The 57,146-nt window shown below is 72.0% G+C and carries 49 protein-coding genes, 1 tRNA gene and 1 pseudogene (1 of these 51 running past the window's edge); 15 read left to right on the forward strand and 36 right to left on the reverse strand.

Annotated elements, in window-relative coordinates; all coding sequences use genetic code 11:
- The 3 genes from ACWCSV_RS16625 to ACWCSV_RS16635 form a co-directional block, all read right to left on the reverse strand.
- Positions 1-2,128: the 5' portion of an ATP-binding protein gene (locus ACWCSV_RS16625; protein ID WP_451142761.1), read on the reverse strand. The gene continues 482 nt to the left of window position 1, outside the view; only the first 2,128 of its 2,610 coding nucleotides appear in the window; its start codon is at positions 2,126-2,128; the stop codon falls past the left edge of the window.
- 299 nt (positions 2,129-2,427) lie between these two features.
- Positions 2,428-2,751 (reverse strand): STAS domain-containing protein, encoded by a 324-nt coding sequence (locus ACWCSV_RS16630; RefSeq protein ID WP_390965451.1) that lies wholly within the window; start codon positions 2,749-2,751, stop codon positions 2,428-2,430.
- Positions 2,752-3,025: 274 nt separating this feature from the next.
- Positions 3,026-3,874 (reverse strand): 3-hydroxyacyl-CoA dehydrogenase family protein, encoded by an 849-nt coding sequence (locus tag ACWCSV_RS16635; protein WP_451142764.1) that lies wholly within the window; start codon positions 3,872-3,874, stop codon positions 3,026-3,028.
- 254 nt (positions 3,875-4,128) lie between these two features.
- On the opposite strand from ACWCSV_RS16635, the gene ACWCSV_RS16640 reads away from it, so the two are divergent.
- Together ACWCSV_RS16640 and ACWCSV_RS16645 are read left to right on the forward strand one after the other, a co-directional pair.
- A complete protein-coding gene (locus ACWCSV_RS16640) occupies positions 4,129-4,701 on the forward strand; it encodes a cob(I)yrinic acid a,c-diamide adenosyltransferase (RefSeq protein ID WP_451142766.1) in 573 nt (190 codons plus the stop codon).
- Between the two features lie 407 nt (positions 4,702-5,108).
- Complete coding sequence (locus ACWCSV_RS16645) at positions 5,109-6,995, forward strand: glycosyl hydrolase family 18 protein (protein WP_451142768.1); 1,887 nt, start codon at positions 5,109-5,111, stop codon at positions 6,993-6,995.
- A gap of 411 nt (positions 6,996-7,406) precedes the next feature.
- Here the strand turns inward: ACWCSV_RS16645 and ACWCSV_RS16650 are convergent, their stop codons facing one another.
- From ACWCSV_RS16650 to ACWCSV_RS16770, 25 genes are all read right to left on the reverse strand, one after another.
- Positions 7,407-7,853 (reverse strand): DUF2550 domain-containing protein, encoded by a 447-nt coding sequence (locus tag ACWCSV_RS16650; protein WP_386891234.1) that lies wholly within the window; start codon positions 7,851-7,853, stop codon positions 7,407-7,409.
- Positions 7,854-8,018: 165 nt separating this feature from the next.
- The gene (locus tag ACWCSV_RS16655; RefSeq protein WP_327178001.1) at positions 8,019-8,393 is read right to left on the reverse strand and encodes a F0F1 ATP synthase subunit epsilon; all 375 of its coding nucleotides are present in this window, start codon (positions 8,391-8,393) and stop codon (positions 8,019-8,021) included.
- 110 nt (positions 8,394-8,503) lie between these two features.
- Positions 8,504-9,946: a F0F1 ATP synthase subunit beta gene (atpD, locus tag ACWCSV_RS16660; RefSeq protein ID WP_451142770.1), complete on the reverse strand. Its 1,443-nt coding sequence runs from the start codon at positions 9,944-9,946 to the stop codon at positions 8,504-8,506.
- Positions 9,946-10,863 (reverse strand): F0F1 ATP synthase subunit gamma, encoded by a 918-nt coding sequence (locus ACWCSV_RS16665; RefSeq protein ID WP_451142772.1) that lies wholly within the window; start codon positions 10,861-10,863, stop codon positions 9,946-9,948. The genes atpD and ACWCSV_RS16665 overlap by 1 nt, the downstream gene beginning before the upstream one ends.
- Positions 10,864-10,866: 3 nt before the next feature.
- Positions 10,867-12,438 carry a F0F1 ATP synthase subunit alpha gene (atpA, locus tag ACWCSV_RS16670; protein ID WP_327177998.1) on the reverse strand — a complete coding sequence of 524 codons (1,572 nt, stop codon included), beginning with the start codon at positions 12,436-12,438 and terminating at the stop codon, positions 10,867-10,869.
- 141 nt (positions 12,439-12,579) lie between these two features.
- Complete coding sequence (locus tag ACWCSV_RS16675) at positions 12,580-13,395, reverse strand: F0F1 ATP synthase subunit delta (protein ID WP_451142775.1); 816 nt, start codon at positions 13,393-13,395, stop codon at positions 12,580-12,582.
- Positions 13,392-13,937 (reverse strand): F0F1 ATP synthase subunit B, encoded by a 546-nt coding sequence (locus ACWCSV_RS16680; protein WP_327177996.1) that lies wholly within the window; start codon positions 13,935-13,937, stop codon positions 13,392-13,394. Before ACWCSV_RS16680 ends, ACWCSV_RS16675 begins: the two co-directional genes overlap by 4 nt.
- A 44-nt stretch (positions 13,938-13,981) precedes the next feature.
- Complete coding sequence (locus tag ACWCSV_RS16685) at positions 13,982-14,221, reverse strand: ATP synthase subunit c family protein (protein ID WP_005311859.1); 240 nt, start codon at positions 14,219-14,221, stop codon at positions 13,982-13,984.
- A gap of 72 nt (positions 14,222-14,293) precedes the next feature.
- Positions 14,294-15,115 (reverse strand): F0F1 ATP synthase subunit A, encoded by an 822-nt coding sequence (atpB, locus tag ACWCSV_RS16690; protein ID WP_387365940.1) that lies wholly within the window; start codon positions 15,113-15,115, stop codon positions 14,294-14,296.
- Between the two features lie 226 nt (positions 15,116-15,341).
- Positions 15,342-15,779: a hypothetical protein gene (locus tag ACWCSV_RS16695; RefSeq protein WP_451142777.1), complete on the reverse strand. Its 438-nt coding sequence runs from the start codon at positions 15,777-15,779 to the stop codon at positions 15,342-15,344.
- Between the two features lie 263 nt (positions 15,780-16,042).
- Positions 16,043-17,425, reverse strand: a complete 1,383-nt coding sequence (locus ACWCSV_RS16700) for an MraY family glycosyltransferase (RefSeq protein WP_451142779.1) — start codon at positions 17,423-17,425, stop codon at positions 16,043-16,045.
- Positions 17,426-17,588: 163 nt separating this feature from the next.
- A complete protein-coding gene (locus ACWCSV_RS16705) occupies positions 17,589-18,881 on the reverse strand; it encodes a serine hydroxymethyltransferase (protein WP_451142781.1) in 1,293 nt (430 codons plus the stop codon).
- 150 nt (positions 18,882-19,031) lie between these two features.
- Positions 19,032-19,673 (reverse strand): arsenate reductase/protein-tyrosine-phosphatase family protein, encoded by a 642-nt coding sequence (locus tag ACWCSV_RS16710; protein ID WP_451142783.1) that lies wholly within the window; start codon positions 19,671-19,673, stop codon positions 19,032-19,034.
- Positions 19,670-20,317 carry an L-threonylcarbamoyladenylate synthase gene (locus tag ACWCSV_RS16715; protein ID WP_327177990.1) on the reverse strand — a complete coding sequence of 216 codons (648 nt, stop codon included), beginning with the start codon at positions 20,315-20,317 and terminating at the stop codon, positions 19,670-19,672. The genes ACWCSV_RS16710 and ACWCSV_RS16715 overlap by 4 nt, the downstream gene beginning before the upstream one ends.
- 70 nt (positions 20,318-20,387) lie before the next feature.
- Positions 20,388-21,233 (reverse strand): peptide chain release factor N(5)-glutamine methyltransferase, encoded by an 846-nt coding sequence (prmC, locus tag ACWCSV_RS16720; RefSeq protein WP_266709130.1) that lies wholly within the window; start codon positions 21,231-21,233, stop codon positions 20,388-20,390.
- Positions 21,234-21,273: 40 nt separating this feature from the next.
- Positions 21,274-22,350 carry a peptide chain release factor 1 gene (gene prfA / locus ACWCSV_RS16725; protein WP_390965436.1) on the reverse strand — a complete coding sequence of 359 codons (1,077 nt, stop codon included), beginning with the start codon at positions 22,348-22,350 and terminating at the stop codon, positions 21,274-21,276.
- Between the two features lie 148 nt (positions 22,351-22,498).
- Positions 22,499-22,723, reverse strand: coding sequence for a 50S ribosomal protein L31 (rpmE, locus tag ACWCSV_RS16730; RefSeq protein WP_327177988.1), 225 nt, complete (start codon positions 22,721-22,723; stop codon positions 22,499-22,501).
- A 174-nt stretch (positions 22,724-22,897) separates the two neighbouring features.
- A complete protein-coding gene (locus ACWCSV_RS16735; RefSeq protein ID WP_451142785.1) occupies positions 22,898-24,001 on the reverse strand; it encodes an LCP family protein in 1,104 nt (367 codons plus the stop codon).
- Between the two features lie 336 nt (positions 24,002-24,337).
- A complete protein-coding gene (gene rho / locus ACWCSV_RS16740; protein WP_451142787.1) occupies positions 24,338-26,371 on the reverse strand; it encodes a transcription termination factor Rho in 2,034 nt (677 codons plus the stop codon).
- A 387-nt stretch (positions 26,372-26,758) separates the two neighbouring features.
- Positions 26,759-27,676 carry a homoserine kinase gene (gene thrB, locus ACWCSV_RS16745; RefSeq protein WP_451142789.1) on the reverse strand — a complete coding sequence of 306 codons (918 nt, stop codon included), beginning with the start codon at positions 27,674-27,676 and terminating at the stop codon, positions 26,759-26,761.
- 381 nt (positions 27,677-28,057) lie between these two features.
- A complete protein-coding gene (thrC, locus tag ACWCSV_RS16750) occupies positions 28,058-29,128 on the reverse strand; it encodes a threonine synthase (protein ID WP_451142791.1) in 1,071 nt (356 codons plus the stop codon).
- 6 nt (positions 29,129-29,134) lie between these two features.
- Entirely contained in the window at positions 29,135-30,436 is a 1,302-nt protein-coding gene (locus ACWCSV_RS16755) for a homoserine dehydrogenase (protein ID WP_451142793.1), read from the reverse strand.
- A 95-nt stretch (positions 30,437-30,531) separates the two neighbouring features.
- Complete coding sequence (gene lysA, locus ACWCSV_RS16760; protein ID WP_451142795.1) at positions 30,532-31,923, reverse strand: diaminopimelate decarboxylase; 1,392 nt, start codon at positions 31,921-31,923, stop codon at positions 30,532-30,534.
- Between the two features lie 21 nt (positions 31,924-31,944).
- Positions 31,945-33,141, reverse strand: coding sequence for an ArgS-related anticodon-binding protein NrtL (gene nrtL, locus ACWCSV_RS16765; RefSeq protein ID WP_451142797.1), 1,197 nt, complete (start codon positions 33,139-33,141; stop codon positions 31,945-31,947).
- A 95-nt stretch (positions 33,142-33,236) separates the two neighbouring features.
- Positions 33,237-33,719 carry a response regulator gene (locus ACWCSV_RS16770; protein WP_451142799.1) on the reverse strand — a complete coding sequence of 161 codons (483 nt, stop codon included), beginning with the start codon at positions 33,717-33,719 and terminating at the stop codon, positions 33,237-33,239.
- A gap of 133 nt (positions 33,720-33,852) precedes the next feature.
- Here ACWCSV_RS16770 and ACWCSV_RS16775 point away from each other — a divergent pair.
- A tRNA-Arg gene (locus tag ACWCSV_RS16775) sits at positions 33,853-33,924 on the forward strand.
- A gap of 161 nt (positions 33,925-34,085) precedes the next feature.
- On the opposite strand, the pseudogene ACWCSV_RS16780 reads toward ACWCSV_RS16775, so the two are convergent.
- The 3 genes and pseudogenes from ACWCSV_RS16780 to ACWCSV_RS16790 form a co-directional block, all read right to left on the reverse strand.
- Positions 34,086-34,519: pseudogene (locus ACWCSV_RS16780) on the reverse strand (VOC family protein).
- 174 nt (positions 34,520-34,693) lie between these two features.
- Positions 34,694-34,948 (reverse strand): hypothetical protein, encoded by a 255-nt coding sequence (locus ACWCSV_RS16785; RefSeq protein WP_451142801.1) that lies wholly within the window; start codon positions 34,946-34,948, stop codon positions 34,694-34,696.
- 125 nt (positions 34,949-35,073) lie between these two features.
- On the reverse strand, positions 35,074-35,781 hold the full coding sequence (locus ACWCSV_RS16790; RefSeq protein WP_451142803.1) for a ScbR family autoregulator-binding transcription factor: 708 nt from the start codon (positions 35,779-35,781) through the stop codon (positions 35,074-35,076).
- A gap of 255 nt (positions 35,782-36,036) precedes the next feature.
- On the opposite strand from ACWCSV_RS16790, the gene ACWCSV_RS16795 reads away from it, so the two are divergent.
- On the forward strand, positions 36,037-37,053 hold the full coding sequence (locus tag ACWCSV_RS16795) for a ScbA/BarX family gamma-butyrolactone biosynthesis protein (RefSeq protein ID WP_451142805.1): 1,017 nt from the start codon (positions 36,037-36,039) through the stop codon (positions 37,051-37,053).
- An 82-nt stretch (positions 37,054-37,135) separates the two neighbouring features.
- Here the strand turns inward: ACWCSV_RS16795 and ACWCSV_RS16800 are convergent, their stop codons facing one another.
- Positions 37,136-38,434: a cytochrome P450 family protein gene (locus ACWCSV_RS16800; protein WP_451142807.1), complete on the reverse strand. Its 1,299-nt coding sequence runs from the start codon at positions 38,432-38,434 to the stop codon at positions 37,136-37,138.
- Between the two features lie 178 nt (positions 38,435-38,612).
- Positions 38,613-39,962, reverse strand: coding sequence for a serine hydroxymethyltransferase (locus ACWCSV_RS16805; RefSeq protein ID WP_451142809.1), 1,350 nt, complete (start codon positions 39,960-39,962; stop codon positions 38,613-38,615).
- 406 nt (positions 39,963-40,368) lie between these two features.
- Here ACWCSV_RS16805 and ACWCSV_RS16810 point away from each other — a divergent pair, with 406 nt between their 5' ends.
- Positions 40,369-41,115 (forward strand): SAM-dependent methyltransferase, encoded by a 747-nt coding sequence (locus ACWCSV_RS16810; protein WP_451142811.1) that lies wholly within the window; start codon positions 40,369-40,371, stop codon positions 41,113-41,115.
- 493 nt (positions 41,116-41,608) lie between these two features.
- The gene (locus tag ACWCSV_RS16815) at positions 41,609-43,177 is read left to right on the forward strand and encodes a hypothetical protein (RefSeq protein WP_451142813.1); all 1,569 of its coding nucleotides are present in this window, start codon (positions 41,609-41,611) and stop codon (positions 43,175-43,177) included.
- Positions 43,178-43,216: 39 nt separating this feature from the next.
- Here the strand turns inward: ACWCSV_RS16815 and ku are convergent, their stop codons facing one another.
- Positions 43,217-44,521, reverse strand: a complete 1,305-nt coding sequence (gene ku, locus ACWCSV_RS16820; protein WP_451142815.1) for a non-homologous end joining protein Ku — start codon at positions 44,519-44,521, stop codon at positions 43,217-43,219.
- A gap of 121 nt (positions 44,522-44,642) precedes the next feature.
- Here ku and ligD point away from each other — a divergent pair, with 121 nt between their 5' ends.
- From ligD to ACWCSV_RS16860, 8 genes are all read left to right on the forward strand, one after another.
- A complete protein-coding gene (ligD, locus tag ACWCSV_RS16825; RefSeq protein WP_451142817.1) occupies positions 44,643-45,560 on the forward strand; it encodes a non-homologous end-joining DNA ligase in 918 nt (305 codons plus the stop codon).
- 242 nt (positions 45,561-45,802) lie between these two features.
- Positions 45,803-47,908, forward strand: a complete 2,106-nt coding sequence (locus tag ACWCSV_RS16830; RefSeq protein WP_451142938.1) for a HEAT repeat domain-containing protein — start codon at positions 45,803-45,805, stop codon at positions 47,906-47,908.
- Positions 47,909-48,035: 127 nt separating this feature from the next.
- The gene (locus tag ACWCSV_RS16835; protein ID WP_327177971.1) at positions 48,036-48,386 is read left to right on the forward strand and encodes a zinc ribbon domain-containing protein; all 351 of its coding nucleotides are present in this window, start codon (positions 48,036-48,038) and stop codon (positions 48,384-48,386) included.
- Between the two features lie 276 nt (positions 48,387-48,662).
- Positions 48,663-49,166: an SH3 domain-containing protein gene (locus ACWCSV_RS16840; protein ID WP_451142820.1), complete on the forward strand. Its 504-nt coding sequence runs from the start codon at positions 48,663-48,665 to the stop codon at positions 49,164-49,166.
- A gap of 199 nt (positions 49,167-49,365) precedes the next feature.
- Positions 49,366-50,745: an FtsW/RodA/SpoVE family cell cycle protein gene (locus tag ACWCSV_RS16845; protein WP_451142822.1), complete on the forward strand. Its 1,380-nt coding sequence runs from the start codon at positions 49,366-49,368 to the stop codon at positions 50,743-50,745.
- A complete protein-coding gene (locus ACWCSV_RS16850) occupies positions 50,742-52,220 on the forward strand; it encodes a penicillin-binding transpeptidase domain-containing protein (RefSeq protein ID WP_451142824.1) in 1,479 nt (492 codons plus the stop codon). Before ACWCSV_RS16845 ends, ACWCSV_RS16850 begins: the two co-directional genes overlap by 4 nt.
- Positions 52,221-52,275: 55 nt before the next feature.
- Positions 52,276-53,430 (forward strand): amidase family protein, encoded by a 1,155-nt coding sequence (locus ACWCSV_RS16855; protein ID WP_451142826.1) that lies wholly within the window; start codon positions 52,276-52,278, stop codon positions 53,428-53,430.
- Positions 53,427-53,789, forward strand: coding sequence for a hypothetical protein (locus ACWCSV_RS16860; protein WP_451142828.1), 363 nt, complete (start codon positions 53,427-53,429; stop codon positions 53,787-53,789). Before ACWCSV_RS16855 ends, ACWCSV_RS16860 begins: the two co-directional genes overlap by 4 nt.
- A 143-nt stretch (positions 53,790-53,932) precedes the next feature.
- Here the strand turns inward: ACWCSV_RS16860 and ACWCSV_RS16865 are convergent, their stop codons facing one another.
- Positions 53,933-54,865 carry a hypothetical protein gene (locus tag ACWCSV_RS16865; RefSeq protein WP_451142830.1) on the reverse strand — a complete coding sequence of 311 codons (933 nt, stop codon included), beginning with the start codon at positions 54,863-54,865 and terminating at the stop codon, positions 53,933-53,935.
- A gap of 137 nt (positions 54,866-55,002) precedes the next feature.
- Entirely contained in the window at positions 55,003-55,932 is a 930-nt protein-coding gene (locus tag ACWCSV_RS16870; protein ID WP_451142832.1) for an ADP-ribosylglycohydrolase family protein, read from the reverse strand.
- A gap of 210 nt (positions 55,933-56,142) precedes the next feature.
- On the opposite strand from ACWCSV_RS16870, the gene ACWCSV_RS16875 reads away from it, so the two are divergent.
- On the forward strand, positions 56,143-57,078 hold the full coding sequence (locus ACWCSV_RS16875) for an AurF N-oxygenase family protein (RefSeq protein WP_451142834.1): 936 nt from the start codon (positions 56,143-56,145) through the stop codon (positions 57,076-57,078).
- Positions 57,079-57,146: the final 68 nt, after the last annotated feature.

Consider the following 57,146-nt stretch of genomic DNA (forward strand, 5'->3'; position numbering starts at 1 on the left):
CCGTGCTCTCCTGGTCGCCGTCCTCGGCGGAGTGCCCCGGGGTGACGCTCCGGTTGCCCGTGTCCTCGCTGCCCGCGGTGGCGCCGAGCGTCACGACGGTACCGAGCACCGCGACCAGCAGCGCGCCCGCGCCCACGGCCACCAGGTTGCGCCGGGCCCCGGCGACGACGGTCCGGCCCACGGCCTTCACGCCATTCGGGCGTCCGCCCTTGCCCGGGGCCGTCGCCGCGTGCGTCACCACCGTCTGCGGCTCCTCCACCACCAGCGTCTGCCGCGGCAGGGAGGGCAGCGGGGGCAGGGCGGGCAGGATCTCCGTCACGGCGTGGTCGTCCCGGGAGCCCGCGGCGGTGTCCCCGCCCGTCCCGGGGAGGAGCGCGGCCGGTACGGGCCCGGACGGCAGGGCGCCGAACGGCAGGGCGCCGGACAGGTCCGTGACGAGGGCGAGCGCGCGGCGGCCGGCGACGGCGCCGGACCGGTCGGCGAGCGCGCCCCGCAGCCCGATCGACGCCTCCAGCTCGGCCCGCGCCCGGTCCAGGTGCCCGGCGCAGAGCGCGAGGACGCCCAACTCGTGGTGGAAGTACGCCTCTTCCGCGACCTCGCCGGCCAGCCGGGACGCCTCCTGGCCGACCCGCAGGGCCTTCTCCCAGGCGCCCCACTGGAGGGCGGCGGCGAAGGCGGGCCCGGCGCTCCGGGCGAGCCGGACGACGGTCGGGGCCGCCTCCGGGCCGCCGCCGGGGAGCAGGGCGGCCATCGCCGCGAGGACGGCGTCGGCCTCGGCGACCGCGCGGGCCGGGGTGACCGAGGGGTGCTTGGCCCACCAGGCGTAGTGGTCGGCGGCGGTACGGGCGCGGCCCTCGGCGTCCTCGGCGTAGCCGCCGAGCTCCAGCTGGGTCTGCACTCCGGCGGCCAGCCGGTAGCGGGAGCCTGCCGGGGAGAGGAGCCCGCATCCGTCGAGCTCGCCGAGCGCGGCGTCGGCGTGGGTGTGCCCGATCAGCGCCGGGAGGTGCGCCTGGTGAGGCACTTCGCCGCCGAGCGCCACGGCGAACCGCAGGGCTTCGCGGGCGGCCTCGCTGAGGCGGGAGGCGAGCAGCAGGGCGGGAGCGGCGGCCTCACCGATGCTGGGCAGCGGCACGTCGTCGCGGACCGGGACGAGAGGCACGGGCAGGGCCCCGGCGGGGCGTTCCTCGAAGGCGCCGTACTCGTCGAAGTCCTCCGGGATCTCCCGGAGCTGGTCGCGCTGGCGCAGCAGGGCGCCCGCCTGGACGAACCGGAGCGGCAGCCCCTCGGACTCGAACCAGAGGTCGCCCGCCCAGTTCGCCTCCTCGTCGGTGAGCGGCCGTCCGGCGACCCTGCCGAGCAGGTCGGTCGCGGCGGCGCGGCTCAGTCCGGCGAGGGAGACGTCGTCGAGTTCGGCGTCGGCGGCCACGTCGGGGGTCGTACCGAAGAGGAAGGCGCACTCGGGGGTGGCGTCGAGGAGTTCGCCCAGGGCGGCGCCGTCGATCTCCAGGTCGTCCACGACGACGACCGCGCCGATCCCGGAGAGGGCGGTCAGCAGTTCATCGTGTCCCGGCCGGTACAGCGGGGCGTCGTACACGGTCTCGTAGAGGGCCTGGAGCAGGTCGGGGGCGGTGCGCCGGTGGCCGGAGAGCCGGACGACGCCGTCGGGCGCGAGCTCCGCGCAGTCGGCGGCGACGGCGTCCAGCAGGGCCGTGCGGCCGGAGCCGGGCGGGCCGCCGAGGCGGACCGAGCGGCCCCGGGTGAGGAGCCGTACGAGCCGTCCGCGCTCTTCCTGACGCTCCAGCAGCGGCAGCTGCGGGGCGGGCGGGCCCGGCGGTACGGGGGGTTCCGCGGCCCGCTCGCGGGCGGCGCGGTCCTCGGCGGTGCGCTTCAGCGGCGCGGCCGGCCGTACGCCGGGCGGGCAGGGTTCGGCCTCGCTGCCGTCCACGGGGTTGACCGTGATCAGGAGGTCGCCGGATATGAGCCGGACGACGCGGGCCTTGGCCCCGGTCTGCGGCACGAGTTCGGTCGGCAGGACGTCACGGGACGGCCTGCGCCGGGCAGGCGCCTCGCCGTTCCCGTCGGTGTCGCGACCGCCGTACTGCTCCGGGTCCCGTGGTGTCGGATTCATCGTCCAAGTCCCCCAGACGCGTCGCGCTGCTGCCCGTCCGGCGCGCACGTGCCGCTGTTGCTCGTGGTGTCCGCCCGCGGGTTCGGTCGATCGGCGGACGGCCGAACCCTAATCCGTCCTCCGCTCCGTCGCGTCGGCGGGGGTGTACGCAGCCCGGGACGTCACGGTCTCATGTGTATTGCCCGGTTCGGCCGCCGGTCATGCCGGACCGTCGGCGGCTCGGCGGGCCAGGTGGACACGGCCCGGACGGTTCCCGCCCCGGGGCCGGCCGTCGTGCTCCCGGCGGGCTCCCGACCCCCTCAGACCCGGGGCAGCGATTCCGCGACGATCCCGCCCTCGATGGCCAGGATGCGGTGCAGCCGGGTCGCCACCAGCAGGCGCTGCATCTGCGGGGGTACGCCGCGCAGCACCAGGCGTCGTCCGGCACGGCCCGCCCTGCGGTGCACTCCCATGATGACGCCGAGTCCGGTGGCGTCCCAGGAGTCCAGCTCGGTCAGGTCGAGCACCAGGTCGCCGACGCCGTCGTCGACGGCGGCGTGCAGAGCCGTACGGGCGTCCGCCGCGCTTCGGACGTCGAGGCGGCCCCCGACGACCAGCTCGGCGTGGTCGCCCCTGATGTGCATATGCGCTCCCCGGTATCGCTTCGTACAAGAGTCCGTGTGGCCGCCCCCGCTTCTGCCACAACTGACTGCGGCTGGAGCGGGGAGGTTGCCACCTGTAAGCGAACCGATACCGAATTCACCCTGTGGGGTGATGTCGGTCCGCTGGTCCCGCACCGTTTCCGGTGCGGCTTCCCCTGGGCCGGACAGGTCCGGCCCCGCGTGGCCCGGGCGCCCCGGGGCCCGGGCGACGGCGCGGCGCGCGGCGCGAGGACCCCCGGGGGGACCGGGGTGGTGCTCAGTAGGTGTAGAAGCCCTGCCCGCTCTTGCGGCCGATGTCACCCGCGTCGACCATCCGGCGCATCAGCTCCGGGGCGGCGAACTTCTCGTCCTGAGACTCCGTGTAGATGTTGGACGTCGCGTGCAGGAGGATGTCGACGCCGGTCAGGTCGGCGGTCGCGAGGGGGCCCATGGCGTGGCCGAAGCCGAGCTTGCAGGCGGTGTCGATGTCCTCGGCGGTGGCGACGCCCGACTCGTAGAGCTTCGCGGCCTCGACCACGAGCGCGGAGATGAGGCGGGTGGTGACGAACCCCGCCACGTCCCGGTTGACGACGATGCAGGTCTTGCCGACCGACTCGGCGAACTGCCGCGCCGCGGCCAGGGTTTCGTCGCTCGTCTTGTAGCCCCGGACGAGTTCGCAGAGCCGCATCATCGGCACCGGTGAGAAGAAGTGCACCCCGACCACCCGCTCCGGGCGCTCCGTCACGGCCGCGATCTTGGTGATCGGGATGGCGGAGGTGTTGGAGGCCAGGACGGTGTCCTCCCGTACGACCTTGTCGAGGGTGCGGAAGATCTCGTGCTTGACCTCCAGCTTCTCGAACACGGCCTCGACCACGACGTCGACGTCGCTGACGGCGTCCAGGTCGGTGGTCGTGGTGATGCGGGCGAGGGCGGCCTCGGCATCGTCCGCCGTCAGCCTGCCCTTCGCGACGAACTTCTCGTACGACGCCTTCACCGAGTCGAGCCCACGGCTCAGGGCCTGGTCGGTGACGTCTCTCAGCACGACGTCCCAGCCGGCCTGGGCGGAGACCTGCGCGATACCGGACCCCATGAGTCCGGCCCCGATGACGGCGAGCTTCCCGGCCACGTCACACCCCTTTGGTCTTGTCACCCGTGCGGCAGTTTCTGACGCACTCTCTCCGACTGTCCTTCATGTGCTCCTCGGCGGAGATTAGTACCCGTGAGGGGCGGTGTGACCGCTTAGAGATGCGCGTCACGTCTCACATGACGGACATCACACCGGCCGGCGTCAGGCGTCGGCGCTCCGGGGGCAGTTGTGCGTGACCACGGCCACGCGAGGAAGGCGCGGAAGCGCCCCCGTGCTCCGCATAGCCTGGTCGCATGGTCAATCTGACGCGCATCTACACCCGTACCGGCGACACGGGCACGACCGCCCTCGGCGACATGAGCCGTACCGCCAAGACCGATCTGCGGATCTCGGCGTACGCGGACGCCAACGAGGCCAACGCGGCCATCGGGACGGCGGTGGCGCTCGGGCGGCTCTCCGAGGACGTGGTGAAGGTCCTCGTCCGGGTGCAGAACGACCTCTTCGACGTGGGCGCCGACCTGTCGACGCCGGTGGTGGAGAGCCCGAAGTACCCGCCGCTGCGGGTGGAGCAGGCGTACGTCGACAAGCTGGAGGCCGACTGCGACCACTTCCTGGAAGACCTGGAGAAGCTGAGGAGCTTCATCCTTCCGGGTGGTACGCCGGGTGCGGCGCTGCTCCACCAGGCGTGCACGGTGGTCCGGCGCGCGGAGCGCTCGACGTGGGCGGCGCTGGAGGTGCACGGCGAGGTGATGAACCCGCTGACGGCCACGTACCTCAACCGCCTCTCCGACCTGCTGTTCATCCTGGCGAGGACGGCGAACAAGGAGGTCGGGGACGTGCTCTGGGTGCCGGGCGGGGACCGCTGAGGGCTGCCTTCCCCCAAGCCGGCGACCGCCGGCGAACGCCGCGTGAGGTGCGGCACCCGGCCCCGCGGGCCGGGCCTGTGACGAAACGTCGGGCCCGGAGATCGCGGGGCCGCTTCGGGCTGCCCGGACGGTGGCGAACGCGCACGTCAGCACGGTGCCGGCCGCGGCCGAGCCTGCCGAATGGGCCTCAGAAGATGGTGTGCACACGGGAGTTGCCCCGGTGATCAGGTCCTCTACCGCCCAGTACTTCCCCTGGTCCAGACCTCTTGACGATTGGTCCAGACCTTCCTAGTCTCACCGCAACACACTGCGATGAGCGCGCACATGACAAGGCGTACTCAGGGCGGCGCAGGGTCTGCAGTCCACGAACCACCCCCCGTTTGTCGGACCTCACCCGAGGAGCACCGTTGAGCACCGCAACCCCCGAACGCCGGACCAGATTCGGCTGGGCGCTCAGAAGAAGCGCCAGGACCAAGGCGATAGCGGGCCTCTCCGCGCTGTTGCTGCCGATCGCCGCGATGGTCGGCCTCGCCACTCCCGCTTCGGCGGCCACCTCGGCCACCGCCACGTACGTCAAGAAGTCCGACTGGGGCACCGGCTTCGAGGGCCAGTGGACGGTGAAGAACACCGGCACCACCGCGCTCTCCTCGTGGACCATCGAGTGGGACTTCCCGTCCGGTACCTCGGTCACCTCCGCCTGGGACGCGACCGTCACCAGCTCCGGCACCCACTGGACCGCCAAGAACCTCGGCTGGAACGGCTCCCTCGCCGCCGGCGCGAGCATCAGCTTCGGCTTCAACGGTGCGGGCACCGGCTCCCCGGCGGCCTGCAAGCTGAACGGCGCCTCCTGTGACGGCGGCACGACGGTGCCGGGCAACAGCGCCCCGTCCGCCCCCGGCACCCCCACCGCGAGCGCCATCACCAACACCTCGGCGAAGCTGACCTGGACCGCCGCGACCGACGACTCGGGCATCAAGAACTACGACGTGCTGCGCGACGGGGCGAAGGTCGCCACCGTCACCACCACGACGTACACCGACAGCGCCCTGACCGCCGGTACCAGCTACTCGTACACCGTGCAGGCGCGCGACACCTCCGACGTGACGGGCCCGGTCTCCGGCGCGGTGAGCGTCAAGACCACCGGCGGCGGCACGACCGATCCCGGCACCCCCGGCACCGGCAGCAAGGTCAACCTCGGCTACTTCACCGAGTGGGGCGTCTACGGCCGCAACTACCACGTGAAGAACCTGGTCACCTCGGGTTCCGCCGAGCAGATCACGCACATCAACTACGCCTTCGGCAACGTCACCAACGGCCAGTGCGCCATCGGTGACTCCTACGCCGACTACGACAAGGCGTACACCGCGGACCAGGCCGTCGACGGGGTCGCCGACACCTGGGACCAGCCGCTGCGCGGCAACTTCAACCAGCTCCGCAAGCTGAAGGCCAAGTACCCGAACATCAAGATCCTCTGGTCCTTCGGCGGCTGGACCTGGTCCGGCGGCTTCCCCCAGGCCGCGCAGAACCCGGCCGCGTTCGCCCAGTCCTGCTACAACCTGGTCGAGGACCCGCGTTGGGCCGACGTCTTCGACGGCATCGACATCGACTGGGAGTACCCCAACGGCTGCGGTCTGACCTGTGACACCAGCGGCCCGGCGGCCCTGAAGAACCTCACCTCGGCGCTGCGCAGCAAGTTCGGCTCCTCCGCCCTGGTCACCGCCGCCATCACGGCGGACGGCTCCGCCGGCGGCAAGATCGACGCGGCCGACTACGCGGGCGCCTCGGCGAACCTCAACTGGTACAACGTCATGACGTACGACTTCTTCGGCGCCTGGGCGACCACCGGTCCGACGGCCCCGCACTCGCCGCTGACCTCGTACTCCGGCATCCCGCAGGCCGGCTTCACCAGCGCCGACGCCATCGCCAAGCTCAAGGCCCAGGGCGTCCCGGCGGCCAAGCTGCTCCTCGGCATCGGCTTCTACGGACGCGGCTGGACCGGCGTCACCCAGGACGCGCCCGGCGGCACCGCCACCGGCGCGGCGGCCGGCACCTACGAGGCCGGTATCGAGGACTACAAGGTCCTGAAGACCAGTTGCCCGGCCACCGGCACCATCGCCGGTACGGCCTACGCCCACTGCGGCACCAACTGGTGGAGCTACGACACCCCGGCCACCATCGCCTCGAAGATGGCGTGGGCGAAGAACCAGGGCCTGGGCGGCGCGTTCTTCTGGGAGTTCAGCGGCGACACCAGCAACGGTGAGCTCGTGAAGGCGATGGGCACCAACCTCAAGTAGCCCTCCCCCAGGGCCCCGGCCCTGAAGAGCACCACCCCCGAAAGCGCCGGGGAGACAGGTCCGCCCCCTGTCTCCCCGGTCTTTCGTCGTTCCTGGAGGTCTCGCACGGGGCGGTACGCACGGGGCGAGACGCGCGGGCGAGACGCACGGCGGCATGCGGGTCGCTACGCCGGTGTCCTACGGGTCGCCGTGGCCCGTACGCGTACGAGCCGGGCGGACCACCGCACCCGGAACAGCACCCCGCACGGGCACCCGGAAGCGGCAACCGGGACAGCGGCACCGGACAGCACCGGACAAGCGCGCCCGGACAACAGAGAAGGCCGGGGAGCGATCACCCGGCCCTGCCCGGGACACAGCCGGTCCCGGAGCACGTTCACGTTCACCGCGGGACGCGACCCGCGGGCGTACCCACTACGCCACGTTCACCCGCTGGCCGGGCGGTGCCGCCTCCAGCCATGCGAGGAAACCCGTCAGCGCGTCCTCGCTCATCGCCAGCTCCAGGCGGGTCCCCCGCAGGAGACAGCCGAGCACGACGGAGTCGGAGAGGAGCGCCAGCTCCTCCTCGCCCTCGGGGAGCCGGCGGTCGACCACCTCGATGGCACCGCGTTCCAGGGCGCGGCGCGGACGCGGGGAGTAGGAGAACACCCGGAACCAGTCGACCCGGTCACCGCTGTAGCGGGCGACTCCGTAGACCCAGCCCTTGCCGGTGGGGTCCGGTTCCGTGGACACGTCCCAGCGCAGACTGCAGTCGAAGGTCCCGCCCGAGCGCTGGATGAGCCGCCGGCGCAGACCGAAGACGAAGAGTCCCACCAGGATCAGTACGAGGACGACTCCGCCCACCCACAACGCGAGGACCATCTCCACCGACCTCCTCGCATCGTCGAGTAACCAGAAAACGAACCGCACCCGCATCGCCTCAGCCGCGACACGGTCTGGATAATTCCAGCTCGGGCCGCGGCTGAGTAAAAACTTCTCCCCGAAAGGCGCTAACGCCCCTCTCGGGCAACACTGCCGGTCACAGCACTAGTGCGCCGACACCGCACGCAGTCGTACGTCCGCGCGTCGCTCGGCGGCGGCGTCCGTGTCCGACTTCGCCCGCTCCAGCGCGCGCTCGGCACGCTGGACGTCGATCTCGTCGGCAAGCTCGGCGATCTCGGCCAGCAGCGACAGCTTGTCGTCCGCGAACGAGATGAATCCGCCGTGCACGGCGGCGACGACGGTGCCGCCGTCGCTCGTACGGACGGTCACCGGGCCCGATTCCAGCACACCCAGAAGCGGCTGGTGACCGGGCATGACGCCGATGTCGCCGGACGTGGTGCGCGCGACGACCAGGGTGGCCTCGCCGGACCAGACACTGCGGTCCGCGGCGACCAGCTCGACATGCAGCTCAGCAGCCAAGGGTGGCTCCTCGGGTCACCACCCGGCCGTAGTTGCCGGGTGTTGGGTCAATTCTACGGGGCGTGGTGAGGGGGGTGGGACACGCCCACCCCCCTCGGTGAGCCGGAGGCTCAGGAGACGCCGAGCTCCTTGGCGTTGGCCTTGAGGTCCTCAATGCCACCGCACATGAAGAACGCCTGCTCGGGGAAGTGGTCGTACTCCCCGTCACAGATGGAGTTGAACGCCGCGATCGACTCGTCGAGCGGAACGTCCGAACCGTCCAGGCCGGTGAACTGCTTGGCGGCGTGGGTGTTCTGCGACAGGAAGCGCTCGACGCGACGGGCACGGTGGACGACGAGCTTGTCCTCTTCGCCCAGCTCGTCGATACCGAGGATCGCGATGATGTCCTGGAGGTCCTTGTACTTCTGCAGGATCCCCTTGACGCGGCTGGCCGTGTCGTAGTGGTCCTGCGCGATGTAGCGCGGGTCCAGGATGCGGGACGTGGAGTCCAGCGGGTCCACGGCCGGGTAGATGCCCTTCTCGGAGATCGGACGGGAGAGAACCGTCGTCGCGTCGAGGTGGGCGAACGTGGTGGCCGGGGCCGGGTCGGTCAGGTCGTCCGCGGGGACGTAGATCGCCTGCATCGAGGTGATCGAGTGACCACGCGTCGAGGTGATGCGCTCCTGGAGCACACCCATCTCGTCGGCCAGGGTCGGCTGGTAACCCACTGCGGACGGCATGCGGCCGAGCAGCGTGGAGACCTCGGAACCGGCCTGCGTGAAGCGGAAGATGTTGTCGATGAAGAGCAGCACGTCCTGCTTCTGCACATCGCGGAAGTACTCCGCCATGGTCAGGGCGGACAGCGCGACCCGCAGACGGGTGCCCGGCGGCTCGTCCATCTGGCCGAAGACCAGCGCGGTCTTGTCCAGGACGCCCGAGTCGGTCATCTCGTCGATGAGGTCGTTGCCCTCACGGGTGCGCTCGCCGACACCGGCGAACACCGACACACCGTCGTGCAGCTTCGCCACACGCATGATCATTTCCTGGATGAGGACCGTCTTGCCGACGCCCGCACCACCGAACAGACCGATCTTGCCGCCCTTGACGTACGGGGTCAGCAGGTCGACGACCTTCAGGCCGGTCTCGAACATCTCGGTCTTCGACTCGAGCTGGTCGAAGGCCGGGGCCTTGCGGTGGATCGGCCAGCGCTCGGTGATCTGCGCCTCGGCCTCCGGCTCGTTCAGGATCTGACCGAGGGTGTTGAACACCTTGCCCTTGGTGATGTCACCGACGGGAACGGTGATGCCCGCGCCCGTGTCGGTCACCGGGGCCTGGCGGACCAGACCGTCGGTCGGCTGCATCGAGATCGCGCGGACCACGCCGTCGCCCAGGTGCTGGGCGACCTCGAGGGTCAGCGTCTTACGAGCGCCGGCCTCGGCCGGGTCGTCGACCTGGACGTGCAGCGCGTTGTAGATGTCCGGCATCGCGTCGACGGGGAACTCCACGTCGACGACCGGGCCGATCACCCGGGCGACGCGGCCCGTGGCAACGGCCGTCTCAACTGTGGTCGTCATTACTTGTCACTCCCCGCGGTCGCGTCGGCCAGCGCACTGGCTCCACCGACGATCTCGCTGATTTCCTGGGTGATTTCGGCCTGGCGGGCCGCGTTGGCAAGCCGGGAGAGGCTCTTGATGAGATCCCCGGCGTTGTCGGTGGCCGACTTCATCGCGCGGCGGCGGGCAGCGTGCTCGGAAGCAGCGGCCTGCAGCAGCGCGTTGTAGATGCGGCTCTCGACGTAGCGCGGCAGAAGGGCGTCGAGGACGTCCTCAGCCGACGGCTCGAAGTCGAACAGGGGAAGGATCTCCCCCTTCGTACCGTTCTCTTCCACGACCTTGTCGAGGGAGAGCGGCAGCATCCGGTCCTCGATGGCGTTCTGCGTCATCATCGACACGAATTCCGTGAAGACGATGTGCAGTTCGTCGACGCCACCCTCGGCCGGCTCCTTGGAGATGGCCTCGATGAGGGGTGCGGCGACCGCCTTGGCGTCCGCGTACGACGGGTTGTCGGTGAAGCCCGTCCAGGACTCCGCGACCGTCCGCTCACGGAAGCCGTAGTAGGCGACACCCTTGCGGCCGACGATGTAGGTGTCGACCTCCTTGCCCTCCGCGCCAAGACGCTCCCGGAGGCGCTCCGCCGCCTTGATGGCGTTGGAGGAGTAGCCGCCGGCCAGACCGCGGTCGCTCGTGAGGAGCAGGACCGCGGCCCGGGTCGGAGCCTCGGCCTCGGTGGTGAGCGGGTGCTTGGTGGTGGAGCCGGTCGCCACCGCGGTCACCGCGCGGGTGAGCTCGGTGGCGTACGGCAGCGACGCCGCCACCTTGCGCTGCGCCTTGACGATGCGCGAGGCGGCGATCATCTCCATCGCCTTGGTGATCTTCTTGGTCGCGGTGACGGCTTGGATGCGGCGCTTGTAAACGCGAAGCTGAGCGCCCATCGATCAGCCCTCGCCCAGAAGCTTGCCGTCCGAGGTCTCGAACTGCTGCTTGAACGCGGCAATGGCGTCAGCGATCGACTGCAGCGTGTCGTCCGACATCTTGCCGCCCTCGACGATGCTGGTCAGGAGGTCCTTGCGCTCGCGGCGCAGGTAGTCCAGCAGCTCGCTCTCGAAGCGACGGATGTCCTCGACCGGGACGTCGTCCATCTTGCCGGTGGTGCCGGCCCAGACGGAGACGACCTGCTCCTCGACGGGGTACGGGGCGTACTGCGGCTGCTTCAGCAGCTCGACCATGCGCTTACCGCGCTCCAGCGACGCCTTGGAGGCCGCGTCCAGGTCGGAACCGAAGGCGGCGAACGCCTCCAGCTCGCGGTACTGGGCGAGGTCCACGCGCAGTCGGCCGGAGACCTGCTTCATGGCCTTGTGCTGGGCGGAGCCACCGACTCGGGAGACCGAGATACCGACGTTGAGCGCCGGACGCTGACCCGCGTTGAACAGGTCGGACTCCAGGAAGCACTGGCCGTCGGTGATGGAGATGACGTTGGTCGGGATGAACGCCGACACGTCGTTCGCCTTGGTCTCGACGATCGGCAGACCGGTCATCGAACCGGAACCCATCTCGTCGGAGAGCTTGGCGCAGCGCTCCAGCAGACGCGAGTGCAAGTAGAAGACGTCGCCCGGGTAGGCCTCGCGGCCCGGCGGACGGCGCAGCAGAAGCGACACGGCGCGGTAGGCGTCGGCCTGCTTCGAAAGGTCGTCGAAGATGATCAGGACGTGCTTGCCCTGGTACATCCAGTGCTGGCCGATGGCCGAACCGGTGTACGGCGCCAGGTACTTGAAGCCGGCCGGGTCGGACGCCGGGGCGGCGACGATGGTCGTGTACTCCAGCGCGCCGGCCTCTTCGAGGGCACCGCGCACCGAGGCGATGGTGGAGCCCTTCTGACCGATGGCGACGTAGATGCAGCGCACCTGCTTGTTCACGTCGCCCGAGCGCCAGTTGTCGCGCTGGTTGATGATCGTGTCGACGGCCAGAGCGGTCTTACCCGTCTGACGGTCGCCGATGATCAGCTGACGCTGGCCGCGGCCGATCGGCACCATCGCGTCGACGGCCTTGTAGCCGGTCTGCATGGGCTCGTGGACCGACTTGCGGACCATGACGCCCGGGGCCTGCAGCTCGAGGGCGCGTCGGCCGTCGGTCGCGATCTCGCCGAGACCGTCGATCGGGTTGCCGAGCGGGTCGACGACGCGGCCGAGGTAGCCCTCGCCGACGCCGACGGAGAGCACCTCACCGGTGCGCTGCACCGGCTGGCCCTCCTCGATTCCGCTGAACTCGCCGAGGACGATCGCACCGATCTCGCGCTCCTCGAGGTTGAGGGCGAGACCGAGGGTGCCGTCCTCGAACTTCAGCAGCTCGTTCGCCATGGCGGAGGGCAGGCCCTCCACCTTCGCGATGCCGTCGCCGGCAACGCTGACCGTACCGACCTCCTCGCGCGAGGCCGCGTCCGGCTGGTACGACTGGACAAAGTTCTCCAGTGCGTCCCGGATCTCCTCCGGCCGGATCGTGAGCTCCGCCATCTGGGTTCCCTGCTCTCCTTGTTGGGCCCGAAGTTTCTTAAGGGGGTCTGGGGGCCGACCCCCAGGAATCTTCTGCAGTTTCTGCACGGCCCAACCGGGCCGCAGGTGTTGCTCGTTCTGGTTCTGTAGCGAAGGCTGGCGTCAGCCGGCCATGCGACGGGTCGCCTCGTCGAGGCGGTCCGCGATGGTGCCGTTGATGACCTCGTCACCGACGCGCACCGAAACTCCGCCGAGGACCTCGGGGTCCACGTCCAGGTTCAGGTGCATCTGCCGGCCGTAGATCTTCGCCAGCGCCGCGCCGAGGCGCTGCTTCTGCACGTCGGTCAGCGGCACCGCGGAGGTGACCACGGCGACGGTGCGTTCCCGACGGGCCGCGGCGAGCTTGGACAGGGACTCGAGTCCCGCCTCCAGGCTACGTCCACGGGGGTGCGTGACCAGGCGCGTGACGAGACGCTCGGTCGCCGGGCGGCTCTTCCCGCCGAGCAGGCTGCGCAGCAGCGTGCCCTTCGCGGCGGGGGTGGCCGTACGGCTGGTGAGCGCGGAGCGCAGCGCCGTGTCGGAGGAGACGATCCGGCCGAACCGGAACACCTCGTCCTCGACGTCGTCGAGCGCACCCGCACGCTGGGCCGCGGTGAGGTCGGCGGTGGCCGCCAGCTCCTCGATCGCGTCCACCAGGTCGCGCGAGGAGGACCAGCGCGAGCGGACCATGCCCGAGACCAGGTCGACGGCTTCGCCGCTCACCTGACCGCCGAACAGTCGGCCCGCGAGCCCGGCCTTGCCCTCGCCGCTCTGCGCCGGGTCGGTGAGGACCCGACGCAGCGAGACCTCACGGTCGAGCAGCGCGGTGACGGATGCCAGCTCCTCGGCGAGCTTCTCGGCGTCGACCGACGTGTTGTCGGTCAGCGCGTCGAGCCGCTCGCGCGCGGCAGCCAGTGCCTCGCGGCTCGCGTGGTTCATCGGACGGCCTCGGCCTTCGCCTCGAGCTCGTCGAGGAACCGGTCGACGGTGCCGCTCTGCCGGGCGTGGTCCTCCAGGGACTCGCCGACGAGCTTGCCGGCCAGGTCGGTGGCGAGCTTGCCCACGTCCTGACGCAGCGCGGCGGCCGCGGACTTGCGGTCGGCCTCGATCTGGGCGTGACCGGCAGCGATGATCTCCTCACGCTGCCGCTGGCCTTCCGCCTTCATCTCCTGGATGATGACGGCGCCCTGCTCCTGCGCCTCCTGGCGCAGTCGAGCGGCCTCGTGACGCGCCTCGGCGAGCTGAGCCTTGTACTGCTCAAGAACGCTCTGCGCCTCGGTCTGGGCCGCATCGGCCTTTTCGATACCGCCTTCGATGGCCTCGCGGCGCTCGTCCAGAACCTTGTTGATGTTCGGGAGGAGCTTCTTGGCGAGGAGACCGAAGACGATGAGGAAGGCGATGAGGCCGATGACGAGCTCGGGAATCGGCGGGATGAGGGGGTTTTCCGCCTCTTCGGCCGCGAGCTGAACCAGGGGGTTCACATCAGTGCCTTTCGTCTCGGTTGCTGGTCGTCAGGGCCTGAGGATCAGGAGCCGTAGACGAACGGCATGACCAGACCGATGAGGGCGAGCGCCTCACAGAAGGCGAAGCCGAGGATCTGGTTGGCGCGGATCAGGCCGGCAGCCTCGGGCTGACGGGCGAGGGCCTGGGTGCCGTTACCGAAGATGATGCCGACGCCGACGCCGGGGCCGATCGCGGCGAGGCCGTAACCGATGGAGCCGAGAGCCTTCAGGTCGCCAGTGACAGCGGCGAGGGTCTGGGACATGCCAGTCTTCCTTCTCTTTCAAGGACCGATGGGGGTTGGCCATCGGACGAATAAGGGTCGGGTGCGTGAGGCTCAGTGGTGCTTGGCGAGCGCGCCCTGGATGAAGGTGCAAGTCAGGAGTACGAAGACGTACGCCTGCAGCGCCTGGACAAAGAGCTCGAACGCGGTCATCACGATGACCATCACGAACGAGACGCCGGCGTAGGCGATACCGATGCCGTTGAGCAGGTACCAGCTGGCGATCGTGAACAGCAGCAGCAGCGTGTGGCCCGCGAACATGTTCGCGAACAGTCGCACCGCGTGCGTGAACGGGCGGACGAGCAGGTTCGAGAAGAGCTCGATGAACGCGGCCAGCCAGGCGACCGGGCCGAGCGACTTGTCGAAGCCGGTGATGTTCTTCCAGCCGCCGACGAACCCGTGCTTCTTGAACGTCAGGCTCACCCAGAGCACGTAGACGATCAGGGCGAGGACGATCGGGTACGCGATGATCGACGTCACGGGGAACTGCGCGACCGGGATGATCGACCAGAGGTTCATCATCCACACGAAGAAGAACAGCGAGACGACGAGCGGGACGTACTTCTCGCCCTCGCGCTTGCCGATGGTCTCGTGCACGACACCGCGGCGGATGAAGTCGTAACCCATCTCGGCGACGGACTGCAGCTTGCCGGGGACGATCTTGGGCTTGGCGAACGCGGCCCAGAAGAAACCGACGATGATGACCGAGCCCAGCAGGGCCAGCAGCATCGGCTTGTTGAAGTACAGGTTGCTGTCCGCATCGCCCCAGAGGGGTTCGAACAGGAACGAGTGCAGGCCGGGTGCCGGGAAACCACAACCGTCAAAGATGTGGCAATCGGTCTCGAAGGCGAGCACCTGTGTCGGGTCAGCACTCACCGCGGGCTCCTTCAGCGTGGCGCATAGGTACGGCAACCTCGTTGTGTCGGCGCGGCGCGCAGCCGCGGTTCGGCACTGGACTGGTGTTTCGGATGTGAGAGCGGCAGTCAGGCATGTGAGCCTCGCGATCGGGCAGGCGTCAGCTCACATGCCCGCGCCCGCAGTGCCGCAGTTGGAACCGGACGATAGCAGGGTCCGGATCGGGCATTTATTCCGCCCCTACCCTTCACGTCGAGGAGCCGGTCTTTTCGGGCTTTGCGGCCTTGCCGGACTCGGGTTCGACGTAGAGGATCTTGGCCTTCATGTACGCACGGGCCTGGGCACCGATCCATACGAGGGTGAGCGCGACCAGTGAGATCGCGAACGCCTTCGGGTTGAACGCGGTCGTGTTCTTGAACAGGGCGACGAAGATCACCATCAGCAGGAGCTGGGCGGTGTACAGCATCAGCCCCATCATCTGGAACAGATGCGGGAGGGACCGGGCGGTCCGCTGCAGGACGACGAGTCCGAGCCCCATGAAGAAGATTGAGACCACCGCCCCGACGAGCGCGCCGAGCGCCCCCTTGCCGCCGGCCACACCCGCGCTGACGGCCACGGCGATGACGCCGGCGGCAGCGGTGGGCAGGGCGGTGTGGAGGAGGATCCGGGCGTCGTTGGTCGGCATGGCGGCAGCTCCGCTTGCTTGGGGTGGGCAAATGGTGTCGTCATGGACGAGCGTAGGCCCGGTCCGAGTCGATGCCTGAGGCCAATGGACCGACGTACTCGGGTCCTTCGGCTCTGTCACCGGGTCTCGTGAACGGTATCACAAACTATTTGATGAGGTCTTTACCTCAAACGTGTGCCAACTGTCACACGTGAGGACTAGTTGCTTGCGTGGCGCGCGACAACCTGACGACTTGTCTGGTAAGGGCTACGGCGTCCGAAAGGTCAACGCGAGGAATCGGCTTTGCGTCGATCGGAGAACCGCGAACGAGTGCCGATCGCGGTCGCTCCGTTGACGCCGGAGACACCCACCGCGACCCGTGCGCCCTCGGAGCCCTCGTCCGCGAGGTGCGAGCCGTGGACTTCCGGGGCGGCCGCTCCCCCGTCGGGCAGCTCCTCGTGGGGCCCCTCGGGAAGGACGACCCGGCGCCGGCGCCGGTAGCGGGGCGGCACCAGGGAGTTGGCCCAGCGCGGGGCGCGCGGCGTGAAGCGCGGCAGCAGGAGCAGCACCAGCCCGACGGCGCTGAGGAAGACGATCACCAGCACGATCCACATCGACGCCGAGTGCACCGAGTATCCGACGGCGCCGAAGGCGATCAGCGCCGACCAGAAGTACATGATCAGCACGGACCGGCTGTGCGAGTGGCCGATCTCCAGCAGCCGGTGGTGCAGGTGGCCGCGGTCCGCGGCGAACGGCGACTGGCCGTTCCAGGTGCGCCGCACGATCGCGAGCACGAGGTCGGCGGCGGGGATCGCGATGATCGTCAGCGGCAGCAGCAGCGGGATGAAGACCGGCAGCATCGCGTGGGTGGCCTGCCGCTCGCTCCCCTCGAAGAGCTTCATCGCGTCCGGGTCGACCTGCCCGGTCACCGAGATCGCGCCGGCGGCGAGCACCAGGCCGATCAGCATCGAGCCGGAGTCGCCCATGAAGATCCGGGCGGGGTGCATGTTGTGCGGCAGGAAGCCGAGGCACATGCCCATGAGGATCGCGGCGAAGAGCGTGGCCGGGGCGGCGGCCTCGATGCCGTACCCGTACCAGAGGCGGTAGGTGTACAGGAAGAACGCGGCGGCCGCGATGCAGACCATGCCGGCGGCGAGGCCGTCCAGGCCGTCGACGAAGTTCACCGCGTTGATGGTGATGACGACCAGGGCGACCGTGAGCAGGGTGCCCTGCCAGGGGGTGAGCGCCACCGTCCCGACGCCGGGGATGGGCAGCCAGAGGATCGTCAGGCCCTGGATGACCATGACGGCCGCGGCGATCATCTGGCCGCCGAGCTTGATCAGGGCGTCGATCTCGAACTTGTCGTCCAGGACGCCGATCAGCCAGATCAGCGCGGCCCCCGAGAGCAACGCCCTCGGTTCGTTGGAGAGTTCGAAGACCCCGCCGAGGTTGAACAGGTGCGAGGCGACGATCAGCCCCGCGCACAGTCCGCCGAACATGGCGATGCCACCGAGCCGCGGTGTCGGTTCCCGGTGCACGTCGCGCGCGCGGATCGCGGGCATGGCCCCGATCGCGATGGCGAACTTCCGCACCGGTCCGGTCAGCAGATAGGTCACTGCGGCCGCGACACACAGCGTCAGCAGGTAATCACGCACGGGCTGCCCCACAGATTTCGCCGGCCATCTCAGCCCCACACCCTAGCCCCACGAGCAAGGACATCAGGGAACGGGTGACGGTTCCACAGGTTTCGCCCGGGGCTTCCGGCGGATCGTGCCGGACTCGCGCGCCCCGGCACCGCTCCCCGGTCCAGCCCGGTCCGGACGGAAGCCCCTACCCCTGAGGGAGCGGGTACCGCTCGGTGAATCCTCGCACGTCGGCCCGGATACGATCATGGTCGGCCCCGTCCCGGACCGCGTCGGCGAGCAGGACGGCGATCCGGGCCATGTCCGCCTCGTCCATGCCCTGGGTGGTGACCGCCGCCGTGCCCAGCCGGATGCCCCGGCCGTGGCCGTCCGTGAGGGCGGCGGCTCCCTTGTGCGGCAGCGCGCACGCGTCCAGGACCACGCCGGCGGCGGCGAGGCGGTCGCGGGCGGTGCGCCCGTCGACGCCGAGCGGCGCCGGGTCGGCCAGGACCAGGTGGGTGTCGGTGCCGCCGGTCGCGACCTCGAACCCCTCCGCCTCCAGCGCGGCGGCGAGCACCCGGGCGTTGGCGACGACCCGGTGCGCGTACATCGCGTACGCGGGTGTCGCCGCCTCCCCGAACGCGACGGCCTTCGCGGCGATGGTGTGCATCTGCGCCCCGCCCTGGGTGAACGGGAAGACCGCGCGGTCGATCCGCCCGGCCAGCTCCGCCCGGCAGAGCAGCATCCCGCCGCGCGGCCCGCGCAGCACCTTGTGCGTGGTGGCGCAGACCACGTCGGCGTACGGCACCGGGTTGGGCGCCGCTCCCCCGGCGATCAGCCCCATCGGGTGTGCGGCGTCGACGATCAGGCGGGCGCCGGCCTCGTCGGCGATCTCGCGGAAGAGCGCGTAGTCGGGGTGGCGGGGGTAGGAGATCGAGCCGCAGACGATCGCCTTGGGCCGGCGGGCGCGGGCCAGGGCGCGTACCCGGTCGTAGTCGATCAGTCCGGTGTCCGGGTCGACTCCGTAGCCGGTGAAGTCGAACCAGCGTCCGGAGAAGTTGCCCGGCGACCCGTGCGTGAGGTGGCCGCCGGAGGTCAGGCCCATGGCCAGTACGGCGTCGCCGGGGCGCAGCAGGGCCGCGTAGGCGGCGAGCACGGCGGAGGAGCCGGAGTGCGGCTGGACGTTGGCGTGCTCGGCGCCGAAGAGGGCGGTGGCGCGGGAGACCGCGATGCGCTCGGCGGCGTCCACGTGGTCGCAGCCGCCGTGGTGGCGGGCGCCGGGGTAGCCCTCGGCGTACTTGTTGGCGAGCGGCGAGGCGAGCGCGGCCAGGACGGCGGGCGAGCTGAAATTCTCGGCGGCGATCAGCTGGAGCGAGCCGGCCTGCCGGAACGCCTCGTCCCGGAGCACCTCGGCGATCTCCGGATCGGTGCGCGGCAGCGGGCCGGGGTCCCACTGCGGGGCGGCGGGCGGCAGTGGTGCGGTGGGGGTGCTGACCGGCATCTGACGGCTCCGGGCCTGAAGGAGTGCGGTGGGGGGCTTCGCATCCAATGTAGGCCGGTGGGCGCCCGTACGCCCGCCGCGAAAGGGCCGGTGGGGCCGGTCGGCGCAAGGGTGGGTGCCCCCGGCCGGAGTACGTCTCGGGGGCGCGTCTCAGTGGTGCGCGGGCACGCCGGTGAGCGCGGTGACGACCGGGTCGAGCGCCTGGTTGATCTCGTCCCCGATCGAGCGGAAGAAGGTGATCGGGGCGCCGTACGGGTCGTACACCTCGTCGGCGTCGACGGTCGGGGCGAGCAGCCAGCCGCGCAGCGCTGCGGCGGCGCGGACCAGTGCGCGGGCGCGCTCGACCACGCCCTCGTCGTCGGCGTCCGGCAGGGTCGCGGGGTCTATGGCCCGCACGAGCCGGGTGAACTCCTTCAGGGTGAAGGTGCGCAGACCCGCGGAGTGGCCCATCGAGATGACCTGCGCGCGGTGGTCGCGGGTCGCGGTGAGCACCAGGTCGGCGCGGATCACGTGCTCGTCGAGGAGCTCGCGGCCGACGAAGCCGGTGGCGTCCGCGCCGAAGTCGGCGAGGACGATCTCGGCGTTCGCCTCCATGGGGGCGCCTTCGTGTCCCCAGGTGCCGGCGCTCTCCACGATGAGGCCGCCCTGGAGCGGATCGCCGAGGCGGTCCACCAGGGCATGGCGGGTCAGCCGCTCGGTGATGGGCGAGCGGCAGACGTTGCCGGTGCTGACGTGGAGAATGCGGAAGTGGTCGGTCTGCCCCGCTATGCCACGCCCCTCAGGGGCGGTCAATTGGCCACCTCGAGGTCGGGTACCACCTTGCGCAGTTCCTCGACGGACAGGGCGCCGGCGCGCAGCAGGACCGGGACCTTGCCGGTGACGTCGACGATGGAGGACGGGACGTTGCCCGGGGTGGGGCCGCCGTCGAGGTAGACGGAGACGGAGTCCCCGAGCATCTCCTGGGCGGCGTCGCAGGTCTCCGGGGACGGGTGGCCGGTGAGGTTGGCGCTGGAGACGCCCATCGGGCCGACCTCGGTGAGGAGTTCGATGGCGACCGGGTGCAGCGGCATCCGGACGGCGACGGTGCCGCGGGTGTCGCCGAGGTCCCACTGGAGCGACGGCTGGTGCTTGGCGACGAGGGTGAGGGCGCCGGGCCAGAAGGCGTCGACGAGCTCCCACGCCTGCTCGGAGAAGTCGGTGACCAGGCCGTGCAGCGTGTTCGGGGAGCCGATGAGGACCGGGGTGGGCATGTTGCGCCCGCGGCCCTTGGCGTCCAGCAGGTCCGCGACGGCCTCCGAGGAGAAGGCGTCCGCACCGATGCCGTACACGGTGTCGGTGGGCAGCACGACCAGTTCGCCGCGACGGACCGCCGAGGCGGCTTCACGCAGCCCGGTCGTACGGTCGGTCGCGTCGTTGCAGTCGTATCGCCGTGCCATCAGCCGGCCTCCTCAAGCGGGTACGGGTAAAGGTGGGACAGGCAGTGCGGGCACGGGGCCGCCGCGCCGGTCACGGCATGGCCTTGCGGGCCGTGGCGAACCGCGGGCGGTTGTTGAGGTCCGGGTGGTCGGCCGCGTCGGCCCAGCCGCGTTCCTCGGTGAAGATCCAGGGGACCTGGCCGCCCTGGGTGTCGGCGTGCTCGATGACGACGAGGCCGCCGGGGCGGAGCAGGCGGTGCGCGGTGCGCTCGATGCCGCGGATGGTGTCGAGGCCGTCCTCGCCGGAGAACAGCGCCATCTGCGGGTCGTGGTCGCGGGCCTCGGGCGCGACGTACTCCCACTCGGTGAGCGGGATGTACGGCGGGTTGGAGATCACCAGGTCGACCTGGCCGTCGAGCTCGGGAAGGGCGCTCAGGGCGTCTCCGCGGTGCACGGTGACCCTGGACCCCTCGGCGTTCTTCCTGGTCCACGTCAGGGCGTCCTCGGAAAGCTCCACGGCGTGCACGCGCGAGCGCGGCACCTCCTGGGCCATGGCGAGGGCGATGGCCCCGGAGCCGGTGCAGAGGTCGACGATGAGCGGCTCGACGACGTCCATCGCGCGGACCGCGTCTATGGCCCAGCCGACGACCGACTCGGTCTCCGGGCGCGGCACGAACACCCCGGGGCCGACCTGGAGCTCCAGGTAGCGGAAGAAGGCGCGGCCGGTGATGTGCTGGAGGGGTTCGCGGTTCTCGCGGCGCGCGATGGTCTCCCAGTAGCGCGCGTCGAAGTCCGCGTCCGGCACCCGGTGCAGCTCGCCCCGCTTGACTCCGTGGACGAAGGCCGCGAGCTCCTCGGCATCGAATCGCGGTGAGGGGACACCGGCGTCGGCCAGCCGCTGGGTGGCCTGGGCCACCTCGGCGAGCAGCAGGTTCATCGCGGATCTCCGTACGGGTTCACGGGCGGGGCGGGCGGGATCAGGCGTTGGCGAGCTTGGCGGCGGAGTCGGCGTCGACGCACGCCTGGATCACCGCGTCGAGGTCCCCGTCGAGGACCTGGTCCAAGTTGTACGCCTTGAAGCCGACGCGGTGGTCCGAGATGCGGTTTTCCGGGAAGTTGTACGTACGGATCTTCTCGGAGCGGTCGACGGTGCGCACCTGGCTGCGGCGGACGTCGGAGGCTTCCTGCTCGGCGGCCTCCTGGGCGGCGGCGAGCAGCCGGGACCGCAGGATGCGCATGGCCTGCTCCTTGTTCTGGAGCTGGCTCTTCTCGTTCTGGCAGGAGGCGACGACACCGGTCGGCAGGTGCGTGATGCGGACGGCGGAGTCGGTCGTGTTGACGGACTGGCCGCCGGGGCCGGAGGACCGGTACACGTCGATGCGGAGGTCGTTGGCGTGGATCTCGACCTCGACCTCCTCGGCCTCGGGGGTCACGAGGACGCCGGCGGCGGAGGTGTGGATGCGGCCCTGGGACTCGGTGGAGGGCACGCGCTGCACGCGGTGCACGCCGCCCTCGTACTTCATCCGGGCCCAGACGCCCTGGCCGGGCTCGGTGGCCCCGTTGCCGCCCTTGGTCTTCACGGCGACCTGGACGTCCTTGTAGCCGCCGAGCTCGGACTCGGTGGAGTCGATGATCTCGGTCTTCCACCCGATGCGCTCGGCGTAGCGGAGGTACATGCGGAGCAGGTCACCGGCGAACAGGGCCGACTCGTCGCCGCCCGCACCCGCCTTGATCTCCAGGAGCACGTCCTTGTCGTCGCTCGGGTCGCGCGGAACGAGAAGGAGGCGCAGGTGCTCGGTGAGCTCCTCGCGCTGCTTCTCCAGCTCCTTGACCTCGGCGGCGAAGTCGGGGTCGTCGGCGGCGAACTCGCGTGCGGTCACGATGTCGTCGCCGGTCCGCTTCCAGGACCGGTACGTGGAGACGATCGGGGTCAGCTCCGCGTAGCGCTTGTTGAGCTTGCGCGCGTTGGCCTGATCCGCGTGGACCGACGGGTCGGCGAGCTTCTTCTCGAGATCGGCGTGTTCACCGATCAGTTCCTCGACCGCCTCGAACATCTTCGGGCTCCTGGGTGGGGGTGACTTCTACGGGCCTGCTGGAGGAAGGTGCCGGTCGGGTCCCCGGGTCGCCCCCAGGACCCGACCGGAAAAAACGCCGGTTCCCGCCGCCCCCGAAAGGGCGCCCGAGAACCGGCGCTGTGGCTCGCTACTTGGCGGCGGAGCCTGCACCCTTGCCGAAGCGGGCCTCGAAGCGGGCCACACGGCCGCCGGTGTCGAGGATCTTCTGCTTGCCCGTGTAGAACGGGTGGCACTCGGAGCAGACGTCGGCACGGATGGTGCCGTTGTCGATGGTGCTCCGGGTGGTGAACGACGCGCCACAGGTGCAGCTGACCTGCGTCTCGACGTACGTGGGGTGAATGTCGCGCTTCAAGGTGTCTCCTAGTTTCGGGAGGGCTCCGGGTCGTCCGCGCGGATTGCGCGTCCGTGAACCGGGGCCGACGTACCAGTCTGCCAGGACCGGCCGTATCTCCCAAAACGGGGGTACGGGCCGGTCTATTCCCCGCCGGACCGGCCGGGGTGCGGCGGCGGTGTCCCGGGGGGACCGTCAGCGCACGACGACGCCGGCGGAGCCCTTGTCGCCGGCCGAGTCCGCGGTGGCGGAGGCGGGGATCGCGGTGTCCGCGCGCAGGGCCTTCCAGACCTCCTGCGCGTCCTTCTCCAGCGGGAGGACCCGGTTGGGGTCCGCCGGGTCGTACTGGACGGGCAGGGTGACCATGTCGACGTCGTTGGCGCCGAGGCCCTTGAGCCCGTTCGCGAATCCGGTGAGCTTGGTGACCGAGGCGAGGTCGGAGTCGGTGGTGATGGCCTTGGTGGCGGTGTTCGCCAGTCCGAACAGCTTGGCGGGGTTGGTGAACACTCCCACCGACTTGACCTGCTTCATCAGCGCCTTCACGAACGCCTGCTGGAGCTGGATGCGGCCGAGGTCGCTGCCGTCGCCGACGCTCTTGCGGGTACGGACGAGGCCGAGGGCCTGTTCGCCGTCGAGAGTGTGCGTGCCGGGGGCGAGGTCGAGATGGCTGCCGGGGTCGTCGATCGCCTCGCTGGTGGTGATCTCGACACCGCCCAGCTGGTCGACGAGCTTCTTGAAGCCGGTGAAGTCGACCTCGACGTAGTGGTCCATGCGGATGCCGGACATCGCCTCGACGGTCTTCACCGTGCAGGCCGGACCGCCCACCTGGTAGGCCGAGTTGAACATCTGGTCGGTGGCCGCGGGGGCCTGCTGCCCGGTGTCGGGGTCGGTGCAGGCGGGCCGGTCGACGAGGGTGTCGCGCGGGATCGAGACGATACTGGCCGACTTGTGGCCCTTGTTGACGTGCACGACCATCGCGGTGTCCGAACGGGCACCGCCCTGGTCCTTGCCGTACTCGGCGTTGGCGCCGGAGCGGGAGTCCGAGCCGAGCACCAGGATGTCCTCGGAGCCGTTGTCGACGTTGTCGGGGCGGTCCGTGCCGAGGGCCGCGTTGATGTCGACGCCCTTGAGGTTCCCGTCGAGTGCGAAGTACGCGTAGGCGAGGCCCGATCCGCCGAGGACCACGACCCCCGCCGCCGTCCAGGCCACCACCGTCTTCACCCGGCGCCGGCGCGAAGGCTTTCTCCGCCGGCTGCCGGTGCCGCGTATGCGGCCCGTACCTCTGCTCTGCTCGCTCATGGTGTTCCCTCGTTCCAGGTTCCCCGCTGCTCCCTGCTCCCCCCTGCCGGTGTGGTCCCGGCACGGTCGGGTCGTCTCTCGGATGGACGCCGAAGCACCAAGAAGGGTGTCACAACGCCCTGTGACCACCGTACGGCCGAACGAGTGGGAGGCGGACCTGGAGAACTGCCCGTGACACCGCGCTCACCTGCGGTTTCCTTCCCCATGCACGCTTCGGGGCGCCCCCGGGACGATCACTCTGGGTGTGGTGAAGGTCTCGGACGGGCCACGCGCACGACGAAACCGCCCCCGTCGCGGGTGCGACGGGGGCGGTTCGGTTCAACTGCGGTGCGGACGTCAGTCGTTGCCGTTGCCCGGCGACGGCGTCGTCTTCTGGATCTGGAGCAGGAACTCCGCGTTGGACTGGGTCTTCTTCATCCGGTCCAGCAGGAGCTCGATCGCCTGCTGCTGGTCGAGCGCGTGGAGCACGCGACGCAGCTTCCAGGTGATGGCCAGCTCGTCGCTGCCCAGCAGGATCTCTTCCTTACGGGTACTGGACGCGTCGACGTCCACCGCCGGGAAGATGCGCTTGTCCGAGAGCTTCCGGTCGAGCTTGAGCTCCATGTTGCCGGTGCCCTTGAACTCCTCGAAGATCACCTCGTCCATGCGCGAGCCGGTCTCGACGAGCGCGGTGGCCAGGATGGTCAGCGAGCCGCCGTCCTCGATGTTGCGCGCCGCACCGAAGAAGCGCTTCGGCGGGTACAGCGCGGTCGAGTCGACACCACCGGACAGGATGCGGCCGGAGGCCGGCGCCGCGAGGTTGTACGCGCGGCCCAGGCGGGTGATCGAGTCGAGCAGGACGACCACGTCGTGACCCAGCTCGACCAGGCGCTTGGCCCGCTCGATGGCGAGCTCGGCGACGGTGGTGTGGTCCTCGGCGGGACGGTCGAAGGTCGAGGAGATGACCTCGCCCTTCACCGACCGCTGCATGTCGGTGACCTCTTCCGGACGCTCGTCCACGAGGACGACCATCAGGTGGCACTCGGGGCTGTTGACCGTGATCGCGTTGGCGATGGCCTGGAGGATCATGGTCTTACCGGTCTTCGGCGGGGCCACGATCAGTCCGCGCTGGCCCTTGCCGATCGGGGCGACCAGGTCGATGATCCGCGTCGTCAGGACGTTGGAGTCGGTCTCCAGGCGGAGCCGGTCCTGCGGGTACAGCGGCGTGAGCTTCTGGAACTCCGGGCGTCCGCGGCCGGATTCGGGTGCCATGCCGTTGACGGTGTCGAGGCGCACGAGGGCGTTGAACTTCTCGCGGCGCTCGCCGTCCTTGGGCTGGCGCACGGCGCCGGTGACGTGGTCACCCTTGCGCAGGCCGTTCTTGCGGACCTGGGCGAGCGAGACGTACACGTCGTTCGGGCCCGGCAGGTAGCCGGAGGTCCGGATGAACGCGTAGTTGTCGAGGATGTCCAGGATGCCCGCGACGGGGATCAGGACGTCGTCGTCGGCCACCTGCACGTCGCTCTGGAAGTCCTCGCGGCCACGACGGCCCCGGCGGTCGCGGTAGCGGCCGCGACGGCCGCGACGGCCGCCCTCGTCGTCGAAGTCGTCCTGCGGACCGTTGTCACGGTGCTGCTGGCCCTGGCCGCCGCCCTGACCCTGGCTCTGGGTCTGGCCCTGGCCCTGGCGCTGCGACTGGCCCTGGCCCTGGCGCTGCTGGCCCTGGTCGTCGCCCTTGCCCCGGCGGTCGCGCTGGCGGTCACGGCGGTCGCCGCGGTCTCCGCGCTGACGGTCCTGGCGGTCGCCGCGACGGCCCTCGGCCGTGTCGGCTGCCGACTCGGCGCGGGCGTCGCCCTTCGCCTCGGCGCGGTCGTCCTGCTTGGCCTCGGCGGCGCGGTCGTCCTGCTTCGGCTCGGCCTTGACCTCGGGGGCACCGGCCTGCGCGGTGGCGCGGCGCCGGCGGCGCTCGCCCGCGGGCTGGTCGTCGCTGGCGGGCTGGCCGGGGATGTCGATCTGCTGCTGGGCGGCCGGCTTCTCGGCCGGGGCGGCGGCCTCGTCGCCCGTGCGCGCCTTGGAGGTGGCGCGGCGCTTGGGCTTGCTCTCCGCGTCCGTCCCGGCGGCGGGCGCCTTGGCGGCGGCCTTGGCGGCGGGGGCCTTGCCGGCCTGCGCCTCCTTGATGACCTCGATCAGCTGGCTCTTGCGCATGCGCGCGGTGCCCCTGATGCCGAGGCCGGACGCGACCTGCTGCAGCTCGGCCAGGACCATGCCGTCAAGGCCGGTGCCGGAGCGGCGGCGCCGTGCGGTGGTGCCAGTGGCAGCACCTTCGGCGGGCGCGGCGCTGTCGACGCTCTTGTCGGCAGTCACGCCCATCAGATCGGTGGTGTCGCTCACGAAGGGTCCTTCCCTGGAGCGGACGTCGGCCTTCTGGCTCGGCGACCGGTTGTGCTGTCCGGCATTCGGTTTGTGATCTTTTCGATCGCGGACCGGGCCGGGGCGGTGGTCCGCCGGGTGCGGCGGAGAGATGAACGTGCGGGGTCCGACGCGAGCTCCCCCTGCTCGGCCCACTCATGGACGAACGTGGGGTGTCGTGCCGGTTCCGGAGCGTGCTCGAAACTGCTCAGACAGGCTGATCAGGCAGTTGGGGAGGCTCCCGGAAGAAAGGTGGTCCCTGAAGGGGACACGAAGCAACGCGTCGCTGGGACGTCGATTGCCGACTTGAGATTAACACTACCGGCTCCAACAAATATTCCCCCTCTCTGTCACCGGCAATCCCTCTGCTCACGGCGCGAGCGGCAGCACGCACGCACCGGGACCGTCGAGCGCGAGCCGGTTCGCGGCCCATCCCTCACCCGCGAGCCGGGCCACCTTTTCGGCGGCGCCTTCCTCCGTAAGAGCGAGAACCGTGGGCCCGGCACCGGAGATGACGGCGGGGACGCCGTCGGCGCGCAGCCGGTGCACCAGTTCGAGGCTCTCCGGCATCGCCGGGCCCCGGTATTCCTGGTGGAGCCGGTCCTCGGTGGCGGCCAGCAGCAGCTCGGGGCGCCTGGTCAGCGCCTCGACGAGCAGCGCGGCGCGGCCGGCGTTGGCGGCGGCGTCGACGTGCGGGACCTGGCGGGGCAGCAGTCCGCGGGCGGTCTCGGTGAGCACCGGCTTGCCCGGTACGAAGACCACCGGCACGACCGAGTCGGCCGGGTCCATCCGGATCGCGCGGGCCGCTCCGCCGTCCATCCAGGCGAGGGTGAATCCGCCGAGGAGGCAGGCCGCGACGTTGTCGGGGTGGCCTTCGATCTCGGTGGCCAGCTCCAGCAGCGCGGCGTCGTCGAGGCGGGCCTCGCCGCCGGTGGTCACGGCGCGGGCGGCGACGATGCCGGCGCAGATGGCGGCGGAGGAGGAGCCGAGACCGCGGCCGTGCGGGATGCGGTTGGCGCAGACGATCTCCAGCCCGCGCGGCTGTCCGCCGAGCAGGTCGAAGGCGGTGCGCATGGCGCGTACGAGCAGGTGCGACTCGTCGCGGGGCAGGGTGTCGGCGCCCTCACCGGCGATGTCGATGTGCAGGCCGGAGTCGGCGACCCGGACGACCACGTCGTCGTAGAGGCCCAGCGACAGGCCGAGGGCGTCGAAACCCGGGCCCAGGTTGGCGCTGGTGGCGGGGACGCGCACCCTGACGGCGGCGGCTCGGAACGCGGGACCGGCCATCGGCTGGTGGACTCCTTGGGGCGGGGATGCGGTGCGTGCGGGTGACTCTGCGGCGGCGGGATGGTGACACGGGAGTCCGGTCGGCCGGAACGCGACGTCCGGGCGGCGGTGCTCCGGTGGTGGACCCCACGGCCACCGCACGGCGACCGGGACAGGGCCGCGTGACGACGCTGCCGATCACGTACAGCTTATCGAAGGAAGGTTCTGTGGCGACATAGGGCGCAGGGGAGGCGCACGATGCGTGTCGCACGCATCCCCTGCGCTCTCCGCCCTGGAAAAGGGGGTTGGGGCCGATCTGCCCGGTCTGCACCGCACCGCCCGGAGGCGTTTCGCCTGCCGGGCGGTGCGGTGGTCGTGCGGGCGGGACTTCAGCGACACGCTTCAGACGAGGCCGAGCTTCTCCGCCGCGGTGGCGGCGTCGACCGGGACGGTGACGGGCTGCGGTGCGCCCGCGACGGCCCAGTCGGGGTCCTTGAGGCCGTTGCCGGTGACGGTGCAGACGATCCGCTGGCCGGGGTCGACCTTGCCCTCTTCGGCGGCCTTGAGCAGGCCGGCGACGGAGGCGGCCGAGGCGGGCTCCACGAAGACGCCCTCCTGCGCCGCCAACAGGCGGTAGGCGGACAGGATCTGACGATCCGTCACCTCGTCGATGAAGCCGCCGGACTCGTCCCGGGCGGCCAGGGCGTAGTTCCAGGAGGCCGGGTTGCCGATCCGGATCGCGGTGGCGATCGTCGCCGGGTCCTTGACGATCTCGCCGCGCACGATGGGCGCGGAACCGGAGGCCTGGAAGCCCCACATGCGCGGCCGGTGGGTGGCCATGGCGTCACCGGCGTACTCGGTGTAGCCCTTCCAGTAGGCCGTGATGTTGCCCGCGTTGCCGACCGGCAGGACGTGGATGTCCGGGGCGTCGCCGAGCGCGTCGACGATCTCGAACGCGGCGGTCTTCTGGCCCTCGATACGGACCGGGTTGACCGAATTGACCAGCGCCACCGGGTAGTTGTCGGAGAGCGAGCGCGCCAGCGTCAGGCAGTCGTCGAAGTTGCCGTCGACCTGGAGGATCTTGGCGCCGTGCACGAGCGCCTGCCCCATCTTGCCGAGCGCGATCTTGCCGCGCGGTACGAGGACGGCGCAGACCATCCCGGCGCGCACCGCGTACGCGGCGGCGGAGGCGGAGGTGTTGCCGGTGGAGGCGCAGATGACGGCCTGCGCGCCCTCCTCCTTGGCCCGGGTGATGGCCATGGTCATGCCGCGGTCCTTGAACGAACCGGTGGGGTTGGCGCCCTCGACCTTGAGGTGCACCTCGCAACCCGTGCGCTCGGACAGGACCTGCGCCGGGACGAGCGGCGTGCCGCCCTCACGGAGTGAGACGACCGGCGTCATGCTCGTGACCGGGAGACGGTCCCGGTACTCCTCGATGATGCCGCGCCACTGGTGGGTGCCCTTGCTGGTCATGGGTCCTTACTCCCCTTCAACACGCATGATGCTGGCGACACCGCGCACGGTGTCGAGCTTGCGCAGCGCTTCGACGGTCGCCGAGAGGGCGGCGTCGGGCGCGCGGTGGGTGACGACGACGAGAGAAGCCTCGCCGTTCGAGTCCTGACGGCCCTGCTGACGAACGGTATCGATCGACACACCCTGCTCGGCGAAGACCGTGGCGACCTGGGCGAGAACGCCCGGTTTGTCGGCGACGTCGAGGCTGATGTGGTAGCGCGTCACGACCTCGCCCATCGGGCTGACGGGCAGGCGCGTGTAGGCGGACTCGCCCGGGCCGGTGGCCCCGTTGAGCTTGTTCCGGCAGACGGCGACGAGGTCGCCGAGGACCGCGGAGGCGGTCGGCGAACCGCCGGCGCCGGGGCCGTAGAACATCAGCTGCCCGGCCGCCTCGGCCTCGACGAAGACCGCGTTGTACGCCTCGCGGACGGAGGCCAGCGGGTGGCTGAGCGGGATCATCGCGGGGTGAACGCGCGCGGTGACCGACTGCCCGTCCGCCGCCCGCTCGCAGATGGCGAGGAGCTTGACGGTGCAGCCCATGCGGCGGGCGGAGGCGATGTCGGCGGCGGTGACCTCGGTGATGCCCTCGCGGTGCACCTCGCCGATCCGCACCCGGGTGTGGAAGGCGATCCCGGCGAGGATCGCGGCCTTCGCGGCGGCGTCGAAGCCCTCGACGTCGGCGGTCGGGTCGGCCTCGGCGTACCCGAGGGCGGTGGCCTCGTCGAGCGCCTCGGAGTAGCCGGCGCCGCTGGTGTCCATCTTGTCGAGGATGAAGTTGGTCGTGCCGTTGACGATGCCGAGCACCCGGTTGACCTTGTCGCCGGCGAGGGACTCGCGCAGCGGGCGGACCAGTGGGATGGCTCCGGCGACGGCGGCCTCGTAGTAGAGGTCGCGGCCGTGCTCCCCGGCGGCGGCGTGCAGGGCCGTGCCGTCCTCGGCGAGGAGCGCCTTGTTGGCGGAGACGACGCTCGCGCCGTGCTCGAAGGCGGTGGTGATGAGGGTGCGGGCGGGCTCGATGCCGCCGATGACCTCGATGACCACGTCGATGTCGCCGCGTTTGACCAGGGCCGTGGCGTCGGTGGTGATGAGCGCGGGGTCGATGCCCTCGCGGACCTTCGACGGGCGGCGGACGGCGACGCCGGCGAGCTCGACCGGCGCGCCGATGCGCGCGGCGAGGTCGTCGGCGTGCGTCGTCATGATGCGCGCCACCTCTGAGCCGACCACACCACAGCCCAGCAGCGCCACCTTCAGCGGACGCGTACGCATCATCCGACCTCGTTTCTCCTACATCCGATGTATGGAACAGTCTCACTCACCGGACGGGCGATTCTGTCACCCGTCCGGATTCTGAGACATCTATTTCATCAGCCGACATCGAGACGCAGGAGATCTTCCTCCGTCTCGCGCCTGACGATGACGCGCGCCTCTCCGTCCCGCACCGCGACGACGGGCGGGCGGAGCGCGTGGTTGTAGTTGCTCGCCATCGACCGGCAGTACGCCCCGGTGGCCGGTACGGCGATCAGGTCGCCCGGCGCGAGGTCGGCCGGCAGGAACGCGTCCTTCACCACGATGTCGCCGCTCTCGCAGTGCTTGCCGACGACCCGGACCAGCATGGGTTCGGCGTCGGAGGTGCGGGAGACGAGCGCGACGCTGTACTCGGCGTCGTAGAGCGCGGTGCGGATGTTGTCGGACATCCCGCCGTCGACGCTGACGTACGTGCGGAGTCCCTCGAGCGGCTTGATGGTGCCGACCTCGTACAGGGTGAAGGCGGTGGGGCCGACGATGGCGCGGCCCGGCTCGACGGAGATCCGGGGGGTGGCGAGGCCGGACGCCTCGCACTCGCGGGTGACGATGTCGCCGAGCGCCTTGGCGATCTCGTGCGGCTCGCGCGGGTCGTCGTCGGAGGTGTAGGCGATGCCCAGACCGCCGCCGAGGTCGATCTCGGCGAGCTCGACACCGTGCTCGTCGCGCACCTCGGCGAGGAGCTGGACCACGCGGCGGGCGGAGACCTCGAAACCGGCCATGTCGAAGATCTGCGAGCCGATGTGCGAGTGGATGCCGGTGAGCTCCAGGCCGTCCAGGGTGAGGGCGCGGCGGACCGCCTCGGCGGCCAGGCCGCCGGCGAGCGCGATGCCGAACTTCTGGTCCTCGTGCGCGGTGGCGATGAACTCGTGGGTGTGCGCCTCCACGCCCACGGTGACCCGGATCTGCACCCGCTGGCGCTTGCCGAGCCGCTGGGCGACGTGAGCGACGCGGACGATCTCCTGGAAGGAGTCGAGGACGATCCGGCCGACACCGGCCTCCACGGCCCGCTCGATCTCGGCGACCGTCTTGTTGTTGCCGTGGAAGGCGATGCGCTCGGCGGGCATCCCGGCGTCGAGCGCGGTGGTCAGCTCGCCGCCGGAGCAGACGTCGAGGTTGAGACCCTCCTCGCGGAGCCAGCGCACGATCGCGCGGGAGAGGAACGCCTTGCCCGCGTAGTAGACGTCGGCGTCGGGCCCGAAGGCGGCGGACCAGGCGCGGCAGCGGGCCCGGAAGTCGGCCTCGTCCAGGAAGTACGCCGGAGTGCCGAACTCCTCGGCGAGCCGGGCGACTTCGATGCCGCCGACGGTGAGGGCGCCGTCCGCGTCACGGGTGACGGTGCGCGACCAGACCTTCTCGTCGAGGAGGTTCAGGTCGGCGGGCGGGGCCGCGTAGTGGCCCTCGGTGACGACATCGGCGTGACGGGGTCCGGCGGGGTGGGCGGAACGGCTCATCGTATGACTCTCTCGGGTCTCTCAAAGGTGTTCGGGCGCACTGATACCGAGCAGGGACAGGCCGCCGGCCAGCACCGTCCCGGTGGCTTCGGCGAGGGCCGGCCGGGAGCGGTGGGCGGCCGAGGGTTTCTCGTCGCCGGCGGGAAGCGGGGGGCAGGCGTCGTGGAAGTCGAAGAAGGCGTGCGCGACGGCTTCGAGGTGGCGGGCGAGCCGGTCGGGCGCGCGGTGCCGGGCGGCGGCGAGGAGGACCGCGGGGTGGTCGGCGAGCAGGGCGGCCAGCGCGAGGGCCGCGGGCTCCCCGAAGGGGGTGGCGTGGTCCGGGGCGGCCGGGCGCCGCGTGGCGGTGCCGTCCGGGGCGCCATGGTCCCGGGCCGCGTCGTCCCGGGCGCCTGCGTCCCGGGCGTCCTCGTCGTACGCGTCCGGGGTGGTCCGGAGGCCGAGGGCGCGGGCGGCCCGGGTGACGGCGTGGGCGCGGGCGCGGGCGTAGCGGACCAGGAAGAGCGGGTTGGCGGCGGTCTGGACGAGCAGTCCGTCGTCGAGCGCGGCCCGGTCGTGTCCGGCGGCCCGCAGCAGCCCCCAGCGGGCGGCGTCGGGCCCGAGGCGTACGAGGAGGCCTGCGGCGGACACTCCGGCGGGCACGGGCCGAATCGTTCCGGCCGCACCGGCCTCGGGCACGGAGACCGTACCGGCGTCCTTACCGGTGGCGACCCCGAGGCGGCTCCACACCGGGTCGGCCGGCCCGGTCGGGACGGTGCGCGGGGCGGCGCCCTGGGACCGCAGCAGCGCGGCGACGGCGTCGGCGGTGACGGCGGCCCGGACCTCGGCGGCGTACGGCAGCAGGGGCGTCTCGCCGCTCAGCGCCGTCCCGTGGCCGTACTCCGCGCCGCGTGCCGCCACCTCGCGTACGAGGGCGGTCCGGGCGGCTCCGTCGGCGGAGGCGTCGAGCGTGAGGCTGAGGAACCCGGGCCCGGTGATCTCGACCCGTCCGATCCCGGGCTCCGCCGCGATGCGGTCCCTGAGGATGCGGGCGACCTCGTGCGCGGGCAGCGCCGCCGGACGGGCGAGCTGGAGCGCGACGGCGCAGGCGTAGTCCCCGCTGCCGCCGGGGCGCGTCCTCTCCACCCGTACGCGTGCGGGCACGGCCACGCGCAGGGCGTCCTCGTCCACCGCGCGGCGCACGGCGTGCAGCACGGTCCTGGAGAGGTCGGCGGGGGTCACGGGACCAGCCTAGGTGAGGAGGGGGGGCGCTCCGCGACCGCGTTTCGCCATACGGGCACCGGCCGGGGCCCACCGGACGGGATGAGGACAGGAACTCAGCGCGCGGCACTGCCCGCCCGGCCGGCGCCGAAGCCGCCGTCCGCCGCGGAGTGCTCGTCCGGCAGCGCGAGGCGGCGCACCAGCCGCACCAGCTCGCTGGGCTCGAACGGCTTGGCCAGGAACGCCTCCACCCCGGCGGCGACACCCCGGTCGGTCTCGTACGGGGTGCAGGCGCTGATGATCGCGACCGGAATGGCGCTGGTACGGGGGTCCTCGCGGAGCCGGGCGGCGGTCCGGGGGCCGTCGAGGCGGGGCATCATGACGTCGAGGGTGATCACATCGGGCCGCACGCGGTGCACGACGTCCAGGCACTCGACGCCGTCGGCCGCGGTCACGACCTCGAAGCCCTCAAGCTCCAGGTTGACCCTGATCAGATGCCGGATGACCTTGTTGTCGTCCACAACAAGCACGCGGCCGTACGCCCCTGACACGTTTCGAGAGTAGGTGCGCCCCCGGGGCCGCGTCCGGGTTTTGCCCACTTCCGCCCCCGAGGGCCGCACAGGCCCCGCTCCCCCGCCCCCGCGAATCGCCCAGCGCCGTGGAAATACCCGTTCACGGACACCCCTCGGGAGCTGGTAGTGTTTCACCCGTCGCAGAGCAACACCGCGATACGCCCCCGTAGCTCAGGGGATAGAGCATCGGCCTCCGGAGCCGGGTGCGCAGGTTCGAATCCTGCCGGGGGCACTTCCGGACAGAGGGTCCGATCAGCGGAAACGCCGATCGGGCCCTTTCTCGTTGCCCCGTCGCTTCTCACTGCCCCGTCGCTGCACGTCGCCCCGTCGCTTCTCGCTGCCCGGTCGCCGTGCGTCTTCCCTCGTCGCTTCGTGTCGCGGCCGCCCGGGCCCTCAGTCGAGGCAGAACTCGTTGCCCTCGATGTCCAGCATCGGAATGCAGGACTCGTCGAACCCGTCGGCCTTGAGGACCTGCACGCAGACCGCGCCGAGCGCGACCAGCCGGGCGCACTCGGCTTCGAGTGCGGCCAGCCGCCCGGCGCCCACGAGGCCGGCACCGGCGGTACGTCGAGGTGCACCCTGTTCTTGACAGCCTTGCCCTCGGGAACGCGCTGGAAGTACATCCGCGGGCCCACGCCGGTGGGGTCCGCGCAGACGAAGGAGGCGCCCCGGCGCTCGGGCGGCAGCGAGCGGTCGTACTCCTCCCAGGTGCCGTACCCCTCGGGTGGCGGCGGTACGACGTAACCGAGCACCTCGCACCAGAAGCGGGCGACGCGTTCGGGGTCCGCGCAGTCGAAGGTGACCTGGAACTGCCTGATCGCTGCCAAGGGATCCTCCCGGACGCTCGTCGTTCACCGGGCGTGGGATGCCGCCGAAGCTCGCGCTCGTGGCGGTCCCGGTGCCGGCGCGCGAGCCTGCCACGGGAGCACGGGGGGCTCAATCGGTTTTCCGCCCCGCCGGCCGGCCCACCGCTGCCCGTGGGCCGGCCGGCGGCGGACCCCTCAGCCCGTCGACTCGTCCGGGGTCGGGTGGTCCGGGTGGACGCCCGCGTTGCGGGCGGCACGCGCGCCCGCGCCGGCCTCGTCGGGGTCCGCCCCGTCGGCGTCCTCCTGCTGCTGGTCCGCCCAGGGCGGCGGGGGGACGTCCAGCGCGTCCTCGCCCTCCTGCACCTGCTGGTCCGGCATGTCGGCGGGTATGGGCGGCGGGCTTCCCGAGGCGCCGGTGTACGCGGGTCCTTCTGGCCTGCGGTCGGTCATCTGTGCTCTCCGTTCGACCTGCCCATGGTTGCCGGGGCGCGGGTGCGCCGCCACTCCGGGTACCCCGGGGCGTGCCGGACGAACCCCGCCGGGCGCGTCGTCGTACGGGGAGCGGGACGCCGGGGTCAGGCCGTGCGCGCCGTCGGCCGGTCCGCGCCGAAGACGTCCGGCTGTCCGGAATCCGCGGGTTCGTGGTCCTCGGCGGAGGCGCGGGCCTGCGCGAAGGCGCGGGCGCCGCGCTCGGGCGAGGTGTCCAGTCGTCCGAGGACACCGGGCACCGCGATGCTGGGCAGCACCAGGTCGTACAGGAGGGAGATGCGCTCCTCGAAGTCGGCCATCTCGGTGGCCGCCTGGGACATCAGCTGGATGCCGGTGAAGGAGCCGACCATCGTCTGGGCGGTCCGTACGGGATCGACGTGCGGAAGCACCTCGCCCTGCCCCTGAGCTGCGGTGATCTGCTGACTGGTCAACTGCACCCAGTCGTGCCACGGCTTGCCGAAGAAGCGCTGGTTGCTCTGATCGGCTGCAATGCGCGCGGCACCCCGCAACAGTGGCTCTCTCGGCAGCCGGTGCGCGAGGATCAGCCCCATGTCCACGAAGGACTGCATCTTCAGCGGTTGTTCGGGCGGCGGCTCGGTGACCGCATGGTCCAGAACGCCTCGTGCCAAGTCTTCCTTGGAGGGGAAGTGGAAGTACAGCGCGCCCTTGGTCACCGCGGCCCGCTCCAGGATCTCCTGGATCGTCGCGGCCTCGTAGCCGCGTTCGGCGAAGACCGCTGCGGCGGCTGTCAGTACTGCGTTGCGCGTCCTGATCGCGCGCTCCTGCCGTGCCATTCGAGATCTCCTGACGATGCGCCTGACGGGGCTCAGTGTCTCCGGCACGTTCCCCTCAAGAAACCGGCTGGTCCGTATTCTATGGCACCGTTCCCGGCGGCCTCCAGTTGAGGCGGCCCCGGCGGCCGTGTGCCGGACCGCGCTCCCCGCCCTCAACGGGCCTTCCGGTCGGCCTCTTTGAGGACGCCCCGGACTGCTCCGTATTCGCGCTCGACCACCACTGATCACGTGCGCATTCATCCCTGGGGGGAGCACATGCACCACACCGTGAAGCACCACCACACCCCGCCCGTCCCCGAGTTCAGGACGGACGCCACCGCCTCGGTCCCGGCGCCCGGAAGGGGCGTACCGGGCACCACACCCTCGGTCCGTCCGGCGGACGCCCACCGTGTCCAGCCAGACGACGTACTGATCCGCGACTACCGCCGGCTCGCCGAGAACAGGTACGCGCTCGACATCGACTGGGCCGGCCGGCACGTCTTCTTCGAACCCGCACTCGGAAGTGTGCACCACCACATGCTGATCGCGCAGACACTGAGGCAGATCGGACTCAGCCTCGCACACACCGAGTTCAAGATCAGCTCCGCGCACCAGTTCCTGATGAGCGGGATCTCCTACTCCGCCGATCCACGCCTGCCGACGGACCTGTCGCCGATCCGCGCGGAGGCGGTCTGCACCTGGACCGGGCGCAACGGTATCCGCATAGCCATCGCCCTGGAGCAGCACGGGTCGGTCTTCGTCCGGAGCGAGTCCGGGTTCTCCTGGGTGTCCGACCGGGTCTACCGGCGGCTGCGCGGCTCGAACCTGACCGCGCTGCCCGGGGTCATGCCGGCACCGGCCGGTGCGGCGCCGGCCGGGCGGCGGGCGGCGGACGAGGTGGTGCTCGGCGCTTCGGACCACCCGCACCGCTGGGAGTTGATCGCCGACACGGGCCATCCGGCGCTGATGGACCACCCGGTCGACCATGTGCCGGGGCTCGTGGCCATGGAGGCGAGCCAGCAGGCCGCGCACGCCGTCGTCGCGGGTGCGGGCGACCGGTCGTGGTGCCCGCTCACCACCGACATGCGTACGTTCCGGTACATCGAGTTCGACGCGCCGTGCTGGATCGACGCCCGCGAAGTTCCGCTGCCGGGGGCGTCCTTGGGCGGTGCTCCGGACGGGGGCGGCGGCGCGGACAGGACCGTGGTGGAGGTGACCGGGACGCAGCGCGGGAAGGTGGTGTTCCGCAGCCTGGTGGAAGGGCTGGCCTCGCCCGTCGCCGTACCGGAGTGACGGGCGGGTGAGGTTCCGGGGCCGGTGGCGGACGGGCGGACGGGCGGGTCCCGTGGTCCGTACGCCACCGGCTTCCGGGCCCTCAGGGGCGCCCGTGCGGCAGGACCGGGAGTTCCTGGTGGCCGTTGGAGATGAAGGACTTCACCGGGCGCAGCTCCGAGGACGGGACGGCGAGCGCCAGTCCGGGGAACCGGGCGAAGAGCGCGGACAGGGCGGTGACGCCCTCCATCCGGGCCAGCGGCGCCCCGATGCAGTGGTGGACGCCGTGGCCGAAGGCGAGATGGTCGCGGCGGGTGGCCCGGGTGAGGTCGAACCGGTCGGCGTCCGGTCCGTGCAGATCCGTGTCGCGGCCCGCGCCGGCGACGGCCATGACGAGGGCGTCGCCCTTGGGCACGACCACGTCGCCGAGGTCGATGTCCTCGACGGCGTAGCGGAGCATGAGGTTGGCCGCGGCCGGTTCCCAGCGCAGGGTCTCCTCGATCGCGTCGGCCCATTCGGCCTTGCCGGCGCGGATCAGTTCGAGCTGGTCGGGGTGGGTGAGCAGGGCGTGGGTGGCGTGGTCGATCAGGTTGATGGTGGTCTCGTACCCGGCCGACAGGAAGTGGACGAGGGTGTCGAGCAGTTCCTGGTCGTCCAGGGGGTCCGGCGCGCCGGAGGCCAGTCCGTCGCGCTGGATGGCGACCAGGGCGGTGGTGAGGTCGTCGCCGGGGGTCTCCCGCTTGAGGGCGACGAGTTCGTGGAGGATGCCGTACAGCTCCCCGGCGTGGGCGCGTACTTCCTCGGCCGGGGTCGCGGTGCTGAACAGGGCGTCGAAGAGGGTGCAGAGCCGGTCGCGGCTGGTCAGCGGTACGCCGAACAGCTCGCAGATGACGCGGGCGGGCAGCGGTCCGGCGTACCGGGCGCGCAGGTCCACCGGTTCACCCGCGGGCAGGGCCTCGATCTCGTCGAGCAACTCCTCGGCGATGCGGGTGACGACGGGGGCCAGGGCCTTGGTGCGGTGGGCGGTGAAGGCGCCGGAGACGAGCTTGCGCAGGCGGGTGTGGGCGGGGCCGTACGCCGTGAACATGCTGCGTATGGAGACCCAGAGGGCCAGCGACCAGTCGGGGCCGACCTCGCCGTCGATCCAGGCGGGCCAGTGCTGGGCGGCGTCCTTGGAGACGTCGGGGGAGGTGAGCAGCCGGGTGATGACGGCAGGGTCGGCGACGGCCCAGGCGGGAACGCCTTCCGGCAGTTCGATCCGGGTGGCGGATCCGCCCGCGCGGATCCGGGCGGCCTCGCCCTGGATGTCCGTACCGGAGGGGTCGAGCCGGAACGGGCAGCGCGCGGCGGTGGCGGCGGGCTCGGGGGAGGGAGCGGTGCCGGCGGGGGGGTTGGTGTGCATGTTGTGTCTCTTTTCTGGACGGCCTGTGCCTGCGAGGACATTGGCCGCAGAGACGCTTCTTCGGCAAGCGAAGGGGCGAACCGATTTTTCCGGACGGGGGCGCGGAGGCGGTACGGAGGCCCGTCGGGGGCCGGGGCGAAAGGCCCTGAGCCCCCGTACCGCCTCCGCGCGCGGCGGGTCAGGCGAGCGGCAGCCCCGGTGCCGGATGGGCGTCCATCAGCTCCTTGACCTCGCCGCGGACCCGGGCGACCACGCTCTCGTCGCCGGTGCGCGCCGCGTCGACCGCGGCGTCGATCCAGGCCGCCACGTCCGCCATGGCGGAGGCCGGGACGCCGCGGCTGGTGAGCGCGGGGGTGCCGATGCGGATGCCCGACGGGTCGAAGGGCTTGCGGGTGTCGTACGGCACGGAGTTGTGGTTCACCACGATGCCCGCGCGGTCCAGCACCTTGGCCGCGACCTTGCCGGGCACGTCCTTGCCGGTGAGGTCGATCAGCAGCAGGTGGTTGTCGGTGCCGCCGGAGACGAGGTCGAAGCCCCGCCCGGCCAGTTCGTCGCCGAGGAGGCGGGCGTTGGCGACCACCTGGTGGGCGTAGCCGGAGAAGTCCGGCCGTGCGGCCTCGCCGAGCGCGACCGCGATCGCGGCGGTGGTGTGGTTGTGCGGACCGCCCTGGAGCCCCGGGAACACCGCCCGGTCGAGGGCGCGGGCGTGCTCGGCCGTGCTGAGCAGCATCGCGCCGCGCGGCCCACGCAGCGTCTTGTGCGTGGTGGTGGAGACGACGTCGGCGTACGGGGCCGGCGAGGGGTGCGCCCCACCGGCGATCAGCCCGGCGATGTGGGCGATGTCGGCGACCAGCACCGCACCGGTCTCGCGGGCGATCTCGGCGAAGCCCGCGAAGTCGATGGTGCGGGGCACCGCCGTACCGCCGCAGAAGATCACCTTGGGGCGTTCGGCGAGGGCCAGGTCGCGCACCTCGTCCAGGTCGACCCGCCCTATGTCGCGGCGCACGCCGTAGCCCACGCCCCGGAACCAGGTGCCGGTGGCGGAGACGCCCCAGCCGTGGGTGAGGTGGCCGCCCATCGGCAGGCCCATGCCGAGGACGGTGTCGCCGGGTGCGCAGAACGCGAGGTAGACGGCGAGGTTGGCCGGGGAGCCCGAGTACGGCTGCACATTGGCGTGGTCCATGCCGAAGAGGGCCTTGGCGCGCTCGACGGCCAGCCGCTCCACCTGGTCGACGACCTGCTGGCCCTCGTAGTACCGGCGGCCGGGGTAGCCCTCGGAATACTTGTTCTGGAGGACCGTGCCGGATGCCTCCAGCACGGCGGCCGAGACGTAGTTCTCACTGGCGATGAGACGCAGGGTGTCGGCCTGGAGCCGCTCCTCCGCGTCGATCAGCCGGGCGAGTACGGGGTCGGCGGCGGCGAGCGCCGGGCGGCCGGCGGAGGGCGCCGCGGTGGCCGCCGAGGTGGCCGTCCCGTCGAAGGGCGGTGCGGATACGGCGGTTTCGGATGCGTGTACGGGTACGGTCACGAGACTCTCCCGGGTCGGCCGCGTCGTGCGGCTCGGACCCGGATGCCCAGGCGGACGGCCTCCGGCGGTGGTCCTCCGGACGGGCCGGAGCGCGCCGCTTCCTCGTGGTCGTTTCCACGCAACGCCCCGTGGGGCGCACGCCAGTCGCGGCACGCAGGACGATACCGGCTCGGGCCGGATCGCGCGCGGCAGAACACGGACGGCGCGGGGCCGGGGCGAAAGACGCGCGGAGCGGAACGAGGTGGGCACGGTGCAGGCGCGGGGGGTCGAAATCCGGTGGACACGCGGCGCGGGCCGCCCGTAGGACTGTCCCCGCCCGGACGGCCCGCCGTCTCCGTACCCGCCGTACCCGCCGCGCCCGCCGCGCCCGCCGCGCCCGCCGCGCCCGAGAAGAGAGGAGCCGCCCGTGGACCTCCCCCGTATCTTCACCATCCGCGAGAGCAGCCACCGCATCCACAACCCGTTCACGGCCGACGCGTTGGCGGCCCTGGGCCGAGCCCTGCGCCTGGAACCGGGAATCCGTGCGCTCGATCTCGCCAGCGGAACCGGCGAGTTGCTCTGTACCTGGGCGCGTGACCACCGGATCACCGGTACCGGCGTCGACATCAGCACCGTGTTCACCGCCCAGGCACGCGCCCGCGCGGCGGAACTCGGGGTGGCGGACCGGGTGGAGTTCGTGCACGGCGACGCCTCCGGGCATGTCGCGGACGTACCCGTCGACCTCGCCGCCTGCGTCGGGGCGACCTGGATCGGCGGGGGTCTGGACGGAACGGTGGAGCTGCTGGCCCGCAGCCTGCGGCCGGGCGGCCTGATGCTGATCGGCGAGCCGTTCCGGCGCCGGGAACCCGCGGACCAGGAGATCGTCGAGGGCTGCCACGCGAGCAGCCCGGCCGACTTCCTGGCGCTTCCCGGGCTGCTCGGGCGGTTCGGCGAACTCGGTTACGACGTGGTGGAGATGGTGCTGGCGGACGAGAACGGCTGGGACCGGTACCGGGCGGCGCAGTGGCTCAACCTCCGCAGCTGGCTGGACCGGAACCCTGAGGACGAACTGGCCGCCCAGGTACGCGCGGAGCTCACCACCGACCCCGTCCGCTACGCCCGGTACGAGCGCGAGTACCTCGGCTGGGGGGTGTTCGCCCTGATGAGGCGCTGACGCGGCGCCGAATCGGTACTGATTCGGCGCTGATTCGGCTCCGAAGCACAGGAGTTGGCACATCACGCCTGAGCTGGGCGGCGCCGCACGGACCATGACGAACCGTCCGGTTCGCGCGTGGACGAGGGCGAAACGGGAAAGACTGAGGGTGACCGCAAGGGCTCGACGGTGGGGGGACCGTATGGAGTCGGACGAAGGACGCGCACACCCGCACGACGGCGCTTCGGGGCCTGATCCGAGCCCGGGGTCCGGGCCGGGATCGGGGTCCGGGCCGGGATCGGGGTCCGGGCCGGGATCGGGGTCCGGGCCGGGATCGGGGTCCGGGCCGGGATCGGGGCCGACGGCCGCGTGGAGCTCCGGACCGGGCGGACCGGCGGACGTACCGCCGCCTCCGTCCGGGCCTCCGCCCGTACCGCCGCACCCGCCGCTGCCTCCCTCGTCCCCGCCGCCTCCCCCGCCGCTGCCGCCGTTCGCCGGGCTGCCGTCGCCGACCGTGCCCGCCGGGCCTCCCCCGCCGGGTGCCGGGCTGCGCGCCGCCGCTGCCGGGCTGCTCAACCTCAGCGGCCTCGGGCTCGGCCATCTCCTCGTCCGCCGCTGGATCCGCGCCGCCCTCTGCCTCGCCGCAACGGGCCTGCTGCTGCTCACGGTCCTGCCCGCGGAGCCCGACGGGGTGTCGGGCGGCGTGCTCGTCGCCTACCTCGTCGTGCTCGTGGTGGCCGCCGCCGACGCGGCGAGGATCGCGCGGCGCACGGCGGTCGCCGGCTCGTGGCGGCCGGTGGTGGCCGCCGTCCTCGGACTGGTGCTGCTGGCCGTCCCGGTCGGCGGGGTGGCGCTCTACGGCTCCGCGCGCGACGAGGCCGTGCAGGAGATGCTGCTCGACCGGCTGGAGACCGCCGACCAGGCGGTCGCGGCGGCGGCCGGCCAGTCCTTCACCACGGCGAAGGCGAAGTACACCTCGGCGTTCGCCGTCTACCGCGACCTCGGCCGGAAGCACCCGGACTCGCGTGCCGGAAAGCTGGTGCCGGACCGGCTGAAGTCCTACTACGCGGCGGTCTCCGCCCCGTACGCCGAGAAGGACTTCTGCATGGCGCTGGAGCCGCTGCGCTATCTGCGTACGCTGCCGAAGGGCGGGGACGCCGAGCTGCTGGGCAGCCTCGCGCGGTGGCCCGACGAGCCGTTGTCCGAGTCGCTGTACGCGTGCGGGCTGTCGGAGCTCGGCTCGTACGGCGCGGATGTCGCCTCCGTCTCCAAGGGGGCCGAACTCGCCGAGCTGCAGCGGACGTTCCCCGACTCGGCCGCCGCCGCGAAGGTGGCTCCGGCCGTCGACGCGCGGATCGCAGAGGAGACGGGGAAGCTGGGCGGCGCGGAGCCGTGCACGGTGACGGAGACCCTGCGCAGCATGAGCGCGACCGTCGGTGCCCTGACCGGGGACGACCTCAAGGCTTCGGCCGCCCGCGCGGACCGGGGCGTCCGGGACGGGGTGTACGCCTGCGGGGTGGACCAGTTCAGGGAGAAGAAGTTCAGCGAGGCGCGCTCCACGCTGACCGGGTTCGCCGACACGTACAAGGACGACGGGCGGCTCGGACAGGCACGGAACATCTCGATAGCCGCCGAGATCGCCGAGGACCGTCCCGCCGCCGGGGAGAAGCTGCCACCGGCGAAACGGCCCGGCGGCCCGACCATGGAGCTCGTCATCAGCAACGACGCGCCCAACGAGGTGGAGGTCCTCTACACCGGACCGGTCACCGGCAGCGTCACCCTGAAGGCGTGCGGGAGTTGCGGGCGTTACGACAGCACGGCCGCCGGTAACCGGCAGGCGTGCAAGGCGAGCGGGAAGAGCTACCCGAAGGCGCGGCTGCAACTGCCCGCCGGTGACTACCACTTCCTGTACAAGCACGGGACCGGGGCGAGCGCGGCCGTGGACAGCTACGCGGACGGTTCGAAGATCGAGCCCGGGTACACCTACACCTCGTGCACGTACGTCGTCGAGCAGGACGACCCCTTCGGGCTGGACCCGCCCTCGCTGGACCTGCCGTCGATCGACCCGTCGGACATCGCCTGAGGGGCCCGCGCGGAGCACGGCCGAGGGCGCTCCGGGCGCTCAGGCGGAGGAACGAGAGGCCCGCCTGCCCGGGGCGCTCCTGCCTGCCGCCGTCTTCTTCGCGGACGACTTGGCGGCCGGCTCGGCGGAAGAGGTCTTCTTCGCGGGAGCCTTCTTCGCGGCCGTCTTCGTCGCGGCCGTCTTCTTCGCGGCCGTCTTCGTCGCGGCCGTCTTCTTCGCGGCCGTCTTCGTCGCGGCCGTCTTCGTCGCGGCCGTCTTCGTCGCGGCCTTTCCCCGGGCCGTCTTCGTCGCGGGCTTCCCTCCGGACGTCTTCGTCGCGGGAGCCTTCTTCGCCGCCGGCTTCCGTGCCGTCGCCTCGGCGGTGGACTTCTTCGCCCCGGTCTCCTTGGGCCGTGACCTGCCGGAGTCCGAGCCGGCCGTGCGGGAGACGTTCTTGCCGGTCGGCGTGCGGTGCGTGGCCCGCCCGATGGGGTGGACGTCGGCCACTCTGCCGTCCCCGCTGTCCCCGCCGTCCCCGCCGTCCTCACTGGACTTCCCGGACTTCCCGGACTTCCCGGCCCCCTCGTCCCCCCGCGACTCCTTCGCCGCGCGGACGCTCTTCTCCAGGGCGGCGACCAGGTCGATGACCTTGCCGCCGGTGTCCTCCTCCCGGGCGGGTGCCATCGGCTCGCCCGCGGCCTTGGCGGCGACCAGCTCCTCCACCGCCTCGCGGTAGTCGTCGTGGAGCGTGTCCAGGTCCACCCCGCCGAGGGTGTCCATCAGGGCGTCGGCCAGGTCGAGTTCGGCTTCGCGCACCTTGGTCGCGGTGTCCGGTACGACGTCCTCGGGCGACCGCAGCTCGTCCGGCCACAGGAGCCCGTGCATCACGATCACGTCCTCGGCCACCCGCAGCATCCCGAGCCGTTCCCGCCCCCGCAGGGCGAACTTGGCGACGGCCACCTTCTCGCTGCGCTTCAGCGCCTCGCGCAGCAGGGTGTACGGCTTCGCCGCCGGTACCCCGTTCGCGGAGAGGTAGTAGGCGGTGTCCATCTGGAGCGGGTCGATCCGGGTGGCCGGGACGAAGCCGAGGATCTCGATCGTCTTGTTCGTGGGGAGCGGCAGCGAGGCGAGGTCCTCGTCGGTGATCGGGATGAGGGTGCCGTCCGCGTCCTCGTACGCCTTGCCGGTCTCGGCGGAGGTCACCTCCTCCTCGTCGACCTCGCAGACCTTGCGGTAGCGGATACGGCCGCCGTCGGTGAGGTGGACCTGGCGGAAGGAGACGGAGTGGTTCTCGGTGGCGTTCATCAGCTTGACCGGGATACTGACCAGCCCGAACGAGATGGCGCCGTTCCAGATGGACCTCATGGAGCTCACTCTCGACCCCTTCCGACGACCACGCCCCGGCGACTCCGGCGGCCCCGCCCGGCGACCCCGCCCACTCCGGCGCATTGCGCACACTTCGGGTGATTCATGTGATTCTTATCGTATGACGCCGATCACGGAGGTGGAGGGGCGGCGCCTGGCGCTCAGCAACCTGGACAAGGTGGTGTACCCGGCCACCGGCACGACCAAGGGCGAGGTGCTGCACTACTACGCCGCCACGGTCGCGGGGGCGCTGCTCGCCCATCTGTACAACCGGCCGGTCTCCTTCCTGCGGTATCCGGACGGTGCGGAGGGCCAGCACTTCTTCTCCAAGAACCCGCCGCCCGGTACGCCCGCCTGGGTGCGCACGGCGCGCGTTCCGCACCGGGGGGAGCGGGACGCGGCCCAGGTCGTGGTCCAGGACCTGGCCTCGCTGATGTGGGCGGCCAATCTGATGGTCGAGTTCCACACCCCGCAGTGGCAGGCGGACGCACCGGCGGCCGCCGACCGGATGGTCTTCGACCTGGACCCGGGCGCCCCGGCGAGCGTGGTCGAGTGCTGCGCGGTCGCCGGGTGGCTGCGCGAGCGGCTGGCGGCCGACGGACTGCTCGCGTACGGGAAGACCTCCGGCTCCAAGGGCCTCCATCTGCTGGTCCCCCTGGAGCCCACCCCGTCCGACAAGGTGACGGCGTACGCGAAGAGGCTCGCGGTCGAGGCGGAGGCCGCGCTGCCGGATCTGGTCGTCCACCGGATGAAGCGGGATCTGCGTCCGGGGAAGGTGTTCGTCGATTTCAGCCAGAACGCGGCCGCGAAGACCACCGCCACCCCCTACACCCTCCGCGCCCGCCCCGAACCGGCCGTCTCCGCGCCGGTCACCTGGGAGGAGATCGAGGCGTGCGGCGCCCCGGAGGAGCTGGTCTTCCTCGCGGGCGACATGGCCGCCCGCCTGGAGACGTACGGGGACCTGCTCGGACCGCTCATCAACCCGAACCGGGCCCGTCCGCTGCCCGCGGGCCGCGGGGGGCGCCGCTCCGGCGCGTGACGGCGCCCGCCAGGCGCGTGGGGACCATCCGGCCGCCCCCAGGGGCCGCCTCCGGGACCTCCCGCACCACAGGTCTCCCACCGCCCCGCCCTGCGGCGGCGGGAAAGGCCCGTCCCCCGCGCGGACCGCCGCGGACCTGGGGCAGACTCGGTGCGAGGCGGGCGTGGGCCGTTCCGGGAACCAACTCCGGTCATGTGCCGTCGCAGCGGTTGAGCGTCGTGATCGGGGAGGGGATGGCCGGAGTGTTCTCGGGGATCGACGAGGTGGACTGGGCCTCGATGCAGCATGCCTACGGACCGGCCGACGATGTTCCGGCGCTGCTGGCGGGGCTGGCCTCGGCGGACCCGGCGCAACGCGAACGCGCGCTGGACGGGATGTACGGCGCCGTCCACCACCAGGGCGACGTGTACGCCTGCACGCTCGCGTGCATCCCGTTCCTCTTCGAGCTGGCCGCCGACCCCTCGGTGGCCGAGCGCGGCAGCATCGTCGAGCTGCTGACCAGCATCGGCGGCATCGAACTGGACGAGGACGACGAGGACGAGCTCGACGAGGACGAGATCGAGGGAGCCGCCAACTACGCGATGGCCGCGGCGGCCGTCTGCGCCGGTGCGGAGGTCTTCGTGCAGCTGCTGGAGGACCGTGATCGCGGCGTGCGGCTCGCGGCTCCGCTGGCGCTCGCGACGCTCCACCCCGAACCGGAGCGATGTCTCGAGCTGCTGCGGAAGCGGCTGCCGGTGGAGCAGGACGAGGAGGTGCGGCTCGCCCTCGTGGAGGCGGCCGGCCGCCTCGCGCTCCGCCACGACACGGTGGCCGACGCGGCGGCGCACTGGCTGAGCCGGCTCGCCATGCAGGAGTACGCGCCGGGCCTGAGACTGGCGGCCCTCGCGCAGTTGGCGCGGTGCGCGCCCGGCGCGCTCCCCGTCGACATCGTGCCCAGGGTCGCCGCTCTGCTGCGGGACCTGCGGGCGGCGCACCCGCCGTCCGGCCCGGCCGCCCGGGCCGCGGCCGAGGCGGCCTCGCGGGAGGGCGCCCAGTCGCCGACGCTGATCGGCCAGTTGCGCGCCCTCCAGGCGGCGGAGACGGCCGGGCGGGGCGCCCCCTGGGCCGCCGACTTGCTGCGTACCCTGCACGGGGCACTCGGGGACCGGGTGGAGGACCGGGTGGCGCTCCTGGCCGACCAGCTGTGCAGCCCCGACGAGGGGCAGCGGCTGGACGCGGTCCGGATGAGCGGTGGGCTGATCCGCGCGTGGCGTGGCCCGTACGACGAGGTGGTGCGGCTCGTCGGGGACCAGCTCACCGAGCCCGATCCCCGGCTCCGCGAGGCCGCCGCGCACCTGCTGGCCGACGTCCACACGCTCGCCGCCCCGGCCGCCGACGCGCTGGCGGCACGGGTCGCGGTCGCGCCCGAGAGCTGGGTCAGGCAGTGGGACTACGGGCAGTCGAGCCTCGACCCGGCGGTGCGGGCGCTGGCCAACATCGGTGACCCCCGGGCGCTGCCGGTGCTGGCCGCCGTCCTGGAGGGGCCGGGCGTACCGCACAACCTCGGGCACGCCGTCGCGGCGCTCGGTCCTGCCGCGTCCCCGCTGGCCGGGGCGCTGCGCCGGAGACTGGCGGAGGCCGAGCCGGTGCCGTCCGGGTACGACGGCGCGATGGGGCTGATGGACGCCCTCGCCTCACTGCGCGCGGACGAGGCGACCCCCGAGGTGCTGCGCGTCCTGCGGGGCGTACGGGAGCCCTCGGCCTGCCACGTGCGGCTGTCGGCGCTGCGGGCGCTCGGCGCGTTCGGGCCGGGGGCGCGGGGCGCGGTCGGGGAGCTGGAGACACTGATGCGGCGGTCGGGCCCGCGCGAGGCGGTCGACGCGGCGGACACCCTCTACTCGGTCTCCGGCGACGTCGACGCGGTGCTCCCGGTACTGCTCGACGGGCTGGCGGCGACGGAGGCCCTCGACCTGCGGGCGGCGGCCGAGGCGCTGGGCCGGCTCGGCGTGCGGGCGGCGGTGGCCGAACCCCGGCTGCGCGCGCTGCTGGCACACGACGATCTCTGGGTACGGGTGGACGCGGCGCTCGCACTGTGCAAGGTTTCGGGGCGGTCCGCCGAAACGTGGCCGGTGCTACTGGCCGCGTGGACGCAGAACGCGTACGTCCGCGTCCGGGTGGCGGACACGCTGGCGCGCACGGGGGCGGCTGCGGCAGGGTCCGGTGCGGCGCACGCCCTGCGCGCCGAGCTGTCCTCCGTACGCCGTCACAACGCCCGGGACGGCGGGTACGCGGGAACGGACATCCAGGAGGACGAACGCCTGCTGACGCTGTGCCGGCAGGCGCTGCGCCACGGCGGCGGCCGGGGCTGAGCCGGGCGCGCGTCCGGGGCGGCCGGACCACCGGAGTGCCGGATCGACCGGTACGCCGTTTCGCGGGGAGGCGGGGCCGACGGGCCCGCGGCACAACCGTACCGAAGGCAACAAGGAGAGACACGACATGATCATTTTCGGCACTCGGGGCTACCTGTACCAGCTGGCCGTCCTGACGATGGTGTGCGGCTGGTGCGGCAACCCGGCCGCGCACACCCTCCGCAAGCGGGTCACCAAGTTCACCCTGTTCTTCGTCCCGCTCTTCCCGATCTCGGTCAGGTACGCGACGCAGTGCACCTTCTGCGGCGGGGAGCAGAAGATAGCCAAGGAGCAGGCGGACGCCCTGCTGGCCCAGTACGCGGCGGGCCCGGACGGCGCCAACCCCTTCGGCCAGGCGGGCCAGGCCGGCCACCCCGCCCAGCCGGGCCAGGCCCCGCAGCAGGGTCACGCTCCGGGCCAGAACCCGTACAACAGCTGAGGCGCGCACGCCACCGGGGCGCCGCGCCCCTGGCGCGGCACTCCGGCCGGATCCGTACGCGGCGGCCTTGCGGCGCACCGGCGCACGGGCCGTCGGCCGGGGCGCACGGACGGGGGCGGGCGGGCGGCGGATACACCCGGACGGCCCATCGGCCGTCCCCCGTCCGCGTACATCACCCAGAGCGACTCTATGCGCGCGCGACGTGGCGAACCTAGCGTGCGGGAAGCGGCCCCCGGGCCGCGGCCCCGCACGCCCCCCACGTTCTCTGGAGGCAGCATGTCCTCTTCGTCCCTCCGCCGCATCGGTCTCGGTGTCGCCGCCGGCGTGCTCGCCGCGCTGACGGCCGCCGCCCCCACGTTCGCCGCCGGCCCCCTCCCGCAGCCGGTGGGCCACCCGCACCACCACGCCGTCGCCGCCGACGACCCGGCGCCCGGGCACTGGGGGCCCGCCACCCACGGGAAGCCGGCCGTCGAGCCCCAGGTGAAGCCGGGCGACCACGGAAGGCCGGCGACCGAGCCGCAGGTGTCGCCCGCGGCGCCGAAGGTGACGTACCGGGGGCGGGTCGTCGCCCGGCCGAGCCTGCTGCTCCGCGACCGTCCGACCCGCAGCAGCCGGATCGTGGGCGAGGTGCCGTACGGCACGATCGTCGACATCTTCTGCAAGACCCGGGGCGACGACGTGGACGGCAACGACCGCTGGTACCTGCTGGCCAACGGCACCTGGGCCTGGGGTTCCGCGCGCTACATCGAGAACATCGGCGCGGCCCCCGACTGGTGCTGACGCCCCTTCACAGCACACCCCTCCGCCGCACGACACCGCACCCCCTTTCACCGCACGCCGCCGCCCGGGCCGCTCGCCTCGCGAGGACCCGGGCGGCGGCGCGTCCCCGGTCGGCACCGGCGTCGGCCCCGGGACATCAGCGTGACCGCTGAACTATGACATAAGGGAAATAACCCACCGCGCTTGCTACGTTCCTGGCATGACCGCACCGACGGTGGACTCTCCCCCGCCCCCGCTCCGGCTGCCCAGACGGCGCGGGGTGGAGCTCTCCCTCCTCGTCGGGGCGGTCCTCATCTCCGTCTACGGCTACGCGGCGGTCGGCCTCGCCCACGACGAGGCCGTACCGCCCGACGTCGCGGGTTACGGCGGGGGGCTCGGGCTGCTGGCGCTCCTCGCCCATCTGGCGGTCCGCTTCCGCGCCCCGTACGCCGATCCGCTGCTGCTGCCGATCGCCGTACTGCTCAACGGGCTGGGCCTGGTGCTGATCTACCGGCTCGACCTGGAGACCCCCTCGGACACGGCGGCGCCCACCCAGCTGATCTGGTCGACGCTGGGGGTGGCGCTCTTCATCGTGGTGGTGCTGCTGCTCCGCGACCACCGGGTGCTCCAGCGGTACGCCTATCTCTCGGTCGCGACCGCGCTGGTGCTGATGATCGTGCCGATCTTCTTTCCTGCGGTGAACGGCGCCCGCATCTGGATCCGGGTCGGCGGGTTCTCCTTCCAGCCGGGCGAGTTCGCGAAGATCCTGCTGGCGGTGTTCTTCGCCGCGTACCTCGCGGCCAACCGCAACGCCCTGGCGTACTCCGGCCGCACGGTAGGGAAGCTGCAGCTGCCCACCGGGCGCGTGCTCGGCCCCATCGTGGCGATCTGGCTGCTGAGCGTCGGGGTCCTCGTCCTCGAACGCGACCTGGGGACCTCGCTGCTCTTCTTCGGACTGTTCGTGATCCTGCTGTACGTGGCGACCGGGCGCACCGGCTGGATCGCGGTCGGGCTGCTGCTCGCGGCGGTCGGGGCCTTCGTCGTCGGCTCGTTCGAACCGCATGTGCACAGCCGGGTGCAGGACTGGCTGGACCCGTTCGCCACCATCGACGCGGGACGGGGGCCGAGCCAGCTGGCGCAGTCGCTCTTCGCGTTCGCCGAGGGCGGGATGCTCGGTACGGGGCTCGGGCTCGGGCACTCCATCCTGATCGGCTTCGCCGCGAAGTCCGACTTCATCCTGGCTACGGCGGGCGAGGAGCTGGGCCTGGCCGGGCTGACCGCCGTCTTCCTGCTGTACGCGCTGATGGTGGCGCGCGGTTACCGGGCGGGGCTCGCGCTCCGCGACCCGTTCGGACAGCTGCTCGCCGTCGGGCTCGCCTCGATCCTGGCGCTCCAGGTGTTCGTGATCGCGGGCGGGGTGATGGGGCTGATCCCGCTGACGGGCATGGCGATGCCGTTCCTCGCGCAGGGCGGTTCCTCGGTCGTCACCAACTGGATCATCGTGGCCCTGCTGATCCGGGTCAGCGACCAGGCCCGCACCCCGCGCCCGGGTCAGCCGGAGACCGGTGTCATCGCCCCGATCGCGGAGGACGAGCTGTGATCAGGTACATCCGGCGGGCCGCCGCCTTCTGTCTGCTGCTGTTGCTGGCGCTGCTGGCGAACGCGGCGCGCGTCCAGGTCTTCGAGGCCGACGAGTTGACCGCCAACCCCGCCAACCGGCGCAACACGATCGCCCGTTACGACCAGCCGCGCGGCAACATCCTGGTGCACACGGGCCGCGGCGACGCGACGGCCACCGTCACCGGCTCCACGGACACCGGCGAACAGCTCGCCTGGGAACGCACCTACCTCCACGGCCCGCTGTACGCGCCCGTCACCGGCTACGCCTCGCAGACGTACGGCACCACCCTCATCGAGAACGCGGAGGACGGCATCCTCTCCGGGACCTCCTCGCTGCTCGCCCCGCTGCCGCTCTGGAACGACCTCACCCGGGGCCGGCAGCCCGGCGGCGACGTGGTCACCACCGTCCGGGACGCGGTGCAGCGGGCCGCGTACGAGGGGCTGGCCGGGCGCAAGGGCGCGGTGGCCGCGCTGGAGCCGTCGACCGGGAAGATCCTGGCCCTGGTCTCCTCCCCGTCGTACGACCCCGAGCGGCTCTCCGGCACCGGCGCGGCGGTGACCGACGCGTGGACGCGGCTCAACGCCTCGGAGAGCCGGCCGATGCTCGACCGGGCCATCCGGCAGACCTATCCGCCCGGTTCGGCCTTCAAGATCGTGACGGCGGCGGCGGCGCTGGACGCCGGGGTGGTGGACGACCCGGACGAGGAGACCGACACCCCGTCCCCGTACGTCCTGCCGGGCACGTCCACCGTGCTGCCCAACGAGTCGAGCGGCTGCGAGAAGGCGTCGCTGGCGGAGGCGATCCGGGTCTCCTGCAACACCGTGATGGCACATCTGGGGGTGGAGGTGGGCCTGGACGGGATGGTTGGGGCGGCGGGCGGCTTCGGCTTCAACGACGACGGGCTGCGGATTCCTTCGGGGGTCGCGAAGAGCAACTTCGACACGGAGATGAGCGACGACCAGCTGGCGCAGTCCTCGATCGGGCAGTTCGACACGACGGCCACCCCGCTCCAGATGGCGATGGTCGCCGCCGCCGTGGCGAACGACGGCGAGATCGCCCAGCCGCACCTGGTGGACCGCACGGCCAAGCACGACGGCGACACGGTGTCGCAGACCTCCACCCGCTCCTACCGGCGGGCGATGAGTCCCTCCACGGCCGTGCAGCTGCGGCGGATGATGGTCGACGTGGTGGAGAACGGCACCGGGACCAACGCGGCGATCGACGGCGTCACGGTCGGCGGCAAGACGGGCACCGCACAGCACGGGGTGGACAACACCGGGGCGCCCTACGCCTGGTTCATCTGCTGGGCGCAGTCGGAGGGAGCCGGCCGGCCGGAGGTGGCGGTCGCGGTGGTGGTGGAGGACGCGGCGGCGGACCGCGCGGACATCAGCGGCGGCGGCAGCGCGGCACCGATCGCGCGGGCGGTGATGGAGGCGGCGCTGCCGCGGGAGTGAGTGCGCGGGATCGAATTCCCCGGACACCGGCGCGAGCACGGGTGACACTGGTGCGATGGGCGGGACGGGTGCGGTGGGGCGGGCACTGGAGCGGATCGACGCACTCGATCCGTCGCTCGGCGCGTTCATCGAGGTGTGGCACCGGGAGGCGCTCGCCCGGGAGCCCGCGGCGGCCCCGCTGCCGCTGGGCGGGCTGCCGTTCGCGGTGAAGGGCCCGGCCGGGCTCCGCTCGTACGCGGCCCGGCGGCTGATCGGCGCGGGCGGGGTGCCGGTGGGGTCGACGGCGGTGCCGGGGCCGGGCACGTACTGGCAGACCTGGGGGCAGGGCGCGTACGGCCGGACCCGCAACCCCTGGCGGGCGGACCGGACTCCGGGCGGTTCCTCGGCCGGATCGGCGGTGGCGGTCGCGGCGGGAATGGTCCCGCTCGCGACGGGCAGCGACGGTGCCGGGTCGGTGCGCCTGCCGGCCGCGTGGTGCGGGGTGTTCGGGCTGAAGACGACGAACGGGCTGCTGCCCTCGCCGGACCGCACCGGGCTCGCGTCGGCCGGAGTGCTGGCCGCTTCGGCGGCGGCTGCGGAACCGTATCTGCGCCATGTGCTCGACGAGTACGAGCCGTTGGCGGTGCGGCTCCCGGTGCCCGCCGTGCTGAGCATGGACCTGGGCTTCGCGGAGGTCGATCCGGAGGTGGCCGAGGTGGTGCGGGCGGCGGTGGACCGGCTGGTGGCGGCGGGCGTGGTGCGGCTGGTGCCCGGCGGCTGCGCGCTGCTGGACCCGGCGCCGGCCTGGCTGGCCGTACGGGGCGGGGCGCCGGACGACGCCGTGGCGGTGGAGACGCGGCGCGCGAACGACTTCGTGCTGAACGGCCTGTTCGCGCGTACCCCACTGCTGCTGACGCCCACCACCCCCAACCGGCCGCACGGGCACGAGGGGCCGGGCGAGGTCTACTCGACCGCGCTGACCTGGGCGTTCAACCTGAGCGGGCACCCGGCGGCGAGCATTCCCGCCGGATTCACCGGGGACGGCTGCCCGGTCGGCCTCCAGTGGGTGGCCGACCGGGGAGCCGACGTGTGGCTGCTCGCCGCGGTCCGCGCCGCGGAGGGTGCGCTGCCCCGGGTGTGGCCGGCGGTCCCGGGCCACGCGAACTCCCCGCACACGGACCACCCGTGGTCCGGCCGTCACGACCGCCCGATACGGAGAGGGACGGCATGACCCGGGAGACCGCCGGGGCCGGGCCGGAGTCCCCGTCCGTGGCAGGCCGCCTCGCCTGGGGAGCGCTGGGGCTCTTCCTGTTCGCCTGGACGGTGTTCGAGGCGGTGAAGCACACCGGTCTCACCATTCCGCTCGCCGTGGCCGGGCTGCTCGTGCCCTTCCTGGCCGGACTCGCGCCGGACACGCCGGCCGCCCAGCGGGTGCTGCTGGGCGTCTGGATCCCGCTCGCCGTCGTACTGGTCCGCACCGTGGTTCCCGGCCCCGCCGAGAACACCGCCGCCCCCTTTACCTTCGGCACGGCCTGGCTGACGCACCTCGCGCTGAGGCGCGCTCCGGACCACGGACTCCGCTCGACCTGAGCCCGGCCCGCACCCTCGCCGAGCCGGCCGAGAGCCCCGATGGGCCCGGTACACGGACTTCGGGCACCAGGACTTCCGTCCGTCCCGCGCTCGCAGGCGCCGGACGACGCTCCTCAGGGGGCCGGGCCATGCCGGTCGTGGCCCTACCCGACCGGCTTCAGCATCTCCTCGCGGATCTTCGCCGTCTCCGCCGCCGCCTTCTCCAGATCGACGTCCTCGGCGGCCACCAGCGCGTCCTCGACGCGCAGCAGCGCGACCATGGCGCCGGTGTTGTCGTCGCCCCACGCGCACATCGGGATGGCCGAGGTCGCGTCCCCGGTCCCCGTCTGCTGCACCTGGCACGCGATCGTGATGTCGTAGCCGTCGGGGGTGAACTCCTTGGCGGGCACCACCACCGTGTTCCCCTCGGCCCCGGCCGCCCCCTTCATGATGGAGTCGCGGGTGAACTCGGGGTCGGCGATGCGGCCGTACATGCCGGAGACGATGAGGACTCCGCCGTCCTCGGAACCGTACTGGGCGACGACGGCCTGCGCGTCGCGGATGCTGAGGTCCGGGGTGTTCTCGATGTCCGCACCGTCGGTCCCGGACGTGTCGCTGTCCAGCGTGAACTCCCCGTCCAGCAGGGACTTCTGGACCGCCAGCTTGTTCACGGCCCGCGGGTAGACGGCGTCGGTGCCCTTGTCGATGAGCTGGGAGACCCCGTAGGCGACACCCCCGACCACGACCAGCGCGCCGACGAGGATGCCGACGATCAGCTTGACCGGCTTCTTCCGCGGGGGCTGGGCCGGCCACCCCGGCGCCGTCGGCTGCCCGGGTATCCCGGGCTGGCCCCAACCGGGCTGCGGCTGCTGCTGCGCCGGGTCCGGGTAGCCGTAACCGGGCTGGGGCTGCGGGGCGTTCGGGTAGCCGTATCCCGGCTGGGGCTGCTGGGGGGCGTTCGGGTACCCGGGTCCCGGCTGCTGCGGGAACGCGCCCGGCTGTTGCGGGGTGCCGGGGTACGGCGGGTACTGCGGCGACGGCTGGGACGGCGGCGTCGGAGGGCCGTAGGGGCCCGGCGGCGGGGGCGGCGTGGTCATGCGCCCACGCTACGGCACCGGCCTGACAGGTCCCTGCCCAGCAAGCGGATCGGCGGGAGGACCGGCGGGAGCACCGGGGCCGGGCCGGCGGTGGCCGGCGAGCGGATCACCGGGCGGCCCGCCGCCCGGACCCGGCGTCAGGCCGACGCCGGGAAGCCCGTCAACGGCTCCCGCTTCCGCAGCCAGGCAGCGGGTACCCGGCCGGTCCCGGTGGCCGCGCCGACCACCCCGCCGGCGATGGCGCAGGTGGTGTCCACGTCGCCGAAGCCCTCGGCGGTCGACCAGAGCGCCGCCTCCAGGTCGTCCGGGTGGCGGGCGGCGGTCCACAGCGCGAAGGGCACGGTGTCGTCCGCCCGGATGCGCTGCCCGCTGCCCAGGACGTCGGCGGCCCGCCAGGGTTCGGTGGTGAACGGCAGCTCGGCGGCGCGGCGCAGCCCGTCCCGTACGAGCCCCTCGGGGGTCCGCTCCGCGACGGCGGGGAGGGCGAGTTCACCCCGGACCGAGAGGGCCGCCGCGACCGCCACGGCGACCGCGCCCGCGATCCCCTCCGGGTGGGCGTGCGTGACCTCGGCCTGGAGGCGTGCCTGCCGGGAGACGTGGTCCAGGTCCTCGTGGAAGCGCGCGCCGAGCGGGGCGACCCGCATGGCAGCGCCGTTGCCGAGGCTGCCGCCGTCGAAGAGGCCGGGGGCGAGCGTGCGCCAGTCGGCGGGTTCGGCGAGCAGCTGGGGCAGCAGCATGTGCATGCCGTGTCCGTATCCGCGCCCCTGGTCCGCGTCGAAGGTGAGGGCGAAGACGAGGGCCAGCCGGTCCTGGACGACTTCGCCGTGTCCGGCGAGCACCTGGTCGAGCGCGAGGGCCAGCGCGGTGTCGTCGGTCCAGTGCCAGCGGGGTTCGGCGGGGGTCTGACGTGCGGTGATCTCGCGGAGCGCCCGGCGGCGTTCGCGGAAGAGGGGGAACCACCGCTCGCCGAACGCGTCTCCGAGGGAGAGCCCTTCGAGGCTGCGGCGGGCCGCTTCGGTGCCGCCCCGGGGGACGTCTGCCGGGGTGTGGGGCGAGGAGTACGTCATGCGGTCATCCTCCCGAACGGCCCCTCTTCTGCCCACCGCTTTCCCGCACAAGCGAATCGGCGGCCAAACTGCCTGCTCCGTAGGGCAATTGACGTGACGCACGCCATGGAACATCCGGCCGGAAGTGGGACGCGGGGGATTGACGGCCTTGCTGACAAGCAGTCCAATAAGAGGTGACCCCAGGTAACCCACGTGCGAGGTACCCCAGTCATGACGACAGTGAGCGAACACGACGTCCAGGTCCTCCGCGATGCGCTCGGCCCGCTCCGGGACCGCGAGCAGATCGCCGAGCGCCTGCTCGAATCCTCGGCCAAGCACTCCTTCGACCCCGAGACCGAGATCGACTGGAACTCGGCGATCGAGGACGGCAAGTGGTTCTGGCCGCCCGAGCTGGTCTCCCTCTACGACACCCCGCTCTGGCGGAAGATGTCCGAGGAGCAGCGGATGGACCTCGCCCGGCACGAAGCGGCCTCGCTCGCCTCGCTGGGCATCTGGTTCGAGATCATCCTGATGCAGCTGCTGGTCCGGCACATCTACGACAAGCCGGTGACCAGCAACCACGTGCGGTACGCGCTCACCGAGATAGCCGACGAGTGCCGGCACTCGATGATGTTCGGCAAGATGATCCAGTGGGGCCAGGCTCCCACCTACCCGGTTCCGCGCGGCTACCACAACGTGGCCCGGGTCCTGAAGAGCGTGTCCACCACCCCGGGTTCGTTCGCCGCGACCCTGCTCGGCGAGGAGATCCTCGACTGGATGCAGCGGCTGACCTTCCCGGACGAGCGCGTCCAGACGCTGGTGCGCGGGGTGACCCGTATCCACGTCGTCGAGGAGGCCCGGCACGTCCGGTACGCCCGCGAGGAGCTCCGCCGCCAGATGGTGACGGCTCCGCGCTGGGAGCGGGAGCTGACCCGGCTGACCTCGGGCGAGGCGGCCCGGGTGTTCTCCGTCTGCTTCATCAACCCGCAGGTGTACGAGAACGTGGGCCTGGACCGCCGCGAGGCGCTCGCCCAGGTCAAGGCGAGCGGGCACCGCAAGGAGGTCATGCAGTCGGGCGCCAAGCGGCTCACCGACTTCTTCGACGACATCGGCGTGATGAACGGGGTGAGCCGCAAGCTCTGGCGGAAGTCGGGGCTGCTGGCCTGAGGGCCGGCGGCCGCCCGGGCCTGGAGCGCCCGGCGGCCCGCCCCGGGCGGCCGCCGGTGCCCGGTGAG

The organism is Streptomyces sp. NPDC001770 (assembly GCF_053596135.1).

Bases quoted from the DNA above. Each gene is read 5' to 3' on its own strand.
- ACWCSV_RS16630 (WP_390965451.1), bottom strand. From the start codon at position 2,751: ATGCACATCAGGGGCGACCACGCCGAGCTGGTCGTCGGGGGCCGCCTC.
- ACWCSV_RS16640 (WP_451142766.1), top strand. From the start codon at position 4,129: ATGGTCAATCTGACGCGCATCTACACCCGTACCGGCGACACGGGCACG.
- ACWCSV_RS16650 (WP_386891234.1), bottom strand. From the start codon at position 7,853: ATGGTCCTCGCGTTGTGGGTGGGCGGAGTCGTCCTCGTACTGATCCTG.
- atpD (WP_451142770.1), bottom strand. From the start codon at position 9,946: ATGACGACCACAGTTGAGACGGCCGTTGCCACGGGCCGCGTCGCCCGG.
- ACWCSV_RS16665 (WP_451142772.1), bottom strand. From the start codon at position 10,863: ATGGGCGCTCAGCTTCGCGTTTACAAGCGCCGCATCCAAGCCGTCACC.
- atpA (WP_327177998.1), bottom strand. From the start codon at position 12,438: ATGGCGGAGCTCACGATCCGGCCGGAGGAGATCCGGGACGCACTGGAG.
- ACWCSV_RS16675 (WP_451142775.1), bottom strand. From the start codon at position 13,395: ATGAACCACGCGAGCCGCGAGGCACTGGCTGCCGCGCGCGAGCGGCTC.
- ACWCSV_RS16685 (WP_005311859.1), bottom strand. From the start codon at position 14,221: ATGTCCCAGACCCTCGCCGCTGTCACTGGCGACCTGAAGGCTCTCGGC.
- ACWCSV_RS16695 (WP_451142777.1), bottom strand. From the start codon at position 15,779: ATGCCGACCAACGACGCCCGGATCCTCCTCCACACCGCCCTGCCCACC.
- ACWCSV_RS16705 (WP_451142781.1), bottom strand. From the start codon at position 18,881: ATGCCGGTCAGCACCCCCACCGCACCACTGCCGCCCGCCGCCCCGCAG.
- ACWCSV_RS16715 (WP_327177990.1), bottom strand. From the start codon at position 20,317: ATGGCACGGCGATACGACTGCAACGACGCGACCGACCGTACGACCGGG.
- prmC (WP_266709130.1), bottom strand. From the start codon at position 21,233: ATGAACCTGCTGCTCGCCGAGGTGGCCCAGGCCACCCAGCGGCTGGCC.
- prfA (WP_390965436.1), bottom strand. From the start codon at position 22,350: ATGTTCGAGGCGGTCGAGGAACTGATCGGTGAACACGCCGATCTCGAG.
- ACWCSV_RS16735 (WP_451142785.1), bottom strand. From the start codon at position 24,001: ATGAGCGAGCAGAGCAGAGGTACGGGCCGCATACGCGGCACCGGCAGC.
- thrB (WP_451142789.1), bottom strand. From the start codon at position 27,676: ATGGCCGGTCCCGCGTTCCGAGCCGCCGCCGTCAGGGTGCGCGTCCCC.
- thrC (WP_451142791.1), bottom strand. From the start codon at position 29,128: ATGACCAGCAAGGGCACCCACCAGTGGCGCGGCATCATCGAGGAGTAC.
- ACWCSV_RS16755 (WP_451142793.1), bottom strand. From the start codon at position 30,436: ATGATGCGTACGCGTCCGCTGAAGGTGGCGCTGCTGGGCTGTGGTGTG.
- lysA (WP_451142795.1), bottom strand. From the start codon at position 31,923: ATGAGCCGTTCCGCCCACCCCGCCGGACCCCGTCACGCCGATGTCGTC.
- ACWCSV_RS16785 (WP_451142801.1), bottom strand. From the start codon at position 34,948: ATGACCGACCGCAGGCCAGAAGGACCCGCGTACACCGGCGCCTCGGGA.
- ACWCSV_RS16790 (WP_451142803.1), bottom strand. From the start codon at position 35,781: ATGGCACGGCAGGAGCGCGCGATCAGGACGCGCAACGCAGTACTGACA.
- ACWCSV_RS16795 (WP_451142805.1), top strand. From the start codon at position 36,037: ATGCACCACACCGTGAAGCACCACCACACCCCGCCCGTCCCCGAGTTC.
- ACWCSV_RS16800 (WP_451142807.1), bottom strand. From the start codon at position 38,434: ATGCACACCAACCCCCCCGCCGGCACCGCTCCCTCCCCCGAGCCCGCC.
- ku (WP_451142815.1), bottom strand. From the start codon at position 44,521: ATGAGGTCCATCTGGAACGGCGCCATCTCGTTCGGGCTGGTCAGTATC.
- ligD (WP_451142817.1), top strand. From the start codon at position 44,643: ATGACGCCGATCACGGAGGTGGAGGGGCGGCGCCTGGCGCTCAGCAAC.
- ACWCSV_RS16835 (WP_327177971.1), top strand. From the start codon at position 48,036: ATGATCATTTTCGGCACTCGGGGCTACCTGTACCAGCTGGCCGTCCTG.
- ACWCSV_RS16840 (WP_451142820.1), top strand. From the start codon at position 48,663: ATGTCCTCTTCGTCCCTCCGCCGCATCGGTCTCGGTGTCGCCGCCGGC.
- ACWCSV_RS16845 (WP_451142822.1), top strand. From the start codon at position 49,366: ATGACCGCACCGACGGTGGACTCTCCCCCGCCCCCGCTCCGGCTGCCC.
- ACWCSV_RS16855 (WP_451142826.1), top strand. From the start codon at position 52,276: ATGGGCGGGACGGGTGCGGTGGGGCGGGCACTGGAGCGGATCGACGCA.
- ACWCSV_RS16860 (WP_451142828.1), top strand. From the start codon at position 53,427: ATGACCCGGGAGACCGCCGGGGCCGGGCCGGAGTCCCCGTCCGTGGCA.
- ACWCSV_RS16865 (WP_451142830.1), bottom strand. From the start codon at position 54,865: ATGACCACGCCGCCCCCGCCGCCGGGCCCCTACGGCCCTCCGACGCCG.
- ACWCSV_RS16870 (WP_451142832.1), bottom strand. From the start codon at position 55,932: ATGACGTACTCCTCGCCCCACACCCCGGCAGACGTCCCCCGGGGCGGC.
- ACWCSV_RS16875 (WP_451142834.1), top strand. From the start codon at position 56,143: ATGACGACAGTGAGCGAACACGACGTCCAGGTCCTCCGCGATGCGCTC.